Raw genomic sequence first — 42,067 nt, 5'->3', positions numbered from 1 at the left:
CAGAATGGGATTAGCCATCAACACGTTTTGTCCTATAACCCGAGAGTAAGGTAGCCTCAGATATGTGGGGCTGCCTTATTTTATGGTCTTATCAGAAGGATGAGTTCCTAACGGCTTGTCTGAGTCTCTCCAGGTCATCTGCATCAGGGTGAGACAATGCACAGTCAAAATTCTGGATCAATACATCAAGATTTGCCGGATGATCGGGAGCATCCTTCATTTTCAAGTAGCGTTCCCGGACAGACTGTGGCATTCTGCCCTGACACATATACTCTCCGACGATAATATTACTTGCATCAACGAACTGCTTAACCTGATTCAGGATTTTCCGGAAATAGATATCACTGCCACCAAAGCCAGCAGTTCCAAACAGAAAAATCTGTTTATTCTTTAACTGTGATAATAGCTGTAATGTCTTGGTATCTGCATTTCCCTTGTCTGTCCAAAATCCGATATAGAGCAGTTCGGAAGAAGGAATCACTGTGTCGGACACACCGAAATACTCACATTCATCCTGAGGTAATGCCTCGTGGATTGCATCAGCCAGCACCTTGGTATTACCTGTTAAGCTGCTATAAACGATGGAATATTTTTTATTCTTCATATCATGTTGTCTCCTTTCATAGGATCATGAAATTATCATATCGCATTCCTATTTTAGCTCGGAAAGCATGATTTGTCGAATGAATTTTCCATAAACATTTTACAGAGCGAAATGGATAGTTGCTTTTCCTGCCGCTTGTGATAAACTTGTTCATAAGTGGGGGAAAAATCATGGACAGAACCCCGATAAGGGAAATGGTCACGGAGGAAAGCATTACTTATACCGGAACCTTTTACCGGGTGCTGGCAGACGGAACCAAAGAGGAAATCCCGGTTCCGGGCAAATGTGATGTGCCTGCCGGAGAGCCTCTGGTCATCCGGTCAGTGCTCCCACAGGATTATCATGAAAATACGATCGCCATCAGGTCCTCTCTGGAGAATGTGCGCATTTACATCGGTGGGGAACTGAGGGCGTTGTATGATACGGAGAATACCAGACCTTTTGGGAAAAATTCTGCCAGTGGGTATGTGTTCTGCGAGACATCCGGCGAGGATGCGGGGCAGGAAGTGCGGATTGAACTGCAGTCCTTTACCGACAAGTATTCCGGTGTCGTCAACACGGTATATTGTGGGGACAAATCAGATATCTGGGCATATATGCTCCACTGCTATTTTATGGTAACTCTGATCGCCTGCACCATGCTGTTTGCCGGACTGGTCGTGCTGATCATCAGTCTGGTGCTTGATATTATATATAAGACGAGATTTGATCTGGAGTACCTGGGATGGTGCATGATTTTGGGAGCAGTGTGGATGCTGGGAGAATCGAAGCTGCGCCAGCTGTTCGTTTCCAATGCTTCTATTCTGTCGAATATGTGCTTCTTCGTTGTGATGCTCTGCCCGGTTCCGCTCATGTTCTATATTGACAGTGTGCAGCAGGGAAGGTACCGGAAGGTCTATCATGTGGCAGAGTGTATCACCTGTGTGAACTTTGTACTATGCACATCCTTACAGCTACTGAATATCGCAGATTTTATCTCGACAATGTTCTTGTCCCACCTAGTGATCGCAGGAACGTTCCTGACAATATTTATCACCATTTTCCGGGATCTCATCAAGGGAACGGCGAAACATTACAAGCTTCCGCTGATCGGACTGGTAGCTGCCATGATTGCAGTCATGCTGGAGGTGACAGAGGTGTATCGAGTGGTGTCAATGTCAGGGATTTTTATCGCAACCGGACTGGTGGTCCTGCTGGTCGTTACGCTGATCCAGACAATGGACCGCATCCGCGAGCTGGAGCTGGCCAGGCAGAGAGAGGCCAGGGAAAGCCTGGATTATCTGACAGGTCTTCCTATGCGTCATAAGGGTGAAAAGCTGATCCTTGAGAAAATGCAGGAGCATGATGGCTGTCTGGGATTTGTCGATATGGATAATCTTAAGAAGATCAACGATGTCTATGGACATAAGGCGGGGGATCGTGCTCTCAGGCTGGTAGGAGCAATGCTCACAGAGTGCATGGAGAACGCAGTGGTCTGCCGGCTGGGAGGAGATGAATTCCTGTTCTATCTGCCGGAGGCATCAGAAGAAGAGATGAACATGCGGATGAGAAAGCTGTTTGAAAGCTTTGGTGCGGCAAAAAATCTCACGGTAGAGACTTCACCGGCATCCCTGTCCTGCGGTCTGTGCATGTGCAGACAGGGAGGAAACTTTGAAGAATATTATATGAGAGCGGACAAGGCATTGTATTATGTCAAACAGAATGGTAAGAACAGTTACCGGTTTTATGAGAAGCTTGAGGAACAGCAGACGGATGCATAGGCCAGAAAAAATGACCTGGAGGCAATCACCGGAGCATCATCCTTGCGTGAAGCCATCAAACGATTCTGGACCTTCCGTGTTCCATGGGGATGGACATACATGTGGTGAGCATGGATGTGGAAACCATAGCTGTCATTAAGAAGAATAAAAAATACAACACGAAAGGATGTGTCAAGGTAATGCAAGAATTATCGTGATACATCCTTTTGTATTTGGATTGATTATTTTTCTTTCCCTGCTTGTCGGAAGTAATGGATGGAATGTATAATATTGTTAATGATCCAGAGATATTTATTTTGGAAACAGATTAATCAATTTGGAGGAATAAAATATGTTAGAAGTAGGAAAAAAAGCACCGGACTTTGAATTGCCGGATCAGAATGGAAAAATGCATAAATTAAGCGATTATGCAGGAAAAAAAGTGATCCTATATTTTTATCCAAAGGATAATACACCAGGATGTACGAAGCAGGCATGTGGCTTTTCTGAGCGTTATCCACAGTTTACTGAGAAGGGAGCTGTTATTCTCGGAGTAAGCAAGGACTCTGTAGCGTCTCACAAGAGATTTGAAGAAAAATACGGACTGGCATTTACGCTATTAGCAGATCCGGAGCGTAAAGTTATTGAAGCATATGATGTCTGGAAAGAAAAGAAAAATTATGGAAAAGTATCTATGGGTGTAGTAAGAACTACATATCTTATTGATGAGCAGGGAATCATTATAAAGGCAAATGATAAAGTCAAGGCGGCAGATGATCCTGAAAATATGCTTAAGGAATTGGCATAATGAAGATTATTTTATCACCTGCAAAAAAGATGATTGTAGATACCGATAACTTAGCACCGGTTGAACTGCCTGTCTATATTGATAAGACAGCAGAAGTATTAAACTGGATGAAAAGCAAATCAAAAGAAGAACTGAAAGCTATCTGGAAATGTAATGACAAGATTGCAGAGCAGAACTTTAACAGATTGGAAAATATGGATCTTTATAACAGGCTTACTCCGGCTGTTTTAGCATATGAAGGGATTGCATTTCAATATATGGCACCGTCTGTGTTTGAAATCCAGCAGTTTGAGTATTTGCAAAATCATTTAAGAATCTTGTCTGCGTTTTATGGCATTTTAAAACCAATGGATGGTGTGACTCCTTATCGTCTTGAAATGCAGGCAAAGGTTGGAATTGGAGATGCAAAAAATCTGTATGAGTACTGGGGAGAATTGTTATACCGTGCAGTAATCGATGACAGTAGGATTATCATTAATCTTGCATCAAAAGAATACTCAAAATGTATAGAAAAGTATCTGACACCACAGGACAGATATATTACGATTGTATTTTGTGAGTTATCCGGAGATAAATTGGTAACAAAAGGTACCTATGCCAAGATGGCTCGTGGTGAAATGGTCAGATTCATAGCGGAAAATAATATTGAAAATCCGATGGAGATTCAGAAATTTGACAGACTCGGATATTCGTTTAGGTCTGATTTATCTTCAGATTCAGAATATGTATTTGAACGCAAAATAAAATAGTTATTCAGGTAAAAGATGCTCAGTTTGGCATCTTTTATAATAATGAGAATTATTACTATTTTCTTGTTGACAACAGGATAATAGTGACATATAATCCTTATTAAGAAGTAATCCTAATAAGGAGGACAAATGACAAGTAGGAGAAATACCATTCAAAAAGATCTTGTAAGAAATGCCGTATACGAAATGAGAAGACACGTTACGGCAAATGAAGTGTATGAATTTATAAAAGAAGCATATCCAACAATTGGAAAAGGAACTGTATATAGAAATCTTGATATATTGGTAGAGGAAGGTGCATTAAGAAAGGTTGAAGTTCCGGATGGACCGAACCGATTTGATTTTACATTGAAAAATCATTACCATGTAAGATGTATAAAGTGCGGTGAAATTTTTGATGTGGATATGGATCAAATACCGGATTTGCTGGAAAGAATTCATAACACTCATGGAATTGAATTTGTGGATTATGATATTTCATTTAAAGGCATTTGCCAAAAATGCAGGGAGAAAAAGTTGTAAAGAAAATGGAGGTAAAAGAGATGGCAGCAAACAAATATGCAGGAACACAGACAGAGAAGAATTTGCAGGAGGCATTTGCAGGGGAATCACAGGCAAGAAATAAGTATACCTATTTTGCTTCTGTAGCGAAAAAGGAAGGTTACGAGCAGATGTCAGCATTGTTTTTAAAGACTGCAGATAATGAGAAAGAACATGCAAAGATGTGGTTCAAGGAATTAGCAGGAATTGGTGACACAAAGGAAAACCTGGCGGCAGCGGCAGAAGGCGAAAATTATGAGTGGACAGATATGTATGAAGGCTTTGCTAAAACAGCTGAGGAAGAAGGATTCCCTGAGCTTGCAGCAAAATTCAGGGCAGTAGGTGAGATTGAGAAGCACCATGAGGAAAGATATCGTGCACTTCTTAAGAATATTGAAACTGCACAGGTATTTGAAAAGAGCGAAGTTAAGGTATGGGAATGCCGTAACTGCGGACATATTGTGGTAGGAACTAAGGCGCCTGAAGTATGTCCGGTATGTAATCATCCACAGAGCTATTTTGAAGTACATGAAGAGAATTATTAAGGAGATGAGATTATTACGAAGAAGAAAGTGATTAATTCAAAAAAAGCAGTAATGATAGGCTGTGGCTTTGTTGGTTCTGCATCGGTATTTGCTCTGATGCAGAGTGGCTTGTTTACAGAGATTGTCCTTATCGATGCAGATAAGAACAAGGCAGAAGGAGAAGCGATGGATATCAGTCATGGTATTCCATTTGCGAGTCCGATGAAAATATATGCCGGAGATTATGATGATGTGGCTGATGCTGCAATTGTTGTCATATCTGCCGGAGCGGGACAGAAACCGGGAGAGACAAGGCTTGATCTCGTAAATAAAAATGTAGCAATATTTAAGTCAATCATTCCTGAAATAGCAAAGAGAAATTTTGCAGGTATCATGCTTGTAGTTGCGAATCCGGTAGATATCCTGACTCAGGTAGCCATAAAGTTATCAGGACTTCCAGAAAACAGGGTTATTGGATCGGGTACTGTGTTAGATAGTGCTAGATTAAGATATAAGCTTGGTGAGCATTTATCTGTGGACAGCAGGAGTGTTCATGCATTTATAGTAGGTGAGCATGGAGACAGCGAAGTTGTAGCATGGTCATCAGCCAATGTATCTGGTGTTCCATTAAGTGAAATGTGTGAAATGCGTGGACATTACAAGCACAAGGAAAACACGGCAGAAATAGCTACAGCAGTCAAAAACAGTGCTTATGAGATTATAAACAAAAAGCACGCTACATATTATGGAATTGCAATGTCTGTAAAAAGAATCTGCGAAGTGATTATGAGAGATGAAAAATCAATACTTCCTGTATCACACATGATGCATGGAGTATATGATATTGACGGAGTATCGTTAAGTATGCCAGCTATTGTAGGTGCAGATGGTATTGAGTCTGATATACCTATTAATTTAAGTGGAGAGGAAGCGTTAAAGCTTAAGGAATCTGCAGATTCATTGAAAAAGATTATGGAGACAATTGAATTATAAATTTTACACATGGAAGGAGAAAAAGGCATGGAAGTAAGATATTATATTTGTAAGCATTGTGGAAACATTGTTGAAAAGGTAAAGGATAAGGGTGTACCTGTAATTTGTTGCGGAGAACCTATGCAGGAATTAAAAGCCGGAGTGACAGATGCCGCTGTCGAGAAGCATGTACCTGTATATACGATAGAAGGCAGTCATATTCATGTCGTGGTCGGAGAGACAAAACATCCAATGCTTGAAGAGCATTTTATTGAGTGGATTACATTAAATACAAACCAGGGAATATACAGAAAACAGTTAAATCCAGGGCAGGAGCCGGTAGCAGATTTTTATCTTTGCGATGGTGAACAGGTAGAAGAAGTATATGCATATTGTAACCTGCATGGATTATGGAAATGCTAAAAACATAAATGTATTATGATAGGATTATACCAATGAAAGAAGAACTAAGTATAGATATCATCGGACTTGCAGGAGCCTGTTCTTATGCTTTGGACTGTATAGAAGCAGAGTTGGTGAATATCAAAAACAAACATGGAAAAAGAGTGGCTTATATAAGTATATGCATGGCTGAATATTGGAAAATTCAAGGTGATGAATTACAAGATTTAGCCATGTGTGCTTTACTGCATGATAATGCTTTGACACAATATATTTCGGAAGAACTGAAAAAGGATTCCGTTATTAATTGTAAAAAAGATTTATCCGAGAAAAAAACAAATCTTCATTGTATTTATGGAGAAAAAAATATTACTAAAATTCCATTTAAAACAGATGTGTCAAATGTGATTTTGTATCATCATGAACATGCCGATGGAACAGGTCCTTTTCAAAAAAAGTGGAATGAAATTCCGTTGTTTGCAAGGATTATTCATCTTGCAGATACCATTGATATTATAGGAAATAACACGGGAACTGGAAATAACAGTTGGAATTTTATATGTCAGTACCTTTTAAAAAATAGGGATGGATTATTCGATTCAGAATGTGTGAATGCCTTTTTTCATGCATTCACACATTCTGAATCATTTATATGTTTAAGTGATAATTCTTTTGAAATGAAGCTATGGGAGATTATCCCAAGACAAAAACGGGTTTTTGATTGGAAAACGTGTAAAAATGTTGCAGATTTTTTTGCAAAGATTGTAGATTATAAATCTTCTTTTACAAGCAGACATTCTATAGGAGTGGCTGAAAAAGCAGCTTTTTTTGCTCAATATATCGGATATGATTCTATTAATGTGCAAAAAATTTATCTGGCTGGTGCACTGCATGATATTGGGAAGATGGCAGTAGGCAATGAAATTTTGGAAAAACCGGATAAGCTTACGGAAGATGAATTTTCAAAAATGAAGAATCATGCTGGCTATACATACCTTATATTATCAGAGGTTAATGATTTTGAAGAAATACGAGACTGGGCAGCTTTCCATCATGAAAAATTAAATGGAAAAGGGTATCCTTTTGGAAAAACCGCAGCTGAATTAAATGAGCCGGAACGTATTATGGCATGTATTGATATTTATCAGGCATTAACCGAGGACAGACCATATAAGAAAGGTTTATCGCACGAAAAAACGTGTGAGATGCTCGATGACATGGCGAAGAAAGGTTTTGTTGATTCTGATATTTCCAGGAAAATTAGGAAATGTTTTGGTGGAATCTATTAATTATAAGAAGATATTTACACAGAAAGTTCAACATCAGGAATTTATACATAAACTTGATGAATTTATGGAACATCACAATGATGAGGTAGAAGATCAAGATGAACAGATTATGGGAATTTTAAAATATCTCACAGAGTGGTTAGTTAATCACATTCTGTATGTCGATGGTCAAATTCCAAAAGGCTGATATAGTAAGAAAGGTTGTTATTTTTTAGAGAGTAGCAGCCTTTTTTATTTTGAATATAAAATATGACACATACACTTGACAATATGCATACGTAGAAGAAACGCATCAAGTGCTTGCTAAGCGAAACTTTGTGCTGGCAGTAAGAGGAGGTATCTTTGGTGATAAACCAACTGCTTACTATGACTTTGGAGAGTAGAAAGCGACAAGATAGCTGTTTATTGGATGAAATAGGACATTTCTTCCCAAAAACAGTATGTTTATGGTATACTAGCTATTAGTAATGCGATTTCAACCGACATTACATATTATGGTGAGAAATTAATACAAAGGACTATTCTTTCACAGCTTATGATGCAGGTGCAGGGCAGTGATGCCCAGGTAAATGGTGAAGGTACCTATACGGACAGCAGAGACCATGGTAAACAGTTTTCAGTGGGCAGATTAGGTAACTTTGACAAGAGCGAGGAAACGAAAATGACGGAAAGTAAGATACTTCTGGTATTAGATAAAAAAGATTATGAGGATGGCATGCCAGTATTTGAAAGAAAGTGCGTCCGGGCAATCATAGAAAAGAATGGAAAAATTGCAGTCCAGCGCGGAAGGGCAGGGGACTGCAAAATATTAGGCGGCGGCATGGATGGTGAGGAAGATTTTGAAACGGCACTTTCCAGAGAAGTATTAGAAGAGGGCGGCTTGATATTATGCCCGGGAAGTATGCAGCTGTTGGGCGAGATAGAAGAAAAACGCCGTGATTTATTTGAAACAGATAAAATATATCACTGTCACACCTATTTCTTTGCCTGTGCAGTTAAGGAGAGAACAACAGAACCGCATATGACAGAAAGCGAGAAGGCAAAAGGCTATCATCTGGAATGGATGACACCGGAAGAGATTGTAAAAGCAAATGAGCCATTTTCGAAGGAACCGTGGATATATCGCGATACTGCATTTATTAAAATGTTGATGGAGGGAAATTTATGAACACAGGATATGAGGGAATCCTGCAATTTCGGGGAAAGTGGAGAGATTATCAGGAAAGAGTACTCTTACATGCACAGCAGTATTTGAAGGATGGAAAGATACATATTGTGGCAGCGCCGGGTTCCGGCAAGACTACACTTGGAATAGAACTGATTCGGAGGCTGGGAGCACCCTGCCTTATTTTTTCACCTAGCATTACCATCCGCCAGCAATGGCTGATGCGTATACAGGAGGGCTTCTTAACCGAAGAGGCAGATCCACAGGAAATATTATCCAATAATTTGAAACAGATGAAACAGATGACTGCAACGACTTATCAGGCATTGTACAGTGCCATGAAGCGGGAGCAGGGCACACTGGAAGAGGACAGCGGGGAAGCGGCAGAGGAAGATGCAGCAGCCAGTGAAGCGGTGGATGGAGTAGATGCGGCAGACAGTAAAGTGGCAGCCGGCGGAGTGACAGAAGAAGCAGATGGAGAGAAGGAAACGGAGCAGGTTGACTACCGGGATTTCGATATTTTTAAGGCAGTAAAGGAAGCCGGTATTACAACAATTTGTCTGGATGAGGCACATCACCTTCGTAGTGAGTGGTGGAAGGCACTGGAGACTTTCTTAGACAAGCTGCCGGATGTGAAAATCATTGCATTGACAGCAACACCGCCATATGACAGCACACCGGCACAGTGGAAGCGTTATATCGATATGTGCGGACCGATTGATGAAGAAATCTTTACGCCGGAACTGGTAAAAGAAGGAAGCCTCTGTCCGCATCAGGACTACGTTTATTTTAACTGGCCGACAAGAGAAGAGGAAGCATATGTCAGGGAACATCAGAAGCGGATGCAGATGCAGGTGCAGAAAATGATGGCAGATGAGACATTGCGAAGAATCGTATCTTCCCATCAGGGGCTTATGCATCCGGAAGAATACAGTGAGCGGTTCTTAGATAAACCGGAGTATTTTACAGCACTGCTGGTATACTGCCAGGCAAAAGGGATTCCATTTTCCGGTTATTTAAGGAAGCTCATCGGAACAAAGGGAAAGCTGCCGGGAATGGATGCACACTGGATGGAAGTGTTACTGCAGGGTGTTCTTTATGAGGACAGAGAGTCCTATACCATGATGGAAGCAGAGCGGGAAAGCCTGCTGCAGGAATTAAAAGAGGCAGGAGCCATCTACCGGAACAAGGTTGCACTGCGGGATAATGAAGCCATAAAAAAGGTACTTATGAAAAGCCAGGGAAAGATGGAGAGCATCCATACCATTGTGCAGGCTGAGTATGAGGCACTGGGAAATGATTTACGCCTTCTGGTTCTCTGCGATTATATTAAGAAAGACAAATTGCCGGAGATTGGAAGTAAAGATACACTGGTTACAGAGCTTGGTGCAGTGCCGATTTTTGAATATTTAAGGCGGCAGAACATGACTGGAATCCGGCTGGGTGTACTGAGCGGAACAGTGATAATCGTTCCAATGGCAGTGGAAGCAAAACTGCCGGAATTGCTGGCACAGTATGGCTGCAGCGGAACGTTAAATCCACTGGGAGATATCGGATACGGACAGCTTATGATAAAAGGAAAGAGTACCCACACCGTAGCTGTTGTGACGGAGTTATTCCGCCAGGGAGAGATTCATACACTGATTGGAACCAAGTCATTGCTGGGAGAAGGCTGGGATGCACCGTGCATCAATTCCCTGATACTGGCAACTTATGTAGGGTCTTTTATGCTGAGTAACCAGATGCGTGGAAGAGCAATCCGTACCGATAGAGAGCAGCCGGATAAGACCGGAAACATCTGGCACCTTGCCTGTATTTTTCCAAAAGAGCGGGGACAGCAGAGTAATACCGATGCAGAGGGCGATTATGAAATGCTGGAACGCCGGTTTGAATCATTTTTAGGAGTATCCTGCAGGGAAGATGTAATCGAAAGCGGAATCGGTCGGCTGGACATTCCAAAGATAACATCAAAATATGAGGTAGATAAAGCAAACCGCATGATGCTTGAGCGTGCAAAGGACAGAAATGCATTGAGGCTGCGATGGAACCAGTCCTTACAGGAAGTGCGAAATCAGATGGAAATAGAACAGATAGATGAAATTGCAGCAAAAGAAATAGAAACCGGATATATCTTTATTAATGCGGTCTGCATAGAAATCATACAGGTAATACTTGCAATGCTCTTAATGAGTGGAAGAATGATGGCACAGAAGCTTGGTAATCATCCGGCTTTCCTGTTACTTGGAATTGCGCTGTTAGCCGCATTTGCCGGAATTGTCTATCAGGGGATACGTCTGTTTAAATTCAGCACCCCGGCAAGACGGATGAAACAGCTTAGCGAAGCAATGCTAGATGCATTGAGGGAATGCGGGGAATTAGAGGATGGTGCCCATTGCAGGACAGAAGTAGAATCCTTTAACGGACTTGTGGTAGGTACCTGGCTTAAAGGTGGAACCACCAGAGATAAGACAACCTATTCTGCCTGCATGGAAGAATTGTGGGGTGTTATTGATAATCCAAGATATCTTCTTATCCGGGAAAAAATCTTTGGCACATCAAGAGAGTGTTACAGTGTCCCGGAAATATTCGGAAGACAAAAGGAACGTGCCCTGATTTTTGAAAAACATATGAAAAGGGCTCTTGGACCATACCATGTGGTATATACAAGAACCCCGGAAGGACGAAAATTATTATTAAAAGAGCGGACACGCTCCTTTGTAAATCAAAACCAGAGCCTTTTGCAGGGAAAGAAAATTGCAAAAGGATATTAAGAATAATAAGAATTTTCAATTTTCGGATACTTTTTATTTACTCCAAAGAAAAAGAGGAACAGTCCTGCAACCAGTAATCCTGTACCAACGAAGAACCACAGGAAGAAGAACGGAACGGTATCTGCTTTATACATAAACCAGTCCGGAGAGAAGGTTCCCCAGATGTTAAAGAGGATATGGAAAAGCATGGAAGGATAAATGCTGCGGCTTTTCTCGCAGATAAATCCAAGAACAATTCCTACCACAAAGGCATAAACACCCTGAATCATATTCATATGGAACACACCAAAGAGCAGTGCCTGCAAGAAGTTCGCAACCCAGAAAGGCATTGCTCTTTTTGCATATTTCAAAGTCAGTCCACGGAAAATCAGTTCTTCACAGACAGGTCCAATCAGAACGGAATAGAGAACCAGAATCGGGGAAGGCTCATCCAGTCCCACCGATTCTACCAGGTTACTGTAATATTCCAGCCAGTGCGGGTTAATGGCTGCAGTAAAAGATACAATGTAATTGGTAATATACTGTAATCCTACTGCAGTAATAAGAATGCCGAAGATAACCGGAATATTAAATGGTTTCCGTACATTTTCCGGTTCTGTCTGCCGGAACTTTTTATAATACCAGTAGGCAAATACCACAAGGGCAACAGTACCGTAGGCTGCACTGACACCGGCATTAAAATTGGCGGTGGAAATAATATTTAAAAATGCATCCATACAGTCATCGATAGAAGTTGCCCCTTTGGTATAAAAACCACCCAGCAGGGCAAGCCCCACTGCCGGAATGGAGATAAGCTGCTGCAGGCCAAATGCCAGCAGAGCCGGAAGAAAACAGAACATAATTCTGCCAAATCGCTTCATGAAAAAACCTCCTCAAGTATCATCACTTTTCTTGGCACATTATAACAATTATGAAGCGAATATGCAAACTACTGAGGTACTGCCTGTTTAAAAATACATGGAAAAATGTATTTTTAAATGCAGATAAATACTCTCCGGGTACTTGTGAAATAGGCGGAATCATGCTATACTAGGCGTTATGTTGATATATTTTATGATGTTGTATGAAATATAAATTCACATAATTATAATCAGAGGAGGAATAAATATGAAGAACATGAAGAAATTTGCAGCACTTTTATTAACTGCAGCAATGACAGTAGCAATGGTAGGATGTGGCTCATCTGTAGCTGCAAACACAGTAAATTCCAAGGATGACCTTCCGGGAAAGAAAATCGGTGTTCAGCTTGGAACAACCGGAGATGCCGATGCAACAGCATATGAGGACGAAGGAAGCACCGTAGAGCGTTACAACAAAGGTTCTGATGCAATTCAGGCATTAAAGACCGGTAAAATTGATTGTGTAATCATCGACAAGCAGCCTGCAGAGGCATTTGTTGAGAAGAATGATGACTTGAAAATTTTAGATGATACCTTTGACGCAGAGGAATATGCAATCTGTATCGCAAAAGATAACACAGATTTAACAGACAAATTCAACAAAGCAATCGAAGAGTTAAAAGCAGATGGAACAATCGATACTATCATCAGCAACTATATTGGTGATGAAACAGGAGAGCATCCATATGAGACTCCGGAGGGAACAGAATATCCAAACGGAAAACTTACCATGGCAACCAATGCGCAGTTTGAGCCATACGAATATTATGATGGTGACAACGTAGTTGGTATCGATGCAGATATCGCAAAAGCAATCTGTGACAAGCTTGGTTATGATTTAGAGATTGAAGATATGGAATTTGATGCAATCATCGCAGCAGTATCTTCCGGTAAAGCAGATTTTGGTGCAGCAGGAATGACTGTAACAGAAGACCGTCTTAAGAACATTGACTTTACAGATACTTATGCAACAGCAAGCCAGGTTATTGTAGTAAGAAATAAATAATCGGTATAGGAGGAAAGACCTTGAGCGATTTTTTAAGCAGCTTTCAACAGGATTTTATAGAGAAAGACAGATATCTTTATCTGTTACGTGGTCTTGGCAATACACTGCTTATTGCAGTGCTTGCAGTACTTCTGGGTATTGTGGTTGGATTTTTAGTCGCAATTATCCGTTCCACCCATGATAAACATGGTGGATTAAATGTTTTGAATTTTATATGTAAAGTGTATCTTACCATATGGCGTGGAACCCCTACGATGGTACAGCTTTTGATTATGTACTATATTATTCTGGTTGCACTCGATAATAAGATTGCAGTGGCTGTAATCGCTTTTGGTTTGAATTCGGCTGCCTATGTGGCAGAGATTGTACGTTCCGGAATCATGTCTGTAGACGAAGGACAGTTTGAAGCTGGACGAAGCCTCGGACTGAATTATTCGCAGACCATGCGTCTGATTATTCTGCCACAGGCATTTAAGAATGTACTTCCGGCACTGGCAAATGAGTTTATTACCTTACTGAAAGAGACTTCCATCAGTGGATATATTGCAATCCCGGATTTGACAAAGGGTGGCGATATCATCCGTAGCCAGACCTATGACCCGTTCTTACCATTGTTCGGTGTTGCAATTATCTACCTGATAATCGTTATGATTTTAACGGCTGGTGTACATAAACTGGAAACGAGGTTGAGAACAAATGAGCGATAAGAAGGTATTGATTGAAGTAAAGGATTTGTGTAAATCCTTTGGAAATGTAAATGTATTAAATGGTATCTCCACAGAAATCGCCCAGGGAGAGGTAGTAGCCATCATCGGACCATCCGGTTGTGGTAAATCTACATTCTTACGTTCCTTAAATCTTTTAGAGGAGCCGACTTCCGGTGTGATTACTTTTGAAGGAACAGATATCACGGATAAATCCGTAGACATCAACAAGATGCGTCAGAAGATTGGAATGGTATTCCAGCAGTTCAATCTGTTTCCAAATTATACCGTAAAAGGAAATATCATGCTGGCACCGGTTCAGACCGGACTTATGAATAAGGAAGAGGCATCTAAGCGTGCGGACGAGCTTTTGATGAGAGTCGGACTGTCTGATAAAGCAGATACCTATCCGGCAATGCTTTCCGGTGGACAGAAACAGCGTATTGCAATTGCAAGAGCACTGGCAATGAATCCGGATGTCATGTTATTTGACGAGCCGACTTCCGCACTGGATCCGGAAATGGTAGGAGAAGTCTTAGAGATTATGAAAGAACTGGCACAGGATGGCATGACCATGGTAGTAGTAACACACGAGATGGGATTTGCAAGAGAAGTGGCAAGCCGTGTCATGTTTATCAATGAAGGACAGATTCAGGAAGAGAATACACCGGCAGAATTCTTTGCCAATCCACAGAATCCGCGTCTTTGCGACTTCCTTTCCAAAGTATTGTAGGAAAAGAACAGATAAAATGGTAAAAATAGTTGATAAAAAGTTTTCATAAGCTATTGCAATCAGAAAAGAAATAGTCTATGATAAAACCGTTATATGACTGACGGATAAGTGGAAAAACCACATGAAGTATAACGAAAACGAGCCGACCGTCTGGGCGATGAACCTGGAGGACTGGCTCGTTTTCTTGTATTTACATGATGTTTTGTATGATTTTTTGAACATCAAAACGTATTGACAAAAAAATGACAGTCAGTATATACTAACTAAGGTTAAACAAGACTAATTCTAATTAGTAACCATTCAGTGTTCATGCTGAGTATATTTTTAGGAGGATATCGTAATGATTGAAATGAAAGAGTGGGATGGATTCGAAGGACGTCTCTGGAAAGAAGAAATCAATGTTCGTCAGTTCATTCAGGACAACTACACTCCATATGATGGAGATGAGAGCTTTTTAGCTGAGCCGACAGATGCAACCAACAAGCTATGGGATGCACTTCAGAAATTACAGAAAGAAGAGCGCGCCAAGGGCGGCGTTCTTGATATGGAGACAGAGGTTGTAACCGGAATTACAGCTTATGGTCCGGGATATATCGATGAAAGCTTAAAAGATTTAGAGCAGGTAGTTGGTCTTCAGACTGACAAACCATTAAAGAGAGCTTTCATGCCATATGGTGGAATCAAGATGGCTGTTCAGGCATGTGAGACCTACGGTTATGAAGTAAATGATAAATTAAAAGAAATTTTCACCAAGTATCATAAGACACACAATACAGCAGTATTTGATGCTTATACACCGGAAATGATGAAGGTTCGTCATGCTAAGATTTTAACAGGTCTTCCGGATACCTACGGTCGTGGACGTATTGTAGGTGATTACCGTCGTGTAGCATTATACGGACTGGATTACTTAATCGCTGAGAAGAAGAAGGACAAAGCCAACTGCGGATGCGGACAGATGACAGATGATGTCATCCGTTTAAGAGAAGAAATTGCAGAGCAGATTAAATGTCTGGAAGACATGAAGAAACTGGCTGAGATTTACGGATATGATATTTCAAGACCTGCAACCAATGCAAAAGAGGCTGTTCAGTGGTTATACTTCGGATACCTTGCAGCAATCAAGACACAGAACGGTGCAGCAATGTCAGTAGGACGTGTTTCTACTTTCCTTGATATTTATATTAAGAGAGATATGGATAAGGGAATTCTTACCGAGCAGCAGGCTCAGGAGCTGATTGACCATTTCACAATGAAACTTCGTATGGTTAAATTCGCACGTATTCCTTCTTATAACCAGTTATTCTCCGGTGACCCTGTATGGGCAACCCTTGATGTAGCAGGAACAGGTGTAGACGGACGTTCCATGGTAACCAGGACAGACTTCCGTTTCCTTCATACTTTAGAGAATATGGGACCGGCACCGGAACCAAATCTTACTGTATTCTATTCATCCAGACTGCCACAGACCTTCCGTGATTATGCAGCACGTATCTCGATTGAAACAAGCTCAATCCAGTATGAGAACGATGATGCAATGAAACCGGTATGGGGCGATGATTACGCAATCTGCTGCTGTGTATCTGCTACACAGACAGGTAAAGAGATGCAGTTCTTCGGCGCTCGTGCAAACCTTGCAAAATGTCTGCTTTACGCAATCAACGGTGGTGTTGATGAGAAATCAGGCGAGCAGGTAGGACCAAACTACGCACCAATTACAGCTGAATATCTTGACTATGATGAAGTAATGACAAAATATGACAAGATGATGGACTGGTTAGTAGACATCTATGTAAATACACTGAACCTGATTCAGTATATGCATGATAAATATTACTATGAAGCAGCAGAGCTTTCTCTGATGGATACCGACTTAAAGAGAACCTTTGCAACCGGTATTGCAGGATTTTCACATGTTATCGATTCTCTTTCTGCAATCAAATATGCAAAAGTAAAAGTCGTACGTGATGAGAACGGACTTGCAAAAGACTTCGAAATCGAAGGAGACTTCCCGAAATACGGAAATGATGATGACCGTGCCGATGAAATCGGAGTATGGCTGCTTAAGACTTTCATGGATAAATTAAAGAAACATCATACTTATCGTGATTCTGAGCCTACAACTTCTATCCTTACCATTACTTCTAACGTAGTATATGGTAAAGCAACCGGAGCTATGCCGGATGGACGTAAAGCCGGCGAACCGCTTTCACCGGGAGCTAACCCATCTTACGGTGCAGAGCAGAACGGACTTTTAGCTTCCTTAAACTCTCTGACCAAGCTTCCATATGAGTGGGCATTGGATGGTATTTCCAATACACAGACCATCAATCCTGGCGCACTTGGAAACAACGAGCAGGAAAGAATCGATAATCTTGTAAATGTAATGGACGGATACTTTGACCAGGGTGCTCATCATCTGAATGTTAATGTATTTGGCAAAGAAAAGCTTATTGATGCAATGGAGCATCCGGAGAAAGAAGAGTATGCAAACTTCACAATCCGTGTATCCGGCTATGCAGTTAAGTTCATCGACCTGACAAAAGAGCAGCAGCTTGATGTTATTGCCCGTACCTGTCATGAGCGTATGTAATTTAAGACAGTAACCGAACTGCGGGGAACATACGATTTTTCCGCGATTCAGGTAAAGCAGAATGTGCAGGCTTAATGAAAAAAGCCTGCACATTTTTATCGTAGGTTGTTAAGCAGCCGTAAGTATTTTGGTGTATAGGAGGCAATATGAGTGAAATAAAAGGACGCATCCATTCCGTAGAAAGCTTTGGCTCGGCAGACGGGCCGGGTGTAAGATATATTGTATTTTTAAAAGGCTGTAACATGAGATGTCAGTACTGCCATAACCCGGATACCTGGGCGAAAGATGGCGGAGAGCTGATGACACCGGAAGAAGTGTTAAAAAAGGCACTTCGCTACAAAACTTATTGGAAAGAAAAGGGCGGAATCACCGTAAGCGGTGGAGAGGCTCTTTTACAGATAGATTTCGTGACAGAACTGTTCCGGCTGGCAAAAGAAAAAGGGGTAAATACCTGTCTCGATACCTCTGGCAATCCATTTTCCTTGGAAGAACCATTTAAAAGTAAATTTGATGAGCTGATGAAATATACAGACCTCTTTATGTTAGACATTAAGCATATGGATGATGCGGCACACCGGAAACTCACCGGACAGACGAATCAGAATATTTTGGAAATGGCAGCTTATTTATCAGACCATGGCAAAGCAATGTGGATCCGCCATGTGCTGGTGCCGGGTATTACAACAGAAGAGGACGAGCTTTACCGCTTAAGAAGTTTTCTTGATACCCTTAAGACAGTAGAACGGGTGGAAGTGCTGCCATATCATACCTTAGGCGTCTTTAAATGGAAGGAACTTGGAATTCCATACCAGTTAGAAGGCGTAGACCCGCCTACAAAGGAGCAGATAGACCGGGCAAAAGAGATTCTTGGGGCACTGTAAAATAGATAAGCAGCATTACAGGAAAATAAAAAAGTAATGCTGCTTTTTAGATTCTGACGATAATGCGGGTAAGATATTCACTTCGTTTATCCGTCATGGTAGCGTTAATCAATTCTTCTTCATAGAATCTGCCATCGGATGAAGTAATCTGGTGCTGCTTCATGTAGCTGCGCAGCCTGTCATAAGCGAGTGAAATATCATTCCAGTCTCCCAGGTGATAGGCGGCGAGACATTTAGAAGCCGGAAGAATCCGGTAAGGCATTTTCTTGGGAGGGGTCTGCATGGCAAGGCATACTTCGTGATAAAGATTGTGGGCACCCCGGGCAAGGTCACGTTCCATCTGGATATAAAGCACCGTAAAACCGGTAGTTTCCTTGCTTTCATAATAGGAGTTCAGAAGCTCACTGACTTTTACGGAGATGGTCTTATCATCGGAAGAACTGACAGGGTGTGCTGCAATATAAAATCCTGGCAGAGAGACTTCTTCAATGATATCCGGATTTGTAGTCAGGCTGGTTTTAATTCGTTTCTGCTGTCTTTGAATCCACTTCTGCTTTTCTTTTAATGCACGAATCTGCTGTTCGATGACAGCGTTTTCTTTCGTAAGAAGTGTGGCATAATTTTCCGGGCTTCGGTGTTCCATGTATTCTTTAATTTCCGGCAGAGGCATGCCAAGTTCCCGCAGCGTGATAATGGCATCTAACACATCCATCTGGCGGACGGTGTAGTAGCGGTAGTCATTGTCCCCTCTTGCTTCGGGTGAAAAAATGCCAAGCTGGTCGTAGTGAAACAGTGTATTTTTTGTAGTGCCCATCATCCTGGCAACTTCTCCGGTGGTCAGATATTCATTTCTACTCATTAAAAAAATCTCCTTGACTATATGGTTACCATATAGTTTATGATAGCAAATAGTGATTCATAAGACAAGGAGGTTATCATGTCGAATTCATTAAATCAGAACTTTAAAACATTATCCTTATTGAAATTTGCATTGCCATCTATGATTATGATGGTATTTATGTCATTGTATACAATCATAGATGGAATCTTTGTGTCAAGACTGGTAGGAGAAAGCGCTCTTTCTGCAGTCAATATTGTATGGCCGGTTATTTGTATTCTCATTGCAATCGGCGTTATGTTAGCAACCGGTGGAAGTGCAGTGGTAGCAAGAAAAATGGGTGAGGGAGATGAAAAGGGAGCATGTGAGAACTTTACTTTTCTTGCAGTGGCAGGAGTTGCTGTAAGCCTGGTGCTGCTGGTTATTGTATTACTTTTTCATAAACCGATTGTATATGCATTAGGAGCAGACGACTCTTTATTCGAAAATGGGAAAACATATCTTATTGATATGATGTATTTTGGACCATGCTGCATTTTGCAGAGCTTATTTCAGTGCTTCTTTGTAACTGCAGGAAAACCTGCATATGGACTCGGACTGATTACTGCCGGAGGTGTAGCCAATGCAATCTTAGATTATGTCTTTATGGGGCCAATGCAGCTTGGCATTGCCGGAGCAGCTATTGCAACAGGCATCGGACAGATGATTCCTGCGGTAGTGGGAGTCATCTATTTCCTTGTGAAAAGAAAAGGACTTCATTTTACCCGCTTCCATTGGGATGGGAAAGCATTGTGGCAGTCCTGCACCAACGGTTCTTCCGAGATGGTAACGAACCTTTCCAATGCAGTAATTACATACCTTTTTAATATTATTCTGATGCGTATGGTTGGAGCAGACGGGGTAGCTGCAATTACCATTATTTTATACGGACAGTTTTTATTCAATGCGCTGTATCTTGGATTTTCCATGGGTGTGGCACCGGTTATCAGCTTCCAGTACGGAGCAAAGAACAGTGAAAAATTAAGTAACGTTTACCATATCAGTAACCGGTTTGTAAAAATATCCTCCGGCTTTATGGCGGTGGCATCCGTCCTTCTGGCGAAGCCGATTACATCAGTATTTGTCTCAGAAAGCAGTCATACCTTTGCAATGACAGTTACGGGATTTGCATTGTTTGGCATCAACTATCTTTTCAGCGGCTATAACGTATTTACCTCTTCGCTGTTCACGGCACTTTCTGATGGAAAAACATCTGCACTGGTATCCTTCAGCAGAACCTTTGTCTGTATTCTGGCCTCTTTACTGATTCTGCCGCAAATTATCGGATTAAAGGGAGTCTGGCTGGCAGTTCCGGTGGCAGAATTTGTGACATCAGGACTTTCTTTTTACTGTCAGAGAAGAAATTTATCGAAATACGGAATTTAAGAAACTTTTTTTTCATCTGGAACGTCTAATCTATAAAGAGTATAATGAATGGTAAAGAATGAATGGATAATACCATTTTAAGATAGTAAAGAGAGGATACGAAAGATGGTTTTTAGCAGCATAGCATTTATCATGTATTTTATGCCGGTATTTTTTCTGGTTTATTATATCCTGCCGGCTTCTTATAAGAATGCCTGGCTTTTCCTTGCCAGCCTTGGTTTTTATTACTATGGTGTCAGGGGAAATCCGGGTTATCTTTTACTTATGATTATGTCCGTGGTGGTCAATTTCGTGGCTGGAAAACTGATTGAGGAACAGAAGACGAAGCGGGCACGGAAAGCCTGGCTTGTGGTTGGAATCGTCTATGATTTAGGATGGCTCATTCTGTTTAAATATCTGGGCTTTCTTATAGAGAATCTGAATGCCCTTTTTGGTGCAATGCACGTTAAGGTACAGCTGGAAACATGGAATCTGATTCTGCCGATTGGAATCAGCTTTTATACGTTCCAGATTATTTCCTATCTGGTGGACGTGTACCGGAGGGAAACGAAAGCGGAAAAATCGTTGATTTCACTGGGAACGTATCTTTGCATGTTCCCGCAGTTAATTGCAGGACCGATTGTCAATTACCATCTGATTCAGGAACAGCTTCATAAGAGAAAACATTCCATGGTAAAGGTGGAATCCGGACTTAAGGTATTTGCACTGGGACTTGCTTATAAAGTATTGCTGGCAAACCGGGTGGGACATCTTTGGACAGAGGTGACAGCAATCGGTTATGAGAGCATTTCCACACCGCTGGCATGGATGAGCATTGTGGCATACAGCCTGCAGTTATATTTTGACTTCTATGGGTATTCCCTGATGGCAATCGGACTGGGGCGGATGATGGGCTTTGACTTTCCACAGAACTTTAACAATCCGTATATGGCAGTGTCCATGACGGATTTCTGGCGCCGCTGGCATATGACACTGGGTGGCTGGTTCCGGGAATATGTATACATTCCGCTGGGCGGCAACCGCGGTGGTTTTGCAAAGACCGTCCGCAATATGTTTGTGGTATGGCTTCTGACAGGGCTCTGGCATGGCGCAAGCTGGAACTTTGTACTGTGGGGACTTTTGCTTTTTGTCTTATTATTCGTGGAAAAAGCCGGACTTGGAAAAGTGCTGGAGCGGCATAAGGCGCTTGGCCATATTTATATGATACTCTGGATACCACTTTCCTGGCTGGTCTTTGTGATTACGGATTTAAGCCAGCTTGGCATTTATTTACAGAAATTATTCCCATTCTTTGGCAGTACCGGAACGGTATTGTTTCAGGGAGATTATCTGAAATATGGTAAGACCTATGGCATTTATCTGGTGCTTGGTATCCTGTTTGCAACAGGTGTTCAGGAGAAGCTCCTTAAGAAGAATAAGAACCGCCTCTGGGTGATTTTACTGCTGCTGGCATTATTCTGGGCGAGCGTATATTGTATGTATCTTGGAATGGATGATCCATTCTTATACTTCAGATTCTAGTGAGGAAATACGATGAAAAAATATAAATTTACTATACTTTTACTGCTGACATTTGTGATTGCATTCCCGGTGATTACCGTAAAGCTTGTAACTGCGGAGCAGGAGAAGAAGGCAAGGCAGGAAGAACTGGCACAGGTGACAGACACAGAAAAAGAGCCGGCGGAAGCAGTTGCCGGAACGGAAGAAAACAGCACAGATAAAGCCGGTACAGGACAAGAAGATATTGATAGTACAGAAAATACAGAAGATAAAACAGGTACCAAGGATAATGAAACGGTGGCAGATACGGAGCAGGAGGGAACCTTTACAACAGAGGATATCAGCTATTTTTCCGATGCTTTATTTATTGGAGATTCCAGAACAGTAGGATTATCGGAGTATGCAGACCTTGGGGATGCGGATGTATTTGCAACGATTGGCTTAAGTTCCTTTAAGCTGTTTGAAACAGAGGTGGATATGCCGGGCTATGGAAAAGAAACTTTGGATGAAGTGTTAAGCCGGAAAAATTACGGAAAGATTTATCTGATGCTAGGTATCAATGAACTGGGATATCCACATGCAAGCATAGAAAAGCAATATCGTGAAGTGGTAGAGAAAATACGGGAAATGCAGCCGGATGCCATTTTATTCTTAGAGGCGAGTCTTCATGTTTCCAAGGCAAAATCCGATTCGGACAGCCTTTATAACAATGCCAATATTGACTGGCTCAATGGCGTGGTGGAGTCCTTATGTGACCAGAAGCAGACCTATTATATTGATGTGAATGAAATCTTTGATGATGGGGCAGGAAACCTCGATGCCCAGTATACCAGTGATGATGCCCATCCTCTAGGAAAATATTATGCCCAGTGGGCAGAATGGATTCTGACGAAAGCTATTGTAAAGGAAAAATAAGACCAAAACTCTTAGGAAAACGCAGTGGAAAACCGATGTATTATTTATAAAAGTGTATACAACAGTGAAAGAAATATCCGATAACCGGATAAGCGTTGCAGAAAGGCAAGGGAAGCGTATATGAATGGAATCAATACCAGTTTTGGGACACAGAGCTTATATCAGAATGACGGGACACAGGGAAGTGCAAAGTCAGATGATAAGAAGCAGGATAATAAGAATGACAGCAATGTAATAAAAGGTGCCGGTCTTAATCTGAATCAGACAGATCTGATTGGACAGAAGATGGCAAATGCCCAGAAAGAAGCATTAAAGAAGATTATGGATACATTTTCCGGTGAGCACGCAGTGGATGAAGAGATGGACGAGCGGCGTGCCCACATTAAGGAAATTGACAGCGAGATAAAAGATTATCAGAGTGAAATCCGCGACTTACAGAATAAGGAAGCTGAATTAAAGGGACGTTACCAGGTAGCGGATGGCAGCCAGGAAGAGGCAGACCTTGACCTTTTAAAGAAAGCCAGTACAGCAGAAGGAAGAAGCATGCTTTCCAAAGAAGAATTAGAGCATGTCTCAGAATTACAGAAAGGCGGAATGACAGACTATCAGAAAGAGTCCATGGACTACTATAAAATGGAGTCAGAATACAGAAGCAAGATAAAAGACCTTGGAAAGGAAAGAGCCGAGGATAACGGATACCTCCGGGCAGTACATACGGAACGGTTAAAGCATCATGATATGATAGACAGCCAGAAGGAAGCGGAAGAAATATTAGACAATGCATCCGATGAAGCAACATTAGGACTGATTGGGGAAGCAGTAGACCACATCGATGAGACCATCAAAGAAAATGAGAAAGATACGGATAAGAAGGATGCAGACAAGAAAGAGGATAAGAAGACTGATACAAAATTAGACAAGGAGACCCAGAGCAGCCTTTTAAAGAGTGAAGCAGAGAAAAAGGTTGCGGAGCATAAACTTGCCGAGGACGATATCAAAGGACTTGTCTATGATGAGCAGTTATAAACAAAATGGACAATTTGTGCTGTCAGATATACAAATTGTCGAAAAAGTATAACTTGACCATACAAAAAAAATCTATTGTATATGTCAAAAAAACGCATTGTTTCTTATACTAATAAATGTTAAAATACATAGAAGAAAAAAGAGGGAGGAAGTTAGCATGGCTTCATTCGTTGAAAACACACAGCACAAAGTAGAAAGAAAAGCTTTTGAGATAATGACCAATAGCATCGTAGGTAAGTTGACTAAGACAGATGATATCGCGAAAAGACAGGAAACATTCCTTGAACTTATTGATAAGGCAGAGACTTTCTGGGGAAATGGCGCAGACAAGGCAACATTGGATAAGGTCAGAGAGTATGTAAAGAATCCGGAGAACAGATGGGTGAAGTTTGTAAACCGTGTTCTGGATGAGACAAATCCAAATTATGCTAAGAAATTCCTTCTGAATTTAGGATATGAAGCATTTTTCCGTGGAACAAAGACAATCAGGGCAAACCGTGAGAAGTACAACTGTAATATTCCATGGCTGATTCTTTTTGACCCGACAGACGCATGTAATATGCATTGTGTAGGATGCTGGTCCGGCACATATGGCCACAAGAATAACATGTCCTATGAGGATATGGATAAGATTGTTACACAGGGTAAGGAACTTGGAACTTATCTTTACTTTATGACAGGTGGAGAACCGACTGTTCGTAAGAATGATATTTTAAAACTTGCTGAGAAGCATAATGATTGTATGTTCGGTCTTTTCTCCAACTCTACTCTGATTGATGAGGAGTTATGTAAGAAGATTGTAGAACTTGGAAATATTACATTCCTTCTTTCCATTGAGGGAACACCTGAGACAAATGATGGACGTCGTGGTGACGGACATTATGCAGCAGTTATGAAGGCAATGGATCTGTTGAAACAATATGGTATCATATTCGGAACTTCTATCTGCTATACCAGAGCCAATGTTGAGGCTGTTACCGATGAGAAATTCTTACGTTTCATTGCTGATAAGGGCGCACGTTTCGGTTTCTACTTCCATTATATGCCGGTAGGACAGAACGCAGCTCCGGAGCTGATGCCGACATTGGAACAGCGGGAAGAAATTATTAAGAAGATTCGCTGGGTTCGTACCGGAGACAATGATATCGGATTTTTCCCAATGGACTTCCAGAATGACGGAGAATTTGTTGGCGGATGTATTGCCGGTGGACGTAACTACTTCCATATTAATGCACAGGGAGACGCAGAACCGTGCGTATTTATCCATTTCTCGGATTCGAATATCCATGATAAGTCAATCCTTGAGATGCTGCAGAGTCCATTGTTTAAGGCATATCATGAAGGACAGCCATTTAACAGAAACCACCTGCGTCCATGTCCGATGCTTGAGAATCCAAAGCTCTTGAGAGAAATGGTAAACAAGACTGGTGCGAAGGGAACAAACGCTGAGGCAGAAGAGACTGTTGAGCATCTTTGCTCTAAGTGTGATCACTATGCAGAAGAGTGGGGACCGGTTGCAGACCGTATCTGGGCAGAACAGAAACATAAGAAAGCACCTTATGAGAACTATACGGAAGAAAAGAGAGAACATCCGGAACTTGCAGCATTTGAGCATGCGGATGGTTCTGATGGATTAAGAGATGAGGATCTTCAGTAATTAAATCAGATGATAAAATAGGACTAAATCAAGAGAAACCTTATACAACAAGGGTTTGAATGATTTAAGTCCTATTTTTTTGAAAGTCCGCGAGAGATAAGTAAAGCATCTTGAAGTCTTATACCTGATACAGTAAAATAGATACATCCGGCAACAGGGAGGTCTCAAATGAAACAGGAGTCCATTACAATCATATGATGAAATAGCTTTCTCTTAAGATAACCGCAGCATAATATTTGAAATAAACTCCGTTTCCTCATTATAAAACCGGGTAGAACCATGATAACGTTCGGCAGTGGTTTGGATAGAAAGAAGTCCAATACCGCTGCCGCTTTCTGTTGTAGACAGAAACTGCCCGTTCATCTTTTTTACAATTCCATTGAAGCTGTTTACCATTGTGATATATATGGTGCCCGGACTGTTAAGGTCAGAACTGAGGTGGATATATCTATTTTCCACCGGAACCTGACAGCAGGCATGGATGGCATTTTCCAAAAGATTGCCGAAAAGCAGGCTTAAGTCTACATCAGAAATAGAAATCTTCCGGGGAACAATAACCTTAAAATCCATTTTGATATGACAGGATTCTGCAAGGGAAGCATAGTAACTGATAACTGCATTCACAGCCATGTTTTGGCAGAAAAGATACTGCATGGAATGTCTTCCGGTTTCCATCTGGTAGTCAGCCATATAATTTTTTAATTCTTCATATTGCCCGGATTGGGCCAGCTCCTGCATAACTGCAATGGTATGTTTGAAATCATGCCGCTCCTGACGGGACTGATCGAGATAATTCTGAAGCTTGACATACTGGCTTGCCTGGGCGCGGTACATAATCGAAGTGGTATCTGCTTTGATTTTCTGTGCAGTTGTAACGGCAATGAGATAAAGCAGAATCTGGAAGGTTATAAAAAAGATAAAAAGAACCACCTCGATAACCATGGCAATTACAAATACCCGGCCTACACGGATATTGTTGTAGTCCTTAGGCAGCATAAAGATATTACAAAAAGTAATAATGGCAGGAATAATCCATGTAAGCCACCAGAATAAAGGCTGATTTACATTTTCGAAAATCCATTTCAGCTTATCTTTTATGACGATAAATACGAACATAATAAGAAAGCTGATGGCGTATTGTAAGAGCAGTCCCGGAACAGAGCTGTCATCTACATTGGAAGAAGGGACGGTATAAGCAATGATATAATCGTTGGCAATGCAGCCAAAGGAAAGGGCTGCGGTGGCACATAAAAATAAATACCAGAGCTTTAGATTACTCAGGCGGACCGTAATAAAATATACAATAAGGCATACGGACAGGAGTGGGAAAAAGAACAGATTTGCATCATAATTCCCGGTGGATTCAACGCAGCCTAAAATCAGACAAATTGCAGTCATAACCGGAATCAGAACAGAAAAGAGTTTCCGCAGGGGAATTGATATCCAGTCAGCAACCGGAACGATGCAGATAAAAATACCCGGGAAAATAACTCCGTAATGGGCTGCGGCAATCAGAACAGTAAAAGGATTCATGACAGACCTCCGTGTAAAAGTGACTTTGTGCGTTGGGTAAATTGCCAGGTAATATAAGTCTGCTGAAGGGTATTAGACTGCTTTTTGTTCATGGAAAAGGATGCTCCATCATTCATCATGCAGACTGCTCCGTCCATGGAAGAAACATAGTCCAGATTTACCATAACACCACGGTTAATGGTCAAAAAACGTTCATCCTCCGAAAGCGTGCGGGTAACATCCCGAAACAGCATACGGCAGCGGATTTCTTCGCTGGTATGAATAATAAGATAGTTTGAATCTGAAATAATATATTGAATGTCCGAATAAAGAATCGGAAGCTTCGTCTTGTTGGTATTTACGGTCAGAAATAAATGGGAATCCAAAACAGGACGGACAGCCAGAAGGTCATCTAATAACGGATGGATGGCAGCTTTGGTAATCGGTTTTTGCAGATAGTCGAAAGCGTGGACATGCAAAGCTTCCACATGATATTCCGAGCTGGAGGTCAGAAAGACAATCGGTGTCTTCGGTGAAATCCTGCGAAAAGAAACCGCAAGGTCAATCCCGTTTGCTTCCTTAAGATAAATATCGAATAGCACAAAATCATAGGAATTCGAGGCGGCAGACAACAAAAAAGCATCCCCTTCGGTAAAGGTATCACAGCAGACCGTTATGTTATGGCTGCCGCACCAGTCCCGGATGAGCAGCTCTGTCATATGTATTTCTTCTATATTGTCATCAACAATTGCAAACCGCAATAAGATAGCCTCCTTTCGATTTCATGGCTTTTCAGGCATTATTATAGCATACCTGTCGAAAAAATACGAATCTTTCATCCCACTAAAGTGCTTTTCATCCCACCCCGATTGACAAGCCTTCAAAAAGAATGGTATAAAGGAAATTGGTATACAAATTCATTTTGAAAAATATTTCGTAAGAGAAAAATAAATTTGGGAGGTAACTTATGAAATTAAAAAAGAAAACATGTGGAATCTTGGCAGTGTTACTGCTGCTGATGACTGTATTTACCGGAATGCAGGAAGTAATACCGGTACATGCAGAGGGACTGAAGGTATCCATAAACGGAACGGAACTAGAGGATGGCAGATACTATGAATTCGGAGGAAGCAGAGGGAGTGGAACCATGAGTGAATGTGACCCGGCGGCTCTTCCGGGAGCATATATCTATTATAGTGCAGGTATAATGGAAGTAAAAGGAAGTGTAAAAATATATTCGAACGGAGGAAGTTCAACAGAAATCTTAAAGATTGAAAATGGAACCCTGACATTGAAAGGGGATGGTAACTTTTATTTGACAAATGATAATGATACGGAAACATTGGTTACAGGAACTGCAGATGCAGTACTTAAGGCGGATGAATATACCGGAGATATTCAAGTTTCTGGAAGGGGTGGAAATGCTCTTATAAAGGGACTTTCTCTGGTGGACTTAAAAACCGCCGGGGAGATAACTTTAGATGCAGACGATGTTACTGGTGATGTATTTATCTCTGCCGGTTCAGTTAAGCTTGAGGCGGATCAGTTGGACATCTATTTATCAGGTGGAGCGGTGAAGTATCTGATAGAGGCAACGGATGAGCAGAACGGAGAAATCAGCCTGAAAAAGACTGGTTCCCTGAATTCGTTTGATCTGGTAAATGGAAATAATATAAATGTAACAGAGGCATTTTTTAAAGCAAAAGATACATTTCTGTCATCCAATGGAAACAGTAATTCGAACAGTTCGAGTGGCAGGATAGTTCTTGTGGGTGAAACAATAGCAGAAGGCAATCTTGAATTAGAAACAGTAAAAGATGTAACAATCCGCGCAAAGAAGACTGCGGTAAAAGGAAATCTCGCTGTCAATGCAGAAAATGGATATGGTGTTGAGATAACCAGTGAAGGGGGAGCGGTATCAACCGGAAGTACAGAGATTACGGCACCTTCATTAGTTGTTATGCTGCAGGCAAATGGAGATGCTGCCATAATCGAAGGAAATGCAAAGATAAATGCAAATAGAATATCCATGCAGAGTGCGAACAATGCAGCAATTGCAGGGGATGCAGACCTTCAGGCACGAAATTACATTACACTTCTGGGAGCAGAAGGGCATTCTGTAATAGGGGGAAGCAACATTTTAATGAATGCAGCAGGCGGTGAGCTTTCCATATCCAGAACCGGAAGTGCTGCTACCGGTACTCCGCCACTTCTGGGAGGAACATTGCAGACGCAGAATGATATCGTAAAATATAGCGATGGCGGGGAAAACTGGGTACAGATAATGGCAACCGGCGAGACATATGATGTAGATAACTGTGAACATCCGATTTTAGCAGGATATTCCGGCAGATGTATGGTCTGTGGAGAATATGACATAGAATATGCAGAGCTGATTGGAACGGATGGAACGACTAAGAGAATGCTGAATGGAGACTTCGGTGGAACCGGAGCACGTAATGATTTCAGATACCTGGAAGATGGAGATACCATCAAATTTGTGAAAGATATTTATGGAAATGGAAGAACCGCAGCAATCGGAGACAGTAAAGCCGTAACCCTTGACCTGAACGGACATACATTGATTCTGGATACGATTTCCTCAGGGAACAATCTTACCATTGCAAATGGTAATTATAAGGGAAAGATTACCAATGGCGGTGTCGGACTTACAAAGGAACTGACCTTTAAAAATGCAAAAGCAGCACTGACTGATTTACAGTGGATGACGAACAGTGGAGTAAAGCTTGAGGGAAGTGAAGTTACAGTATCCGGAAATGACGGTTCTGGACGGTGCTGGTTAGAGAAGCTTACAATGGATGAAGATTCAAAGCTGGTATTAAAGAATGTGAGTCAGGGCATTTCGAATTATGCCAACGTTGCTCTGGAAGAAAGTCTCGGAACAATCCGGGGATTCCTGCCAAAAGATTATTCTATTGCAAATAGGAAGAGAAATCCGGCAGATGTTGATTACAGAAATACCATTGTGGATGCAGATGGTCAGATTGCCCAGAATGTGGAGCTTCGTTATCGTAAGATGACAGATGCAGATTTATCAGCAACATTGAATCCAACGACCTATACTTATGATGGAACAGCAAAGGAACCGGAAGTACTTGTGGTATATGACGGACAGACACTGACAAAGGATACGGATTATACCGTTGCTTATTCGGATAACAAAAATGCAGGAAATGCAGAGGTAACAATAACAGGTATTGGAGTGTATCATGAAGCAGCACATCTGCAGTTTACGATAGGGAAGGCAGGTCAGGCGGCACCAACAGGACTGAAGGCTGTAAATACCAGTAAAACAGGTGCAAGTGATGGAGCCATTGAAAACCTGACTACTGCAATGGAATACAGCACAGATGAAATTCATTGGATCAAGGTTACAGATGGTACAAAGATAAGCCAGCTTGCAGCAGGTGACTATTTCGTACGGTATGCAGAGACAGGGAACTATCTGGCTTCTGCATCTACAAAGGTGACAGTTGCCGTAAAGGAAGCCCCTTCCACTGGAAACGGTTCCAATCCAGGTGAAACCACAGGCAGTAATGGAACTACAGGCAGCACTGGAACGAACGGTTCCGGCACAGTAGCGGGAACTTCAAATAGAAGCAGCTCTGATGCAGCCGGTTCTAATACGGCAGCCCTGACGGGAACAACACAGAAGACTGCAACTATAAAAACTGGTGATGAAACACCGGTTGGAAGAATACTGCTTCTGATGTTTTCCGCAGCTGGATTGATGGTTGTGGCAGCTGCTGGCAGAAAGAAATATTGTTAATTGTTTAAGAAGGCACGCAGCGCATCCTTTTGTGCTTTATAATCACTGATTCCTAAATCATAAAGCTCCTGCATGATTTTCGGGTCAGTGGTAAAAGTGCCAATCTTAACCTGATGGGACGGTGCAAAGAGAAATGCCCGTCCTTCTTTTTGTAATTTTGCAGCAACTTCTACCGAGTGCCGGTAATTTAAGTGTCTGTTATCAATTGCAGTAATCGTATTTGGAAATTTCCGTAACATCTTTTTGTAAAGAAAACGGTAACTCTCCGGCTGCTTGACATAGCCAAGTGGACGGCAGTAGATAATTACTACCTTGTCGCAGCCATCTGCAATGGCACGTTCAACCGGAATGGAATCTGCAACACCGCCATCATAGTAATAATTGCCGTGAAAAGAAATCGGTTTGCAGAAGCCCGGAAGGGCACAGGTTGCCATAATGCCGCGGTAATCATCACGGCCTAAATCTTCTTTGGAAAAATATTCTGCCTTTCCGGTGGCAGCATTGGTTACCGGAAAATGAAATTCACTTGGATTTGCTGCTAAGGCATCATAATCCAGCGGGTCGTTTCCTGTGGAATTGGTTAAGGTTCCGTAAATATATTGAAGTCCGAAGAGAGAACCGGTTTTAATCAGATTTTTGATACTGATGTAGCGGGGGTCTTTTACATGCTCTATATAGAAACGCAGATTACGGCCACGTTGCCCGGCAAGGTAAGAAGCAGTATTTGCCGCACCGGCAGATACCCCCATACAATAATCAAATGTAACATTGTCGTCTAAGAAGGCATCCAGAATTCCGGCACTGTAAGCGCATTTCATACCGCCGCCTTCTACAATCAATCCAGACTTTTCCACGATATTCACCTCTTGAGATATACTTCGTTAATTTTTTCACATATAGTTTAGCACATTGAAGAAGAATGTCAAAATACATTTTTTATTGTATGTATATTCCGGGAAAATATAAGAGTTTGCGGCATTCGGGCTGCTACCCATATGTCACTGCATTGTTAAGAGTCTCTAAGAATTTCATGAAATATAAAAAAAGTTCCGGCAACCGGCACAAATTCACATCCATGTTCATCTGTGCCTTGCTGGCACGTCCATGTGCCAGCATTGCCAGTTTTGGTGAGAAATTCTAAGAGTCTCTAAACAATTTCGTTAATATATGGGGAGCAGCACGAATGCCGCAAATTGATATAATTTCCCCGGAATAATCCACACAGAATCTCCTTCCGGTCGTTGAAACCTTCCGCAAAAAACGTTATAATATGAGACAGTGATAAAAGGCGAAGAATAGAAACAGCGGAAGAGAGGAAACGGGATTGGCATTTGCCCATTTACATGTACATACAGAATACAGTCTGTTAGACGGTTCAAATAAAATAAAAGAATATGTGGAGAAAATCAAGGCACTTGGCATGACAGCAGGGGCGATTACCGACCATGGTGTTATGTATGGTGTCATTGATTTCTATAAGGCAGCCAGGGAGGCGGGAATTAACCCGGTTCTTGGCTGTGAAGTCTATGTGGCTCCTGGCTCCAGATTAGACCGCGAGATGGTACATGGAGAGGACAGATACTATCATCTTGTGCTTCTGGCAGAGAATAACACAGGCTATAGCAATCTGATGAAAATTGTATCCAAAGGCTTTGTGGAGGGATACTATTATAAGCCGCGTGTGGACATGGAAGTGTTAGAAAAATACCATGAGGGAATCATTGCCCTAAGTGCCTGTCTGGCAGGTGAAGTACAGCGTAATCTGGTACGTGGAATGTATGAAGAAGCAAAAGAAGTAGCTTACCGCTATGAACGCTGTTTTGGAAAAGGCAATTTCTTTTTAGAGCTGCAGGATCATGGAATCCCGGAGCAGAAGCTGGTAAACCAGCAGCTTCTCCGCATGAGTCAGGAGACCGGAATTGAGCTGGTGGCAACCAATGATGTGCATTATACCAATGCAGAGGATGCAGAGCCTCATGACATCCTGCTCTGTCTTCAGACCGGAAAGAAATTAGCGGACGAAGACAGAATGCGCTATGAAGGTGGACAGTATTATGTCAAATCCGAAGAGGAAATGAAATTACTTTTTCCATATGCACTGCAGGCACTGGAAAATACCCAGAAGATTGCAGACCGCTGTCATGTGGAAATTGAATTCGGACATACCAAGGTGCCGCATTTTGAGGTGCCGGAAGGCTATGATTCCTGGACTTATTTAAATAAATTGTGTCATGAAGGACTGGATAAGCGGTATGGAGCCGATGCACCAGAATATTTACAGAAATTAGATGACGAGCTTGCCGTTATTAAAAATATGGGATATGTGGACTATTTCCTGATTGTGTGGGACTTTATCCATTATGCGAGAGAGCATGATATTATGGTGGGACCGGGACGAGGCAGTGCCGCAGGAAGCCTTGTTTCTTACACCACCGGAATTACAGATATTGACCCGGTTCGTTACAATCTGATTTTTGAGCGTTTCTTAAATCCGGAACGTGTATCTATGCCCGATATTGATGTGGATTTCTGCTTTGAACGAAGACAGGAAGTTATTGATTATGTGGTAGAAAAATATGGCAAGGATTGTGTGACACAGATTGTAACCTTTGGTACGCTGGCAGCCCGTGGAGTAATCCGTGATGTGGGGCGTGTCATGGATTTGCCGTACAATTTTGTAGATACGATTGCCAAGGCAATTCCAAATGAACTGGGAATTACCATTGATAAGGCACTGATGATGAACCCGGAGCTCCGGGGCATGTATGAATCTGACGAGTCAGTAAAGAAACTTATCGATATGTCAAGAAGATTAGAAGGTCTGCCGAGGCATACGTCCATGCATGCAGCAGGCGTGGTAATCAGCCAGAAACCAATGGATGAATATGTTCCGTTGTCAAGAGCATCCGATGGCACCATAACCACACAGTTTACCATGACTACCATTGAAGAATTAGGACTTCTGAAAATGGATTTCTTAGGACTCCGGACACTGACTGTAATCCAGAATGCAGTCCGTCTTGCAGAAAAGAGCAGCGGTAAAAAAATTGATATGAATGCCATCGATTATAACGATAAGAAAGTGCTAGACTCCCTTGGAACCGGTAAAACCGATGGTGTCTTCCAGTTGGAAAGTGCCGGAATGAAGAACTTCATGAAAGAGTTGAAGCCGCAGAGCTTAGAGGATGTTATCGCAGGTATTTCTCTTTACCGTCCGGGTCCAATGGACTTTATTCCGGCTTATATCAAGGGAAAAGACCACCCGGAAAGCATTACCTATGACTGCCCGGAATTGGAGCCGATTCTGGCGCCGACCTATGGCTGTATCGTATATCAGGAACAGGTTATGCAGATTGTACGTGACCTCGCCGGTTATACATGGGGCAGATCTGACCTTGTGCGCCGTGCCATGTCTAAGAAAAAAGGCAAGGTAATGGAGCAGGAGCGGAAGAACTTTGTCTATGGTAATCCGGAAGAAAATGTTCCGGGCTGTATTGCAAGAGGAATCGATGAGAAAGTGGCAAACAAGATTTACGATAACATGATTGACTTTGCCAAATACGCATTTAATAAATCCCATGCGGCAGCTTATGCAGTGGTTGCATATCAGACCGCATATTTGAAATACTATTATCCGGTAGAGTTTATGGCAGCGTTAATGACATCAGTCTTAGACAATACTTCCAAAGTCTCAGAATATATCTACACCTGCCGCCAGATGGGAATCGCAATTCTGCCGCCGGATATCAATGAAGGCGAGGGTGGTTTCTCCGTATCCGGACAAGCAATCCGCTATGGACTTTCTGCCATTAAGAGTATCGGAAGACCGGTGATTGATGCCATTGTGGAGGAGCGTAAAATCCGTGGGCCGTTTACCACGTTAAAGGATTTTATTACAAGACTTTCCGGAAGAGAAGTGAATAAACGGACCATAGAAAACTTTATCAAAGCGGGAGCCTTAGACGGACTGGAAGGAAACCGCCGTCAGAAGATGATGATATACGGTTCTCTTCTGGATGCACTGAATCAGGAAAAGAAGACCACAATGGCTGGTCAGATGACACTTTTTGATATTGCACCGGAAGAGGACAAGGCAGAGTACGAAATCAAGCTTCCGGATGTAGAAGAGTATGACAAAGAAGTGCTTCTTGGCTTTGAAAAGGAAGTCCTTGGCATATATATCAGCGGACATCCGCTGGAAGAATATATGGAGCGTTTAAAGAAGAATACCAATGCCGTTACTACAGACTTTGTACTGGATGAAGAGACCGGAACCCTTAAGGTATCGGATGGCGCAAAGGTGTGTATCGGTGGAATGATTACCGATAAAGTCATCAAGTATACCAAGAATAATAAGGCAATGGCATTTATTACGTTAGAAGATCTGGTGGGAACAGTGGAAATCATCATTTTCCCGAAGGATTATGAGCGTTATGCAAAATATCTTGAAAATGATGCCAAAGTATTTGTGGAAGGCCGTGTAACTGCAGAAGAAGACCGTAACGGCAAGCTTATTTGTGAGAAAATCATTTCCTTTGATGAAGTGAAACGGGAGCTGTGGCTGCAGTTCCCAAGTAAGAGCGATTTCGAAGAAAAAGAAGGTGCTCTTTATGGAAAAATGATGGATGCCGATGGCTCAGAGCATGTCGTTATTTATCTTGCAGCAGAAAAACAGATGAAGCGTCTGCCGGAAAACAGAAATGTTGCAATTACAAAAGAGCTTTTAGAAGATCTTGGGAATTTCTTAGGTAAAGATAATGTAAAAGTTGTAGAAAAGTCGTTGTAGCCATTGCAAAACCACAGTTTAAGGATTAGAATAAAAATGATTGGATAAAGAACAAAGAGAAGTGTTTACATATAGGAGGTAACAGGGAATGTCAAAAGAAATTCAGACAATTGGTGTTTTAACCAGTGGCGGGGATGCTCCGGGCATGAACGCTGCTATCCGTGCAGTAGTAAGGGAAGCTATTGCAAAGGGAAAGAAAGTAAAAGGAATTAAGAGAGGTTATGCAGGTCTTTTGCAGGAAGAGATTATTGATATGGAAGCAAAAGATGTAGCAGACATTATCCAGAGAGGTGGAACAATTTTACAGACTGCACGTTGTCAGGAATTCGTAACACCGGAAGGACAGCAGAAGGGTGCTGAAATCTGCAGAAAACATGGCATTGATGGAATTATCGTAATCGGTGGAGACGGTTCCTTTAAGGGCGCACAGAAGCTGGCAGCACTTGGAATCAACACCATCGGATTACCGGGAACCATTGACCTTGATATTTCCTGTACCGATTATACCATCGGTTTTGATACCGCAGTAAATACTGCCATGGAAGCCATTGATAAGGTACGTGATACCTCAACCTCCCATGAGCGCTGCTCCATCATTGAAGTAATGGGCAGAGGCGCAGGCTACATTGCACTGTGGTGTGGTATTGCCAATGGAGCAGAGGATATCCTGCTTCCGGAGAAATATGATTATGACGAGCAGAAGCTTGTAAATAATATTATAGAGAACAGAAAACGTGGAAAGCAGCATCATATTATTGTAAATGCAGAAGGTATCGGTCATTCCGCAAGCATGGCAAAGAGAATTGAAGCAGCAACCGGAGTTGAAACCAGAGCGACCATCTTAGGACACATGCAGCGTGGTGGAAGCCCGACCTGTAAAGACCGTGTTTATGCATCTACCATGGGATGCATTGCCGTAGATTTGCTGTGCGAAGGCAAATCCAACCGTCTTGTAGCATATAAAAATGGTGAATTCGTAGATTATGATATTGACGAGGCACTGGCAATGACCAAATCCATTCCGGAATATCAGTATGAGATCTGTAGAAATCTTTCCAGATAGGATGTTATTATGATTACCAGTACAGCAAATCCGCAGGTGAAAAATTTAATTCAGTTAGTAAAAAAAGCCAAAGTTCGTAATGAACAGAGGCTTTTTGTTGTGGAAGGAATCCGTATGTTCCGGGAAATCCCGGAAGGCTGGCTTGATAGAATTTATGTTTCCGAGCATTTCATGGAAGAGGAATCCCATGTAAAAGTTCTGCAGGGGAAAAATTATGAAGTACTTGCCAATCATGTGTTTGAAAGTGTGTCCGATACCAAGACACCGCAGGGAATCCTTTGTCTTGTGAAAATGCCGGATTATACCTTAGAAGAAGTAATACCAAAGGAAAATGCCCATCTTCTGATTCTTGAAAGTATTCAGGATCCGGGCAATTTAGGCACGATGTTCCGGACCGGAGAGGGAGCGGGAATCAGCGGAATTATCATGAACCGCACCACTGTAGATGTTTTTAATCCAAAGACCATCCGCTCCACTATGGGCAGTATCTTTCGCGTACCATTTTTCGTGACGGAAAACCTGCAGGATATATTGATGCAGTTAAAGTCCCGGAAAATAAAGCTCTACAGTGCCCATCTGCAGGGCAGTGTTTCTTATGAGGAGCCGGATTATAAAGAACCCACAGGCTTTTTAATTGGAAATGAAGGAAATGGATTATCGGATGAGATTGCCAGAATGGCAGATACCTATATCCACATTCCAATGGCAGGAAAAGTAGAATCACTGAATGCAGCAATTGCGGCAACACTGCTGATGTATGAGGCAGCACGCCAGAGGAGGTAAGGGATGTTCCGGTTATGGGCAAAAGAATTTAAAGACAATCATATGTTAAAGGATACCACCATCTGTGATGACTCCGGGGATACCAGAACCCATAAGGTGTTCCGGGCATTAGATGAGGTGTGCTATACCTTTGATTTGGGAAAACCAATCTGGTTAGACCGCAATGTGGATGAATTTAAGCGGCATGCAAAGACCAGGTTTTATCAGGATAATTTTGTGGAAGAAATTGAATTTGATTTTTTGGAAATTCATGTGATTGAAGAGGATTAAGTAACTGTGTCAGGAGGAAAGAAAATGGAAGGGCAGATGCGCCGGGATACCATCATTAAGATGCTGGGGGAGAAGGGAAAACCTTTGTCCGGAACAGAATTGGCAAAAGAATTAGGAGTCAGCCGTCAGGTGATTGTACAGGATATTGCATTGCTTCGTGCAGTAAATAAGAATATTTTAAGCACCAACAAAGGCTATGTGCTTTATGACCCTTCGGAAGAGACACAGAAAGCAAGAAGAACCATTGCAGTAAGCCACAGTGATGAACAGACACAGGATGAGCTTTATACCATCGTGGATTTCGGTGGGAAAGTCTTAGACGTCGTAATCGAGCATGATATTTACGGACAGATAACGGTGGATCTGATTTTAAAAAGCCGTCAGGATGTGGACGAATTTATTGCAAAGGTTGCAAAGAGCAAGGCAAAGCCGCTTAAGACACTGACCGGAAATAAACACTTTCATACCGTAGAAGCAGATTCAGAACAATTACTTGACATCATAGAAGAAAAATTACGGGAAAAAGGCTACGCAAGATAACAGCTTGACTTTTTTTCTCGATATGGTAAACTACTCCTTGACTGACAAGACAACTGACAAGACAGTTAAAGTCAAGGAGGAAGAAAAATGGAAAAGATAAAAGCGTTCTTAAAACGCAAAAATATTATTATCTCAGCAAAAAGATATGGCATTGATGCCTTAGGTGCAATGGCACAAGGTCTTTTTGCTTCTCTTTTAATTGGAACAATTATCAGTACAATTGGTGAGCAGGCTGGCATCCAGCTTCTGGTGGACATCGGTGGATATGCCAAAGCAGCAACCGGCCCGGCAATGGCAATCTCCATTGGTTTTGCTTTGCAGTGTCCGCCACTGGTGCTTTTTTCACTGGCAGCCGTCGGTGTGGCCGCAAATACCCTGGGTGGAGCAGGCGGACCGCTGGCAGTATTGATTGTCACCATCTTTGCAGCCGAATTCGGTAAAGCAGTATCCAAAGAAACTAAAATTGATATTATCGTCACTCCGTTTGTAACCATTTTCATCGGAGCAGGCTTATCAATCTGGTGGGCACCGGCAATCGGAGCCGCAGCCAGTGCAGTAGGAAATGCCATTATGTGGGCAACCGAATTGCAGCCGTTCTTTATGGGAATTTTAGTCTCTGTAATTGTAGGTATCGCACTGACGCTGCCAATCAGCAGTGCTGCAATCTGTGCAGCTTTGGGACTGACCGGACTGGCAGGAGGAGCTGCAGTAGCAGGATGCTGTGCCAACATGGTAGGTTTTGCAGTACTGAGCTTCCGGGAAAATAAATGGGGTGGACTTTTCGCACAGGGAATCGGAACTTCCATGTTACAGATGGGAAATATCGTGCGGAATCCAAGAATCTGGCTTCCGGCAATTTTAAGCTCCGCCATAACAGGTCCAATAGCAACCTGCGTCTTCCATCTTCAAATGAACGGTGCAGCCGTAGCATCCGGAATGGGAACCTGTGGACTGGTTGGTCAGATTGGTATTTATACCGGCTGGATTAATGATATTGCATCCGGCACCAAGGCAGCCATTACACCAATGGACTGGATTGGAATGCTGTTAGTATGCTTTATCTTACCGGGTGTTTTAACCTGGGCATTCGGTCTGTTCTTCCGTAAGATTGGCTGGATCAAAGAAAATGATTTGAAGCTCGATTTATAAGAAAGATTTAAGAAAATATAGATAAAAGTTATACCATAAGAAAATAAAAACAATACCTCTTGTGCATAATTATTAAAAATTGATAAAAATTTAACTAATAACAAACATATTATACAAAGATGTGCTATACTAAAATTAGATTGTTATTGCATATATTATAACTTACGAGGAAAATTCCGGAAATATAAAAAGGTTATTTTCCGCAGTAGATGCATGGAGGAGTAGAAAATGGAATCACCAATTGAAGTGACAGAAGGTGTAGATGGTTGGAATACCATAATCTTTCTTTATAATTCTGCATTAAAAGAAGTTGGAACCAAGCTTGAAATATTAAATGATGAATTTCAGCATGTACATCAGTACAATCCGATAGAATATATAAAGCGGCGGATTAAGACGCCGGAGAGTATCGTAAAGAAGCTGAAACGATATGGTTACGAGAGTACCATTGATAATATGGTCAATTATGTAAATGACATTGCAGGAATCCGTATTGTATGTTCCTTTACCTCTGATATTTATCGTATGGCAGAGATGATTGGAAAACAGAATGACCTTACCGTGGTATCGGTAAAGGATTATATCAGGCATCCGAAGGAAAGCGGCTATAAGAGTTATCATATGTTGGTTACGGTGCCGATTTTTTTATCAGACCGTGTAGTGGATACAAAGGTTGAGATTCAGATACGGACCATTGCAATGGATTTCTGGGCGAGTCTTGAACATAAGATATATTACAAATTCGAAGGAAATGCACCGGAATATATCAGTAAAGATTTGCGGGAGTGTGCAGAAATTGTTTCTATGCTGGATGCAAAGATGTTATCCCTGAACGAAGCAATTCTAGAGGCCAAGGCAGCACAGGAAGCAGAGCTATTGCGGGAAGAAAAAAATAGAGCGGATAAAGAAAAATAAAAGAAGCTGCCAAAACCGGCAGCTTCTTTTTTACGCGAGTAGCGAGAAAAATCGCATGCTTGCGTGCAGATTTGGCGAGCACCGCGATAACTCGAGAAACTCGCAAAGCGTGTTTCTCGTAGTTGCAAGTGGCTTAAAAATGATTTAATCGTCTTCTCCATTCATCCAGCTATCGAATTTTTCTAATACTTTATCATAGGTCTGCTGGGAAATATCAGGAAGCTTTCCACCCCAGGCTTTGGTAGCCTGATCGAAGCCCTTTTTAAAAGCATCTGCTAATTCCTGGGCCTTGGACTTGTCATTACCGGATAATGCTTTTGCAAAATCTAAAATACGGTCAGAGGTCTGGTTTACACCCCAGTATCCGTCTTCTGCAATATCAGCCTGTGCCTGTGCCTTTACATCAGCAGAAACAGTGAAGTTACCGCCTGCAAGGAAAGACCACATATCATCGGCTTTGCCAATGGCTGCGCCCTGTTTGCTCATCATCTGTTCTACAATTCCGCGAAGCTGTGAAATACGGCTGTCAGAATCAGCTTTCATCTTTGCAATGAGAGCAGAGTTCTGTGTCTTTTGGGAAGAACTGCTCTTGTCACTGGAGCCTTTTTCATAGATAACACCGGTAGAGGTGTCATTCTTCGAAGATTCGGTCTTCTTAGAAGAAACTTTGGAATCTGTGGCAACAGTGGATGCAGCAGATACATAATTGTTAATAGAATTAATTGCCATAATCTTAACCCTCCTTGGTCAAATGCTTACTAAGTATCCATTCTTAGTCTTATTCATATATTTTATCGGTAAGAATGGGACAAAATATAAGAGGAAGAATTGACCTTTTTTAGAAAAAATGATAACATAAATTTGTATCATGTATACAAAATACAGGAGAAAAACAATGGACGAACTTGCAGTAAAAGCACTGGCAAAAATAAATCTTGGATTGGACGTATTACGTCGGAGAGAAGATGGGTATCATGAAGTAAAGATGGTTATGCAGACCATTCATTTATATGACCAGCTTCATCTTAAGAAAATAGAGTCTGGCATACATTTAGAGACAAATCTTGGATTTCTTCCGGTAGATGAAAGTAATCTGGCTTACCGGGCAGCGAGACTTATGAAAGAAAAATATCAGATTGAAGAAGGCATTGATATCCGGCTGAATAAGCGGATTCCTGTTGCTGCCGGGATGGCAGGTGGAAGCACGGATGCCGCAGGTGTGCTTTATGGAATCAATGAATTATTCAATCTTGGAATAAAGAGGAAAGAACTGATGGAACTGGGCGTTCAGATTGGGGCTGACGTACCGTATTGCATCATGCGTGGTACAGCTTTGGCAGAAGGCATTGGAGAAAAATTAACTTCACTGCCACCGATGGTGAAGTGTCCGGTAGTGATTGCCAAACCGCAGGTCAGTGTATCTACTAAATATGTCTATGAGAATCTGAAGCTGGATGAGCATACACAGCATCCTGACATTGATGCCTTGATACAGAATATCCGCACAAAGGATTTGCCG

Annotated in this window: 37 protein-coding genes, 1 pseudogene and 1 riboswitch (1 of these 39 cut by a window edge); of the genes and pseudogenes, 30 read left to right on the top strand and 8 right to left on the bottom strand. The window is 41.9% G+C overall.

The features are described from left to right. Nucleotides 1–91 precede the first annotated feature (91 nt). Complete coding sequence (gene bilS, locus DWX65_RS09995; protein ID WP_118173367.1) at nucleotides 92–604, bottom strand: flavodoxin family protein BilS; 513 nt, start codon at nucleotides 602–604, stop codon at nucleotides 92–94. A 194-nt stretch (nucleotides 605–798) separates the two neighbouring features. Between bilS and DWX65_RS09990 the strand changes: the two genes are divergently transcribed. The 11 genes and pseudogenes from DWX65_RS09990 (at nucleotide 799) to DWX65_RS09935 (ending at nucleotide 11,563) form a co-directional block, all read left to right on the top strand. Beyond that, on the top strand, nucleotides 799–2,364 hold the full coding sequence (locus DWX65_RS09990; protein ID WP_242997853.1) for a GGDEF domain-containing protein: 1,566 nt from the start codon (nucleotides 799–801) through the stop codon (nucleotides 2,362–2,364). Nucleotides 2,365–2,695: 331 nt separating this feature from the next. After that, complete coding sequence (bcp, locus tag DWX65_RS09980; protein WP_117947559.1) at nucleotides 2,696–3,151, top strand: thioredoxin-dependent thiol peroxidase; 456 nt, start codon at nucleotides 2,696–2,698, stop codon at nucleotides 3,149–3,151. Beyond that, the gene (gene yaaA / locus DWX65_RS09975; protein ID WP_117947558.1) at nucleotides 3,151–3,900 is read left to right on the top strand and encodes a peroxide stress protein YaaA; all 750 of its coding nucleotides are present in this window, start codon (nucleotides 3,151–3,153) and stop codon (nucleotides 3,898–3,900) included. The genes bcp and yaaA overlap by 1 nt, the downstream gene beginning before the upstream one ends. 129 nt (nucleotides 3,901–4,029) lie before the next feature. After that, on the top strand, nucleotides 4,030–4,422 hold the full coding sequence (locus DWX65_RS09970; RefSeq protein ID WP_117947557.1) for a Fur family transcriptional regulator: 393 nt from the start codon (nucleotides 4,030–4,032) through the stop codon (nucleotides 4,420–4,422). A 20-nt stretch (nucleotides 4,423–4,442) separates the two neighbouring features. Further along, nucleotides 4,443–4,985, top strand: coding sequence for a rubrerythrin (gene rbr / locus DWX65_RS09965; protein ID WP_117947600.1), 543 nt, complete (start codon nucleotides 4,443–4,445; stop codon nucleotides 4,983–4,985). Nucleotides 4,986–5,012: 27 nt separating this feature from the next. After that, complete coding sequence (locus tag DWX65_RS09960; RefSeq protein WP_117841718.1) at nucleotides 5,013–5,957, top strand: L-lactate dehydrogenase; 945 nt, start codon at nucleotides 5,013–5,015, stop codon at nucleotides 5,955–5,957. A 27-nt stretch (nucleotides 5,958–5,984) separates the two neighbouring features. Further along, complete coding sequence (locus DWX65_RS09955) at nucleotides 5,985–6,359, top strand: desulfoferrodoxin family protein (protein WP_117947599.1); 375 nt, start codon at nucleotides 5,985–5,987, stop codon at nucleotides 6,357–6,359. Between the two features lie 8 nt (nucleotides 6,360–6,367). Then, a complete protein-coding gene (locus DWX65_RS09950) occupies nucleotides 6,368–7,627 on the top strand; it encodes an HD domain-containing phosphohydrolase (protein WP_199535045.1) in 1,260 nt (419 codons plus the stop codon). Next, a pseudogene (locus DWX65_RS09945) lies at nucleotides 7,614–7,814 on the top strand (bacteriohemerythrin); the annotation flags it as partial. The gene DWX65_RS09950 and the pseudogene DWX65_RS09945, both read left to right, overlap by 14 nt. Nucleotides 7,815–8,162: 348 nt before the next feature. Further along, nucleotides 8,163–8,795, top strand: coding sequence for an NUDIX domain-containing protein (locus tag DWX65_RS09940; protein ID WP_242997852.1), 633 nt, complete (start codon nucleotides 8,163–8,165; stop codon nucleotides 8,793–8,795). Continuing rightward, nucleotides 8,792–11,563, top strand: a complete 2,772-nt coding sequence (locus tag DWX65_RS09935; RefSeq protein WP_118173365.1) for a DEAD/DEAH box helicase family protein — start codon at nucleotides 8,792–8,794, stop codon at nucleotides 11,561–11,563. Before DWX65_RS09940 ends, DWX65_RS09935 begins: the two co-directional genes overlap by 4 nt. Here the strand turns inward: DWX65_RS09935 and DWX65_RS09930 are convergent. Continuing rightward, complete coding sequence (locus DWX65_RS09930; RefSeq protein WP_118173364.1) at nucleotides 11,560–12,423, bottom strand: type II CAAX endopeptidase family protein; 864 nt, start codon at nucleotides 12,421–12,423, stop codon at nucleotides 11,560–11,562. The genes DWX65_RS09935 and DWX65_RS09930 overlap by 4 nt on opposite strands. A 247-nt stretch (nucleotides 12,424–12,670) precedes the next feature. Here DWX65_RS09930 and DWX65_RS09925 point away from each other — a divergent pair, with 247 nt between their 5' ends. From DWX65_RS09925 to pflA, 5 genes are all read left to right on the top strand, one after another. Continuing rightward, entirely contained in the window at nucleotides 12,671–13,468 is a 798-nt protein-coding gene (locus DWX65_RS09925) for a transporter substrate-binding domain-containing protein (RefSeq protein ID WP_117697968.1), read from the top strand. A 20-nt stretch (nucleotides 13,469–13,488) separates the two neighbouring features. Next, complete coding sequence (locus tag DWX65_RS09920) at nucleotides 13,489–14,175, top strand: amino acid ABC transporter permease (protein WP_022242707.1); 687 nt, start codon at nucleotides 13,489–13,491, stop codon at nucleotides 14,173–14,175. Continuing rightward, on the top strand, nucleotides 14,165–14,905 hold the full coding sequence (locus DWX65_RS09915) for an amino acid ABC transporter ATP-binding protein (protein WP_022242706.1): 741 nt from the start codon (nucleotides 14,165–14,167) through the stop codon (nucleotides 14,903–14,905). The genes DWX65_RS09920 and DWX65_RS09915 overlap by 11 nt, the downstream gene beginning before the upstream one ends. An 83-nt stretch (nucleotides 14,906–14,988) precedes the next feature. Further along, nucleotides 14,989–15,068, top strand: a riboswitch (ZMP/ZTP riboswitch). Between the two features lie 177 nt (nucleotides 15,069–15,245). After that, nucleotides 15,246–17,498, top strand: a complete 2,253-nt coding sequence (pflB, locus tag DWX65_RS09910; protein ID WP_118173363.1) for a formate C-acetyltransferase — start codon at nucleotides 15,246–15,248, stop codon at nucleotides 17,496–17,498. A 146-nt stretch (nucleotides 17,499–17,644) separates the two neighbouring features. Continuing rightward, nucleotides 17,645–18,379 (top strand): pyruvate formate-lyase-activating protein, encoded by a 735-nt coding sequence (gene pflA, locus DWX65_RS09905; protein WP_022242704.1) that lies wholly within the window; start codon nucleotides 17,645–17,647, stop codon nucleotides 18,377–18,379. Between the two features lie 46 nt (nucleotides 18,380–18,425). Here the strand turns inward: pflA and DWX65_RS09900 are convergent, their stop codons facing one another. Beyond that, nucleotides 18,426–19,238, bottom strand: coding sequence for a MerR family transcriptional regulator (locus DWX65_RS09900; RefSeq protein WP_117947553.1), 813 nt, complete (start codon nucleotides 19,236–19,238; stop codon nucleotides 18,426–18,428). A gap of 78 nt (nucleotides 19,239–19,316) precedes the next feature. Between DWX65_RS09900 and DWX65_RS09895 the strand changes: the two genes are divergently transcribed. The 5 genes from DWX65_RS09895 to DWX65_RS09875 all read left to right on the top strand — a co-directional run bounded on the left by DWX65_RS09895 (nucleotide 19,317) and on the right by DWX65_RS09875 (nucleotide 25,740). Next, nucleotides 19,317–20,642 carry an MATE family efflux transporter gene (locus DWX65_RS09895; protein WP_117947552.1) on the top strand — a complete coding sequence of 442 codons (1,326 nt, stop codon included), beginning with the start codon at nucleotides 19,317–19,319 and terminating at the stop codon, nucleotides 20,640–20,642. Between the two features lie 105 nt (nucleotides 20,643–20,747). Continuing rightward, nucleotides 20,748–22,163 carry an MBOAT family O-acyltransferase gene (locus tag DWX65_RS09890; protein WP_118173362.1) on the top strand — a complete coding sequence of 472 codons (1,416 nt, stop codon included), beginning with the start codon at nucleotides 20,748–20,750 and terminating at the stop codon, nucleotides 22,161–22,163. A 12-nt stretch (nucleotides 22,164–22,175) separates the two neighbouring features. Continuing rightward, nucleotides 22,176–23,057: a GDSL-type esterase/lipase family protein gene (locus DWX65_RS09885; protein ID WP_117841726.1), complete on the top strand. Its 882-nt coding sequence runs from the start codon at nucleotides 22,176–22,178 to the stop codon at nucleotides 23,055–23,057. 120 nt (nucleotides 23,058–23,177) lie between these two features. Beyond that, nucleotides 23,178–24,083, top strand: a complete 906-nt coding sequence (locus DWX65_RS09880; RefSeq protein WP_117697975.1) for a hypothetical protein — start codon at nucleotides 23,178–23,180, stop codon at nucleotides 24,081–24,083. Between the two features lie 157 nt (nucleotides 24,084–24,240). Then, nucleotides 24,241–25,740: a radical SAM protein gene (locus DWX65_RS09875; protein ID WP_022242699.1), complete on the top strand. Its 1,500-nt coding sequence runs from the start codon at nucleotides 24,241–24,243 to the stop codon at nucleotides 25,738–25,740. 213 nt (nucleotides 25,741–25,953) lie between these two features. On the opposite strand, the gene DWX65_RS09870 is transcribed toward DWX65_RS09875, so the two are convergent. Continuing rightward, the gene (locus tag DWX65_RS09870; protein WP_117947550.1) at nucleotides 25,954–27,273 is read right to left on the bottom strand and encodes an ATP-binding protein; all 1,320 of its coding nucleotides are present in this window, start codon (nucleotides 27,271–27,273) and stop codon (nucleotides 25,954–25,956) included. Continuing rightward, complete coding sequence (locus DWX65_RS09865; protein ID WP_117841728.1) at nucleotides 27,270–28,013, bottom strand: LytR/AlgR family response regulator transcription factor; 744 nt, start codon at nucleotides 28,011–28,013, stop codon at nucleotides 27,270–27,272. Before DWX65_RS09865 ends, DWX65_RS09870 begins: the two co-directional genes overlap by 4 nt. A 206-nt stretch (nucleotides 28,014–28,219) precedes the next feature. Between DWX65_RS09865 and DWX65_RS09860 the strand changes: the two genes are divergently transcribed. After that, complete coding sequence (locus DWX65_RS09860) at nucleotides 28,220–31,042, top strand: hypothetical protein (RefSeq protein WP_118173361.1); 2,823 nt, start codon at nucleotides 28,220–28,222, stop codon at nucleotides 31,040–31,042. Here DWX65_RS09860 and DWX65_RS09855 read toward each other — a convergent pair. Together DWX65_RS09855 and DWX65_RS15515 are read right to left on the bottom strand one after the other, a co-directional pair. Beyond that, nucleotides 31,039–31,896 carry a patatin-like phospholipase family protein gene (locus tag DWX65_RS09855; RefSeq protein ID WP_118173360.1) on the bottom strand — a complete coding sequence of 286 codons (858 nt, stop codon included), beginning with the start codon at nucleotides 31,894–31,896 and terminating at the stop codon, nucleotides 31,039–31,041. The genes DWX65_RS09860 and DWX65_RS09855 overlap by 4 nt on opposite strands. A gap of 133 nt (nucleotides 31,897–32,029) precedes the next feature. After that, a complete protein-coding gene (locus DWX65_RS15515) occupies nucleotides 32,030–32,158 on the bottom strand; it encodes a hypothetical protein (protein WP_278336312.1) in 129 nt (42 codons plus the stop codon). A 208-nt stretch (nucleotides 32,159–32,366) separates the two neighbouring features. Here DWX65_RS15515 and DWX65_RS09850 point away from each other — a divergent pair, with 208 nt between their 5' ends. The 7 genes from DWX65_RS09850 to DWX65_RS09820 all read left to right on the top strand — a co-directional run bounded on the left by DWX65_RS09850 (nucleotide 32,367) and on the right by DWX65_RS09820 (nucleotide 40,548). Next, nucleotides 32,367–35,828, top strand: a complete 3,462-nt coding sequence (locus tag DWX65_RS09850) for a DNA polymerase III subunit alpha (RefSeq protein WP_118173359.1) — start codon at nucleotides 32,367–32,369, stop codon at nucleotides 35,826–35,828. A gap of 88 nt (nucleotides 35,829–35,916) precedes the next feature. Continuing rightward, complete coding sequence (gene pfkA / locus DWX65_RS09845; RefSeq protein WP_117841732.1) at nucleotides 35,917–36,891, top strand: 6-phosphofructokinase; 975 nt, start codon at nucleotides 35,917–35,919, stop codon at nucleotides 36,889–36,891. 9 nt (nucleotides 36,892–36,900) lie between these two features. Beyond that, a complete protein-coding gene (locus DWX65_RS09840) occupies nucleotides 36,901–37,674 on the top strand; it encodes a TrmH family RNA methyltransferase (RefSeq protein WP_117841733.1) in 774 nt (257 codons plus the stop codon). 3 nt (nucleotides 37,675–37,677) lie between these two features. Continuing rightward, nucleotides 37,678–37,944, top strand: a complete 267-nt coding sequence (locus DWX65_RS09835) for a hypothetical protein (protein ID WP_022242313.1) — start codon at nucleotides 37,678–37,680, stop codon at nucleotides 37,942–37,944. Nucleotides 37,945–37,968: 24 nt separating this feature from the next. Continuing rightward, nucleotides 37,969–38,484: a transcription repressor NadR gene (locus DWX65_RS09830; protein WP_022242312.1), complete on the top strand. Its 516-nt coding sequence runs from the start codon at nucleotides 37,969–37,971 to the stop codon at nucleotides 38,482–38,484. A gap of 87 nt (nucleotides 38,485–38,571) precedes the next feature. Next, nucleotides 38,572–39,633 (top strand): PTS transporter subunit IIC, encoded by a 1,062-nt coding sequence (locus tag DWX65_RS09825; protein ID WP_117697982.1) that lies wholly within the window; start codon nucleotides 38,572–38,574, stop codon nucleotides 39,631–39,633. Nucleotides 39,634–39,861: 228 nt separating this feature from the next. After that, entirely contained in the window at nucleotides 39,862–40,548 is a 687-nt protein-coding gene (locus tag DWX65_RS09820) for a GTP pyrophosphokinase (protein WP_117697983.1), read from the top strand. A 144-nt stretch (nucleotides 40,549–40,692) separates the two neighbouring features. Here the strand turns inward: DWX65_RS09820 and DWX65_RS09815 are convergent, their stop codons facing one another. Beyond that, entirely contained in the window at nucleotides 40,693–41,277 is a 585-nt protein-coding gene (locus DWX65_RS09815; protein ID WP_022243716.1) for a hypothetical protein, read from the bottom strand. 166 nt (nucleotides 41,278–41,443) lie between these two features. Between DWX65_RS09815 and ispE the strand changes: the two genes are divergently transcribed. Continuing rightward, a protein-coding gene (gene ispE, locus DWX65_RS09810; protein WP_117947545.1) for a 4-(cytidine 5'-diphospho)-2-C-methyl-D-erythritol kinase crosses the window boundary here: on the top strand, nucleotides 41,444–42,067 show its 5' portion. It continues 246 nt past the right edge of the window; the window shows 624 of its 870 coding nt (coding positions 1–624); the start codon lies at nucleotides 41,444–41,446; its stop codon lies off the right edge, out of view.

This window comes from Roseburia sp. AF20-18LB (genome assembly GCF_003461185.1).
Taxonomy (GTDB): Bacteria; Bacillota; Clostridia; order Lachnospirales; family Lachnospiraceae; genus Roseburia_C; species Roseburia_C amylophila.
This window is presented reverse-complemented; position numbering and strand designations above follow the sequence as displayed.

Bases quoted from the DNA above. Each gene is read 5' to 3' on its own strand.
- bilS (WP_118173367.1), bottom strand. From the start codon at position 604: ATGAAGAATAAAAAATATTCCATCGTTTATAGCAGCTTAACAGGTAAT.
- DWX65_RS09990 (WP_242997853.1), top strand. From the start codon at position 799: ATGGTCACGGAGGAAAGCATTACTTATACCGGAACCTTTTACCGGGTG.
- bcp (WP_117947559.1), top strand. From the start codon at position 2,696: ATGTTAGAAGTAGGAAAAAAAGCACCGGACTTTGAATTGCCGGATCAG.
- yaaA (WP_117947558.1), top strand. From the start codon at position 3,151: ATGAAGATTATTTTATCACCTGCAAAAAAGATGATTGTAGATACCGAT.
- DWX65_RS09970 (WP_117947557.1), top strand. From the start codon at position 4,030: ATGACAAGTAGGAGAAATACCATTCAAAAAGATCTTGTAAGAAATGCC.
- rbr (WP_117947600.1), top strand. From the start codon at position 4,443: ATGGCAGCAAACAAATATGCAGGAACACAGACAGAGAAGAATTTGCAG.
- DWX65_RS09955 (WP_117947599.1), top strand. From the start codon at position 5,985: ATGGAAGTAAGATATTATATTTGTAAGCATTGTGGAAACATTGTTGAA.
- DWX65_RS09950 (WP_199535045.1), top strand. From the start codon at position 6,368: ATGTATTATGATAGGATTATACCAATGAAAGAAGAACTAAGTATAGAT.
- DWX65_RS09940 (WP_242997852.1), top strand. From the start codon at position 8,163: ATGATGCAGGTGCAGGGCAGTGATGCCCAGGTAAATGGTGAAGGTACC.
- DWX65_RS09935 (WP_118173365.1), top strand. From the start codon at position 8,792: ATGAACACAGGATATGAGGGAATCCTGCAATTTCGGGGAAAGTGGAGA.
- DWX65_RS09930 (WP_118173364.1), bottom strand. From the start codon at position 12,423: ATGAAGCGATTTGGCAGAATTATGTTCTGTTTTCTTCCGGCTCTGCTG.
- DWX65_RS09925 (WP_117697968.1), top strand. From the start codon at position 12,671: ATGAAGAACATGAAGAAATTTGCAGCACTTTTATTAACTGCAGCAATG.
- DWX65_RS09915 (WP_022242706.1), top strand. From the start codon at position 14,165: ATGAGCGATAAGAAGGTATTGATTGAAGTAAAGGATTTGTGTAAATCC.
- pflB (WP_118173363.1), top strand. From the start codon at position 15,246: ATGATTGAAATGAAAGAGTGGGATGGATTCGAAGGACGTCTCTGGAAA.
- pflA (WP_022242704.1), top strand. From the start codon at position 17,645: ATGAGTGAAATAAAAGGACGCATCCATTCCGTAGAAAGCTTTGGCTCG.
- DWX65_RS09900 (WP_117947553.1), bottom strand. From the start codon at position 19,238: ATGAGTAGAAATGAATATCTGACCACCGGAGAAGTTGCCAGGATGATG.
- DWX65_RS09895 (WP_117947552.1), top strand. From the start codon at position 19,317: ATGTCGAATTCATTAAATCAGAACTTTAAAACATTATCCTTATTGAAA.
- DWX65_RS09890 (WP_118173362.1), top strand. From the start codon at position 20,748: ATGGTTTTTAGCAGCATAGCATTTATCATGTATTTTATGCCGGTATTT.
- DWX65_RS09885 (WP_117841726.1), top strand. From the start codon at position 22,176: ATGAAAAAATATAAATTTACTATACTTTTACTGCTGACATTTGTGATT.
- DWX65_RS09880 (WP_117697975.1), top strand. From the start codon at position 23,178: ATGAATGGAATCAATACCAGTTTTGGGACACAGAGCTTATATCAGAAT.
- DWX65_RS09875 (WP_022242699.1), top strand. From the start codon at position 24,241: ATGGCTTCATTCGTTGAAAACACACAGCACAAAGTAGAAAGAAAAGCT.
- DWX65_RS09870 (WP_117947550.1), bottom strand. From the start codon at position 27,273: ATGAATCCTTTTACTGTTCTGATTGCCGCAGCCCATTACGGAGTTATT.
- DWX65_RS09860 (WP_118173361.1), top strand. From the start codon at position 28,220: ATGAAATTAAAAAAGAAAACATGTGGAATCTTGGCAGTGTTACTGCTG.
- DWX65_RS15515 (WP_278336312.1), bottom strand. From the start codon at position 32,158: ATGCTGGCACATGGACGTGCCAGCAAGGCACAGATGAACATGGATGTG.
- pfkA (WP_117841732.1), top strand. From the start codon at position 35,917: ATGTCAAAAGAAATTCAGACAATTGGTGTTTTAACCAGTGGCGGGGAT.
- DWX65_RS09840 (WP_117841733.1), top strand. From the start codon at position 36,901: ATGATTACCAGTACAGCAAATCCGCAGGTGAAAAATTTAATTCAGTTA.
- DWX65_RS09835 (WP_022242313.1), top strand. From the start codon at position 37,678: ATGTTCCGGTTATGGGCAAAAGAATTTAAAGACAATCATATGTTAAAG.
- DWX65_RS09830 (WP_022242312.1), top strand. From the start codon at position 37,969: ATGGAAGGGCAGATGCGCCGGGATACCATCATTAAGATGCTGGGGGAG.
- DWX65_RS09825 (WP_117697982.1), top strand. From the start codon at position 38,572: ATGGAAAAGATAAAAGCGTTCTTAAAACGCAAAAATATTATTATCTCA.
- DWX65_RS09820 (WP_117697983.1), top strand. From the start codon at position 39,862: ATGGAATCACCAATTGAAGTGACAGAAGGTGTAGATGGTTGGAATACC.
- DWX65_RS09815 (WP_022243716.1), bottom strand. From the start codon at position 41,277: ATGGCAATTAATTCTATTAACAATTATGTATCTGCTGCATCCACTGTT.